At 64.2% G+C, this 55,195-nt stretch carries 60 protein-coding genes (1 of these 60 only partly in view); 44 read left to right on the top strand and 16 right to left on the bottom strand.

Going from position 1 to position 55,195, the window contains the following annotated elements:
* From VSR82_RS11480 to VSR82_RS11455, 6 genes are all read right to left on the bottom strand, one after another.
* A protein-coding gene (locus tag VSR82_RS11480) for an ATP-grasp domain-containing protein (RefSeq protein WP_429456944.1) crosses the window boundary here: on the bottom strand, positions 1–166 show its beginning. The gene continues 833 nt to the left of window position 1, outside the view; the window shows 166 of its 999 coding nt (coding positions 1–166); its start codon is at positions 164–166; its stop codon lies off the left edge, out of view.
* Positions 163–1,200: a methenyltetrahydromethanopterin cyclohydrolase gene (mch, locus tag VSR82_RS11475; protein ID WP_498857701.1), complete on the bottom strand. Its 1,038-nt coding sequence runs from the start codon at positions 1,198–1,200 to the stop codon at positions 163–165. Before mch ends, VSR82_RS11480 begins: the two co-directional genes overlap by 4 nt.
* Positions 1,166–2,386, bottom strand: coding sequence for an ATP-grasp domain-containing protein (locus tag VSR82_RS11470; RefSeq protein ID WP_429456948.1), 1,221 nt, complete (start codon positions 2,384–2,386; stop codon positions 1,166–1,168). The genes mch and VSR82_RS11470 overlap by 35 nt, the downstream gene beginning before the upstream one ends.
* Before the next feature lie 11 nt (positions 2,387–2,397).
* Positions 2,398–3,324 carry an NAD(P)-dependent methylenetetrahydromethanopterin dehydrogenase gene (locus tag VSR82_RS11465; RefSeq protein ID WP_429456950.1) on the bottom strand — a complete coding sequence of 309 codons (927 nt, stop codon included), beginning with the start codon at positions 3,322–3,324 and terminating at the stop codon, positions 2,398–2,400.
* A 114-nt stretch (positions 3,325–3,438) separates the two neighbouring features.
* Positions 3,439–4,464 carry a beta-ribofuranosylaminobenzene 5'-phosphate synthase family protein gene (locus VSR82_RS11460; protein WP_498857700.1) on the bottom strand — a complete coding sequence of 342 codons (1,026 nt, stop codon included), beginning with the start codon at positions 4,462–4,464 and terminating at the stop codon, positions 3,439–3,441.
* 283 nt (positions 4,465–4,747) lie between these two features.
* Positions 4,748–5,146: a 4a-hydroxytetrahydrobiopterin dehydratase gene (locus VSR82_RS11455; protein ID WP_018437330.1), complete on the bottom strand. Its 399-nt coding sequence runs from the start codon at positions 5,144–5,146 to the stop codon at positions 4,748–4,750.
* Positions 5,147–5,564: 418 nt separating this feature from the next.
* On the opposite strand from VSR82_RS11455, the gene VSR82_RS11450 reads away from it, so the two are divergent.
* The 13 genes from VSR82_RS11450 (at position 5,565) to VSR82_RS11390 (ending at position 17,714) form a co-directional block, all read left to right on the top strand.
* On the top strand, positions 5,565–7,382 hold the full coding sequence (locus VSR82_RS11450; RefSeq protein ID WP_368586128.1) for a methanol/ethanol family PQQ-dependent dehydrogenase: 1,818 nt from the start codon (positions 5,565–5,567) through the stop codon (positions 7,380–7,382).
* 165 nt (positions 7,383–7,547) lie between these two features.
* Complete coding sequence (locus VSR82_RS11445) at positions 7,548–7,967, top strand: c-type cytochrome (protein ID WP_176120582.1); 420 nt, start codon at positions 7,548–7,550, stop codon at positions 7,965–7,967.
* Between the two features lie 32 nt (positions 7,968–7,999).
* Entirely contained in the window at positions 8,000–8,911 is a 912-nt protein-coding gene (locus VSR82_RS11440) for a substrate-binding domain-containing protein (protein ID WP_368586129.1), read from the top strand.
* Complete coding sequence (locus VSR82_RS11435; protein WP_429456956.1) at positions 8,908–9,684, top strand: hypothetical protein; 777 nt, start codon at positions 8,908–8,910, stop codon at positions 9,682–9,684. The genes VSR82_RS11440 and VSR82_RS11435 overlap by 4 nt, the downstream gene beginning before the upstream one ends.
* A 7-nt stretch (positions 9,685–9,691) precedes the next feature.
* Complete coding sequence (locus tag VSR82_RS11430) at positions 9,692–10,696, top strand: LysR family transcriptional regulator (protein WP_368586131.1); 1,005 nt, start codon at positions 9,692–9,694, stop codon at positions 10,694–10,696.
* Positions 10,697–10,700: 4 nt separating this feature from the next.
* The gene (locus VSR82_RS11425; RefSeq protein ID WP_429456959.1) at positions 10,701–11,261 is read left to right on the top strand and encodes a DUF3280 domain-containing protein; all 561 of its coding nucleotides are present in this window, start codon (positions 10,701–10,703) and stop codon (positions 11,259–11,261) included.
* 198 nt (positions 11,262–11,459) lie between these two features.
* Positions 11,460–12,482, top strand: a complete 1,023-nt coding sequence (locus VSR82_RS11420; RefSeq protein ID WP_368586133.1) for an AAA family ATPase — start codon at positions 11,460–11,462, stop codon at positions 12,480–12,482.
* Positions 12,483–12,501: 19 nt separating this feature from the next.
* A complete protein-coding gene (locus VSR82_RS11415; RefSeq protein ID WP_410849803.1) occupies positions 12,502–13,413 on the top strand; it encodes a DUF58 domain-containing protein in 912 nt (303 codons plus the stop codon).
* Complete coding sequence (locus VSR82_RS11410) at positions 13,410–14,336, top strand: calcium incorporation protein MxaA (RefSeq protein WP_429456962.1); 927 nt, start codon at positions 13,410–13,412, stop codon at positions 14,334–14,336. The genes VSR82_RS11415 and VSR82_RS11410 overlap by 4 nt, the downstream gene beginning before the upstream one ends.
* A complete protein-coding gene (locus VSR82_RS11405) occupies positions 14,333–15,319 on the top strand; it encodes a vWA domain-containing protein (RefSeq protein ID WP_368586136.1) in 987 nt (328 codons plus the stop codon). Before VSR82_RS11410 ends, VSR82_RS11405 begins: the two co-directional genes overlap by 4 nt.
* Positions 15,316–15,861 carry a tetratricopeptide repeat protein gene (locus tag VSR82_RS11400; RefSeq protein WP_368586137.1) on the top strand — a complete coding sequence of 182 codons (546 nt, stop codon included), beginning with the start codon at positions 15,316–15,318 and terminating at the stop codon, positions 15,859–15,861. The genes VSR82_RS11405 and VSR82_RS11400 overlap by 4 nt, the downstream gene beginning before the upstream one ends.
* Entirely contained in the window at positions 15,858–16,853 is a 996-nt protein-coding gene (locus VSR82_RS11395) for a vWA domain-containing protein (RefSeq protein ID WP_429456964.1), read from the top strand. Before VSR82_RS11400 ends, VSR82_RS11395 begins: the two co-directional genes overlap by 4 nt.
* Positions 16,854–17,174: 321 nt before the next feature.
* Positions 17,175–17,714: a hypothetical protein gene (locus VSR82_RS11390; RefSeq protein WP_498857699.1), complete on the top strand. Its 540-nt coding sequence runs from the start codon at positions 17,175–17,177 to the stop codon at positions 17,712–17,714.
* A gap of 32 nt (positions 17,715–17,746) precedes the next feature.
* On the opposite strand, the gene VSR82_RS11385 is transcribed toward VSR82_RS11390, so the two are convergent.
* Complete coding sequence (locus VSR82_RS11385; RefSeq protein WP_368586140.1) at positions 17,747–18,721, bottom strand: GlxA family transcriptional regulator; 975 nt, start codon at positions 18,719–18,721, stop codon at positions 17,747–17,749.
* Between the two features lie 79 nt (positions 18,722–18,800).
* On the opposite strand from VSR82_RS11385, the gene VSR82_RS11380 reads away from it, so the two are divergent.
* The 6 genes from VSR82_RS11380 to VSR82_RS11355 all read left to right on the top strand — a co-directional run bounded on the left by VSR82_RS11380 (position 18,801) and on the right by VSR82_RS11355 (position 22,473).
* The gene (locus tag VSR82_RS11380) at positions 18,801–19,091 is read left to right on the top strand and encodes a phage baseplate assembly protein (protein ID WP_429457769.1); all 291 of its coding nucleotides are present in this window, start codon (positions 18,801–18,803) and stop codon (positions 19,089–19,091) included.
* Between the two features lie 248 nt (positions 19,092–19,339).
* Positions 19,340–19,762: a hypothetical protein gene (locus tag VSR82_RS11375; protein ID WP_429456967.1), complete on the top strand. Its 423-nt coding sequence runs from the start codon at positions 19,340–19,342 to the stop codon at positions 19,760–19,762.
* A gap of 38 nt (positions 19,763–19,800) precedes the next feature.
* A complete protein-coding gene (locus tag VSR82_RS11370; protein WP_498857698.1) occupies positions 19,801–20,529 on the top strand; it encodes a M35 family metalloendopeptidase in 729 nt (242 codons plus the stop codon).
* Between the two features lie 4 nt (positions 20,530–20,533).
* Positions 20,534–21,004 carry an OmpA family protein gene (locus VSR82_RS11365; RefSeq protein ID WP_410849808.1) on the top strand — a complete coding sequence of 157 codons (471 nt, stop codon included), beginning with the start codon at positions 20,534–20,536 and terminating at the stop codon, positions 21,002–21,004.
* A 243-nt stretch (positions 21,005–21,247) separates the two neighbouring features.
* Positions 21,248–21,925, top strand: coding sequence for a DJ-1/PfpI family protein (locus VSR82_RS11360; RefSeq protein WP_429456971.1), 678 nt, complete (start codon positions 21,248–21,250; stop codon positions 21,923–21,925).
* A 107-nt stretch (positions 21,926–22,032) separates the two neighbouring features.
* Positions 22,033–22,473: a zinc-finger-containing protein gene (locus VSR82_RS11355; protein WP_429456973.1), complete on the top strand. Its 441-nt coding sequence runs from the start codon at positions 22,033–22,035 to the stop codon at positions 22,471–22,473.
* A gap of 19 nt (positions 22,474–22,492) precedes the next feature.
* Here VSR82_RS11355 and VSR82_RS11350 read toward each other — a convergent pair whose 3' ends face one another.
* The 3 genes from VSR82_RS11350 to VSR82_RS11340 are packed head-to-tail and all read right to left on the bottom strand — an operon-like array spanning position 22,493 to position 25,189.
* Positions 22,493–23,230 (bottom strand): ABC transporter ATP-binding protein, encoded by a 738-nt coding sequence (locus tag VSR82_RS11350; protein ID WP_498857697.1) that lies wholly within the window; start codon positions 23,228–23,230, stop codon positions 22,493–22,495.
* Complete coding sequence (locus tag VSR82_RS11345) at positions 23,227–24,090, bottom strand: ABC transporter permease (protein ID WP_368586148.1); 864 nt, start codon at positions 24,088–24,090, stop codon at positions 23,227–23,229. The genes VSR82_RS11350 and VSR82_RS11345 overlap by 4 nt, the downstream gene beginning before the upstream one ends.
* A gap of 28 nt (positions 24,091–24,118) precedes the next feature.
* Positions 24,119–25,189, bottom strand: a complete 1,071-nt coding sequence (locus tag VSR82_RS11340; protein ID WP_368586149.1) for an aliphatic sulfonate ABC transporter substrate-binding protein — start codon at positions 25,187–25,189, stop codon at positions 24,119–24,121.
* A gap of 234 nt (positions 25,190–25,423) precedes the next feature.
* Between VSR82_RS11340 and tauA the strand changes: the two genes are divergently transcribed.
* The 8 genes from tauA (at position 25,424) to VSR82_RS11300 (ending at position 32,300) form a co-directional block, all read left to right on the top strand.
* Positions 25,424–26,473 (top strand): taurine ABC transporter substrate-binding protein, encoded by a 1,050-nt coding sequence (gene tauA / locus VSR82_RS11335; protein ID WP_368586150.1) that lies wholly within the window; start codon positions 25,424–25,426, stop codon positions 26,471–26,473.
* A complete protein-coding gene (locus tag VSR82_RS11330; RefSeq protein WP_410849812.1) occupies positions 26,470–27,249 on the top strand; it encodes a taurine ABC transporter ATP-binding protein in 780 nt (259 codons plus the stop codon). The genes tauA and VSR82_RS11330 overlap by 4 nt, the downstream gene beginning before the upstream one ends.
* On the top strand, positions 27,249–28,133 hold the full coding sequence (locus VSR82_RS11325) for an ABC transporter permease subunit (RefSeq protein WP_429456978.1): 885 nt from the start codon (positions 27,249–27,251) through the stop codon (positions 28,131–28,133). The genes VSR82_RS11330 and VSR82_RS11325 overlap by 1 nt, the downstream gene beginning before the upstream one ends.
* Before the next feature lie 148 nt (positions 28,134–28,281).
* Positions 28,282–29,100, top strand: a complete 819-nt coding sequence (locus VSR82_RS11320; RefSeq protein ID WP_410849814.1) for an ABC transporter substrate-binding protein — start codon at positions 28,282–28,284, stop codon at positions 29,098–29,100.
* An 89-nt stretch (positions 29,101–29,189) separates the two neighbouring features.
* Positions 29,190–29,933, top strand: a complete 744-nt coding sequence (locus tag VSR82_RS11315) for an amino acid ABC transporter permease (RefSeq protein ID WP_410849815.1) — start codon at positions 29,190–29,192, stop codon at positions 29,931–29,933.
* Positions 29,933–30,667, top strand: coding sequence for an amino acid ABC transporter permease (locus tag VSR82_RS11310; protein ID WP_429456981.1), 735 nt, complete (start codon positions 29,933–29,935; stop codon positions 30,665–30,667). Before VSR82_RS11315 ends, VSR82_RS11310 begins: the two co-directional genes overlap by 1 nt.
* A gap of 40 nt (positions 30,668–30,707) precedes the next feature.
* Positions 30,708–31,727 carry a succinylglutamate desuccinylase/aspartoacylase family protein gene (locus VSR82_RS11305; RefSeq protein ID WP_368586156.1) on the top strand — a complete coding sequence of 340 codons (1,020 nt, stop codon included), beginning with the start codon at positions 30,708–30,710 and terminating at the stop codon, positions 31,725–31,727.
* A gap of 258 nt (positions 31,728–31,985) precedes the next feature.
* Positions 31,986–32,300 (top strand): DUF4148 domain-containing protein, encoded by a 315-nt coding sequence (locus tag VSR82_RS11300; protein ID WP_410849817.1) that lies wholly within the window; start codon positions 31,986–31,988, stop codon positions 32,298–32,300.
* 520 nt (positions 32,301–32,820) lie between these two features.
* Here VSR82_RS11300 and VSR82_RS11295 read toward each other — a convergent pair.
* On the bottom strand, positions 32,821–34,818 hold the full coding sequence (locus VSR82_RS11295) for a PhoX family protein (RefSeq protein ID WP_498857696.1): 1,998 nt from the start codon (positions 34,816–34,818) through the stop codon (positions 32,821–32,823).
* 383 nt (positions 34,819–35,201) lie between these two features.
* Here VSR82_RS11295 and VSR82_RS11290 point away from each other — a divergent pair, with 383 nt between their 5' ends.
* From VSR82_RS11290 to VSR82_RS11225, 14 genes are all read left to right on the top strand, one after another.
* Positions 35,202–35,753, top strand: coding sequence for a GNAT family N-acetyltransferase (locus VSR82_RS11290; protein WP_429456987.1), 552 nt, complete (start codon positions 35,202–35,204; stop codon positions 35,751–35,753).
* 40 nt (positions 35,754–35,793) lie between these two features.
* Positions 35,794–36,723: an ABC transporter substrate-binding protein gene (locus VSR82_RS11285; RefSeq protein WP_410849819.1), complete on the top strand. Its 930-nt coding sequence runs from the start codon at positions 35,794–35,796 to the stop codon at positions 36,721–36,723.
* A 43-nt stretch (positions 36,724–36,766) separates the two neighbouring features.
* Positions 36,767–37,768: an LLM class flavin-dependent oxidoreductase gene (locus VSR82_RS11280; RefSeq protein ID WP_429456990.1), complete on the top strand. Its 1,002-nt coding sequence runs from the start codon at positions 36,767–36,769 to the stop codon at positions 37,766–37,768.
* A gap of 38 nt (positions 37,769–37,806) precedes the next feature.
* Positions 37,807–39,168 carry an LLM class flavin-dependent oxidoreductase gene (locus VSR82_RS11275; protein WP_429456992.1) on the top strand — a complete coding sequence of 454 codons (1,362 nt, stop codon included), beginning with the start codon at positions 37,807–37,809 and terminating at the stop codon, positions 39,166–39,168.
* Between the two features lie 19 nt (positions 39,169–39,187).
* Complete coding sequence (locus VSR82_RS11270) at positions 39,188–40,996, top strand: amino acid ABC transporter permease/ATP-binding protein (protein WP_429456994.1); 1,809 nt, start codon at positions 39,188–39,190, stop codon at positions 40,994–40,996.
* 20 nt (positions 40,997–41,016) lie between these two features.
* A complete protein-coding gene (locus tag VSR82_RS11265) occupies positions 41,017–41,970 on the top strand; it encodes an ABC transporter substrate-binding protein (protein ID WP_498857695.1) in 954 nt (317 codons plus the stop codon).
* Between the two features lie 152 nt (positions 41,971–42,122).
* Positions 42,123–43,019, top strand: a complete 897-nt coding sequence (locus VSR82_RS11260; RefSeq protein WP_368586164.1) for a TauD/TfdA dioxygenase family protein — start codon at positions 42,123–42,125, stop codon at positions 43,017–43,019.
* A 55-nt stretch (positions 43,020–43,074) separates the two neighbouring features.
* Entirely contained in the window at positions 43,075–44,118 is a 1,044-nt protein-coding gene (locus tag VSR82_RS11255; protein ID WP_429456999.1) for an ABC transporter substrate-binding protein, read from the top strand.
* Positions 44,119–44,203: 85 nt separating this feature from the next.
* A complete protein-coding gene (locus VSR82_RS11250) occupies positions 44,204–45,034 on the top strand; it encodes an ABC transporter ATP-binding protein (protein ID WP_368586166.1) in 831 nt (276 codons plus the stop codon).
* Positions 45,031–45,909 carry an ABC transporter permease gene (locus tag VSR82_RS11245; RefSeq protein ID WP_368586167.1) on the top strand — a complete coding sequence of 293 codons (879 nt, stop codon included), beginning with the start codon at positions 45,031–45,033 and terminating at the stop codon, positions 45,907–45,909. The genes VSR82_RS11250 and VSR82_RS11245 overlap by 4 nt, the downstream gene beginning before the upstream one ends.
* A 217-nt stretch (positions 45,910–46,126) precedes the next feature.
* Positions 46,127–47,533, top strand: a complete 1,407-nt coding sequence (locus VSR82_RS11240) for a selenium-binding protein SBP56-related protein (protein WP_368586168.1) — start codon at positions 46,127–46,129, stop codon at positions 47,531–47,533.
* Between the two features lie 8 nt (positions 47,534–47,541).
* Entirely contained in the window at positions 47,542–48,213 is a 672-nt protein-coding gene (locus VSR82_RS11235) for a hypothetical protein (RefSeq protein WP_429457002.1), read from the top strand.
* Positions 48,214–48,318: 105 nt separating this feature from the next.
* Entirely contained in the window at positions 48,319–48,471 is a 153-nt protein-coding gene (locus VSR82_RS11230) for a DUF6496 domain-containing protein (protein WP_176107560.1), read from the top strand.
* Positions 48,472–48,498: 27 nt separating this feature from the next.
* Positions 48,499–49,161, top strand: a complete 663-nt coding sequence (locus VSR82_RS11225; RefSeq protein ID WP_498857694.1) for a UdgX family uracil-DNA binding protein — start codon at positions 48,499–48,501, stop codon at positions 49,159–49,161.
* Here VSR82_RS11225 and VSR82_RS11220 read toward each other — a convergent pair.
* Together VSR82_RS11220 and VSR82_RS11215 are read right to left on the bottom strand one after the other, a co-directional pair.
* Positions 49,153–50,064, bottom strand: coding sequence for a DUF72 domain-containing protein (locus tag VSR82_RS11220; protein WP_368586175.1), 912 nt, complete (start codon positions 50,062–50,064; stop codon positions 49,153–49,155). The two genes, VSR82_RS11225 and VSR82_RS11220, sit on opposite strands and share 9 nt — an antisense overlap.
* 23 nt (positions 50,065–50,087) lie before the next feature.
* Positions 50,088–50,321 carry a DUF2795 domain-containing protein gene (locus VSR82_RS11215; protein WP_176107563.1) on the bottom strand — a complete coding sequence of 78 codons (234 nt, stop codon included), beginning with the start codon at positions 50,319–50,321 and terminating at the stop codon, positions 50,088–50,090.
* Between the two features lie 155 nt (positions 50,322–50,476).
* Here VSR82_RS11215 and VSR82_RS11210 point away from each other — a divergent pair, with 155 nt between their 5' ends.
* Entirely contained in the window at positions 50,477–51,415 is a 939-nt protein-coding gene (locus tag VSR82_RS11210; RefSeq protein WP_429457006.1) for an NADP-dependent oxidoreductase, read from the top strand.
* 28 nt (positions 51,416–51,443) lie between these two features.
* Here the strand turns inward: VSR82_RS11210 and VSR82_RS11205 are convergent, their stop codons facing one another.
* The gene (locus VSR82_RS11205; protein WP_368586590.1) at positions 51,444–51,944 is read right to left on the bottom strand and encodes a MarR family winged helix-turn-helix transcriptional regulator; all 501 of its coding nucleotides are present in this window, start codon (positions 51,942–51,944) and stop codon (positions 51,444–51,446) included.
* 181 nt (positions 51,945–52,125) lie between these two features.
* On the opposite strand from VSR82_RS11205, the gene VSR82_RS11200 reads away from it, so the two are divergent.
* Together VSR82_RS11200 and VSR82_RS11195 are read left to right on the top strand one after the other, a co-directional pair.
* A complete protein-coding gene (locus VSR82_RS11200; protein ID WP_498857693.1) occupies positions 52,126–53,241 on the top strand; it encodes a Rieske 2Fe-2S domain-containing protein in 1,116 nt (371 codons plus the stop codon).
* Positions 53,238–54,203 carry a PDR/VanB family oxidoreductase gene (locus VSR82_RS11195; RefSeq protein WP_368586592.1) on the top strand — a complete coding sequence of 322 codons (966 nt, stop codon included), beginning with the start codon at positions 53,238–53,240 and terminating at the stop codon, positions 54,201–54,203. The genes VSR82_RS11200 and VSR82_RS11195 overlap by 4 nt, the downstream gene beginning before the upstream one ends.
* A 200-nt stretch (positions 54,204–54,403) precedes the next feature.
* Here the strand turns inward: VSR82_RS11195 and VSR82_RS11190 are convergent, their stop codons facing one another.
* Together VSR82_RS11190 and VSR82_RS11185 are read right to left on the bottom strand one after the other, a co-directional pair.
* On the bottom strand, positions 54,404–54,679 hold the full coding sequence (locus tag VSR82_RS11190) for a hypothetical protein (protein WP_429457011.1): 276 nt from the start codon (positions 54,677–54,679) through the stop codon (positions 54,404–54,406).
* Positions 54,676–55,149, bottom strand: coding sequence for a DUF2778 domain-containing protein (locus tag VSR82_RS11185; protein ID WP_498857692.1), 474 nt, complete (start codon positions 55,147–55,149; stop codon positions 54,676–54,678). The genes VSR82_RS11190 and VSR82_RS11185 overlap by 4 nt, the downstream gene beginning before the upstream one ends.
* Positions 55,150–55,195: the final 46 nt, after the last annotated feature.

The following is a 55,195-nucleotide window of genomic DNA, read 5'->3' as shown; positions in this document are numbered from 1 at the left end:
GGATCACGAGGCCGTGCGGCAGCCATGTGGTGTCGATGCGGCAATCCGCGAGATCGACGCAACGCGCTTCGGCGCCGCGCGCGCGGAACGCTTTTTTCAGCCGGCCGGTGTGCCAGCCGGTTTCGTCGCTCATGATCGCGATGCGCAGGCCCGTTGCGATCATCATCGCGCGACGGGCTCGCCGCCCCACTGTTTGCGCAGCAGGCCGCCGTCGAGCCGGCCGCCATGATAGGTCGCGCCGCTTTCGAGGCTGCTGACCCACACCTCGGCGGGCGCGAACAGCGCCGGGTCGATCTGATAGAAGTCGAAGTTGACTGCCGTGAAGACGTCCGCGAACGGCCGGCCGTAGTCGCGCGAATTGGCGGAGGGCAGCGTGTCGGCGAGGCGTCGCGCGATTTCGTCGTGCAGGACGGTCAGATGCACGCGGCCGCCGTACAGGATCGCGTCGTTGGTGCGGCCCATCGCCTGAATGCCGTCGGGCGCGGGCGGCGGCAGCGGCGCCGAGCCCGTGCCGGCGACGATTTCATCGAGCGGCACGCCGAGCACGTGCACCTTGTGCAGCGCCACTTCGACGACGCGGGCCACGACCTGTACCGTTCCCGCGACAGAGTGTGTCGGCGTGACGATCAGCGTCAGATGTTCGGGCGTGAGGCCGCAGTCGTGCAGCACCTTGTCGATCACCACCTGCGGCGGCAACCGGTCCACTTCGAGCACCAGCGCGCCGCGTTCGTGGCGGTCGCGATAGCCGAGCTCATCGAATAGCGGCTCCTTGACCGCGAGCGCGCGCGCGGGCCCCGAGCCTAGCGAAAAGAACTTCTTGCCGCCGGTCTGCTCCTTGGTCGCCGACAGGCTCCAGCCCGCGTACTGGCTGCCGAGGCAGGCGAGCACCGGCGCCGAGGTGCTGACCTCGAGCATCGTCGGCCACAGCGGCGCGGCGTCGAAGTTCGTGCGTACCGCGACGCGGCCGAGTCCGCCCATGCAGATGCGCGCGATCAGCACGCCGGCGTCGAGGCTGCCGCGTGCGTCGACGCCGGCGTCGGCGATCACAGTGCCGGCGGGTGTGCGCGTGAGCGCAACGCCGAGATGTGCCGCCTGATCGAGGAGCCGCGCGACGAGGCGCTCTGAAAGCGCATTCACGCTCGGCGGCGCGGCGGGCGGGGAAGTCTCAGTGGGCGTGGAGGCAGGCATGGTCGGGTTCATCGCAGGTTTCGATTCGTTGGACGACGCGTTCGTGCTGCGCATCGAGCGCGGTGCGCACCGCGTCCACCGACGCCGCTCGCACGAGCAGCGTGCAGACCGGCTGCCCGACGTCGATGCGGGTGCCCGGCATCGGCACGTCGCGGCATTGCGGATCGCGCAGGCAGGCGTCGGAGAACGCCGCGGAGACGTTGAACGGCCGCTGCGCGAACAGCACCCGCTGGCCGGCGCGCCAGCGCGGCGCGCGGGCGAGCGCGAGGCTCGCGGCCGATGGCGCGCGGCCGTGGCGGCAGGCGTCGAGGTGGCAGGCGAGCAGGCCGGCTGGCCACGCATCGGGCGACGCGGTTTCGTAGAGCGCCATCGTCGACGAAGGTCGCGGGTTGATTTCGAGCACGTCGAACGAGGCGCCGTCCGACAAAAAATCGCAGCTATTGATGCCGACGAGGCCGGTGCTTGCGCAGAGCGCGTCGAGCGCTTGCTGCACGCGCGCGACGAACGCTGGCGGCAAGTCGATCGGTCCGATCGAGCCCGCATGCACGAAGCGCAGATCGCCGATTGCGCAGGTGAGTTGCTCAGCGAAACCGATCAGATGCGCGCGGCCGTGCGAGCCGATGAACAGCGCCGACAGCGAGCGGCCTTGGCCAATGCGCTGGAAGTAGCCGTGCGCGGAAGCGCTCGTCAAGTCGAGAGAGTCGGCGGGCTGGATGTGCGTACCGCCACAGCCATCCGCCTGCTTGAACAGCCAGCCCTCGGCCGTCGCGGGCCGCTCGAACGACACAGCCGGATGCCCGATGCGCAACGCGTCTAGTAGCGCGAAGAAACGCCGGGGCTCGCGGACGGCCGCGACCGCGTCGGTATCGTTGCCGAGAAAGCGCGGCAAGCCGGGTTCCCGGCACAGCTCAGGCATCAAAGCTTCGAGCCCGCTGCCGCAGATCCATCCAAGCAGACCCGGCAACCGCGCGACCCGCGCCAGCGCGTCGACGAGCCGCGCCCGGTCGATCCCGAGCGCGCCATCACTGCGGCCGATGTCGAACCACAGTTCGGCGGCCTCGCGCGTGTCGCAGTCGCCGAAGATATCGAGCGCGGCGACATGCAGGCCGGCGCGCGCCGCGGACTGCGCGAGCAGGCGCGCGGACTGTCCGACGACCGCGACGATGGGCGCGTGCATGAGCGGCCGGTGCGGCTTCATGACGGCCGCTCTCAGCCGAGACCGGCCGCGACCGCGCGGGCCTCGTCGTAGGCTTCCGGGAAGCCCAGATAGACCGGCTTGCCGCCGGTGCGCATGCGCATGAACAGTCGATGCTCGACCTGATACTTGACGTTGCCGATCGCGAGCGCGCCGATGCCGACCGCGCCCGCGTTCGGCACACCGTCGATCGGCTTGCCGTCGTTCATCACGTTCACGCCGGCGATACCTTCGGGCGGCACCGCGTTGACGTCGGCGGCGACGAGCAGGCGCTTTGCATGCTCGAGGTCGTCGCGGCCGACCACCTGCACGCCCGCGACCGCGGTGGCGAGCACGATTTCCGCGTCGGCGAGCGCGCCGCGCAGCTCAGCGGGCGTCGTGGTGCCGATGCCGCTGGTGACGATGCCGAAGCGCTCGTTCAGTTCGGCCGACGCGCCGAGCGCGCGACTGCGGTCGGTGTGGCTCGCGATCGTCACGTCGGCGCCGCGCGACGCGGCGATCGCCGCCGCGATGCGTCCGACCGCGCCGGCACCGCCGAGAATCAGCACGCGCTTGCCGCCCAGTTCCACGCCGTGCTGCTTGCCCAGATGCCGCTCGACCAGCGCGACGAGCGCAGCCGCGGTCGTGTACGAACCGCTCGGATCGGCGAACACGGAGACTTCGAACGGCGGGACCATCGCCTTGCGTGCGGTGTCGAGCATGTCGACGGCCTGCATCACGTCGCGTCCGCCGATGAAGATGCCGGTGCGCGACACCCCTTTTGGGCCGCGCGAGAAGATCGCGTCCTGCGTGAGGTTCGCGACCATGCCGGCTTCGACGTTGCAATACGGCACGATGACCTGGTAGCCGGCGTCGGCGGCCATGTTGACGTCGAACGGACTCATCTGCGGCGTGGCCGTGAACATGTGCAGGATGTGGGGCCTTTCAATGGTTTCTGACATGGCAGGGGCTCGTTTTAGTGGCAGTCTCGGGAAGGCGCAGGGCAAGGCCGCGCCGCGCGTGGCAGCGGATTGGATGAGCGGCGGCCGGAGCGGCGACCTGAGCGCGGCCGCGCATCATGCGGCGTCGATGTGCGGCGCGCGCGCCTCGGCGTCGCTGATCGCCGCGCCGCTATTGCGGCCCGCGACGACGCTGCATTCGATATGCGGCAGCGCGCTCGCGACGGCGCGCGCGGTCGCGAGTGCGCGCTCGGCCTCGCGCGCACTCGCGAGCACCGCGAAGCCCGTCGGGCCCCATGAGGTCTGGCCGATGCCGGCGGTGCGCTCGGCGGCGACCGCGCGCAGCACGCGCTCGACGTCGGGACTCGCGAACACGCCGCCTTGCGCGCTCGCAAAGTATTCGCCGATGGTCTGCTGTAGTTCGGTGAGGCCGTGCGCGAACGGCGCGAAGTTATGTTCGGCGGCGCCGGGCAGGATCTGCATCAGCACCAGATGGCACAGATGCGCGGCGAGCCGCTGCGGAAACGGCGCGAGCGATGCGAGCGCGCTGCGTTCCTCGGCGCCGTGCAAGCCCTCGCGGCTGTTGTCGCTGACGAGCAGCACGCGCCACGGCTGCGGAAACGGCTGGCGCGACAGTAGCGGCGGCATGCTCTGGCGCAGATCGCCGGGCGGGCCGCCATCGAGCAGCAGGCCGCCGCACTCGAAGCCGAGTATGCCGATGCCGGAGCGCGCGCCGCGCCCGAGCAGGCTGGCGATCTCGGCGCTCGTCGCCGGCTGGCCGATGAGGCGCGTGAACGCGGCACCGACCGCGAGCGCCAGTTGTGTGCCTGAGCCGAGGCCGGTATGGGCGCGCGGCGCCTCAAGCACGTCGATCGCGAGGCTCGCCGGTCCGTAGGCAGCCTGCAGCCGCGCGAGACTCAGCGCAATTCGCGCGCGCTCGGCCTCGCTCGCCACACCGCCGATCTGCTCGCGTTCGGCGAGCCGCGCCTGAATCCGCGTGCCGTGCGTATCGATGACGAGCCCCAGGCTGCCGAACGCGCGCCCGAGCGACGCGTTCGGATCGAGAAAGCCCAGATGCAGCCGCGCGGGCGCATCGATCGTGATGGGGGCGCGTGGCGGCAGGCGGCGGAGCTGAAGCGGCATCTCGTGTGTCCTCAGGTGTCCTTGCGGGTGCGCGAAACCGGGTTCGGCCGCGGGGTGTGCGCGACGCGTCGTGTCGCGTCGCGGGTTCCAGCGACAGTGCGCCCGGCGACGTCAAGCGAAAGCCGTACCAGGCGCGCGCAACGGCCGCCGCAGCGGATTCGGCCCACCGGAATCTCTAAACCGGCGCGCCGCGCGCCGCCCGGTTTCGCCGCTGCATGGACGCTGTGTGACGCCGAAGGCGCACTGTGTCACGCGCTGTTTCATGCGGCGGCAGGCGCGCGGGTCAACTGCCTTGCGCGGGTTTCGGCGCGTCGTACTTGATGTAGCGGAAGCGCTGATCGTCGGCCGGCGTGCCTTCCAGCGGGCCTTCCTCGAGGCCGGGCTGCCAGTGGACCACCGATTCGATCTTGGTTGCGAGCGCGAAGTCCTTGTCGGTGATGCCCTTGGCGGTGTGCGTTTTCAGCTTCACGATCACGAACGCATACGAGACCGTCAGATCGGGGTGATGCCACGCGGCTTCCGCGAGGTGCCCGACGGCGTTGACCACCATCAGCGTTCCCTTCCAGCCCTCGGTGCGGTATTTGCGCCGCAGCCAGCCATCTTCCAGATACCAGTGCTGCAACGGACCGACGAGGCGTTGCTGGATCTCTTCGTCGGTATAGACGTGCTCGGTGTTTGCCATGGCGGTTAGCTCCTCGAATGCGCGAATCGTTCGCCGAACGAAGCTTCGATGCAGGTGACAGGCCCGCGCTGCGGCGCGTGATTCGCAAAGGACACGATTCGTATCACGCAAGTGACACAGTATGTGCCGCATCGCGTGACGCAACCCCTTCAGCTTACCGCCGTGCAAGCATCGGCGTGCAACGCCCGAGTGCCGCGACAGGTCGCGCGTGCCGGGTCGGCGGGCCGGCGCACGCAAGAGCCGCAATATTGCCGCTATTCCGGCATGGAATATGCGTTGGCCGTTCATGCGTCGCGAAGCCTGACATCGAATCGGGATAGCGCGTTAATCGTTACCTGCAATCGAGAAGGCGCGCACGATGCGATGAGGTAGCGTGGGTCATTCGTGAGTTGAACAGCAGGACAATTCTGGAGGAGACATGAACTTACGCACTGTAGTTCTTGGGCTCGCGATCCTCGCATCCGCAGCCTTTAGCTCTCTGGCTGCGCAGGCCGATTCGCAGCTCGACGGATTGATGAAAAACCCGGCCAACTGGGCGGCCCAGGCGGGCGATTATGCAAATCACCGCTACAGCCCGCTCAAACAGATCAACGAGAACAACGTCGGCAAATTGCAGGTCGCATGGACCATGTCGACCGGCGTGCTACGCGGCCATGAAGGCGCGCCGCTCGTGATCGGCGACACGATGTATATCCACTCCCCGTTTCCGAACAAAGTCATTGCAGTCAACCTGAAGGATCAGACGTTCCTCTGGCAGTATCAGCCGAAGCAGGATGAACAGGTCGTCTCCGTGATGTGCTGCGACACCGTCAACCGCGGTCTCGCATACGGCGACGGCAAGATCTTCCTGCAGCAGGCCGACACCAAGCTCGTCGCGCTGAACGCGAAGACGGGCGAGGTCGTGTGGACCGCGCAGAACGGCAATCCGAAAGCCGGTGAAACCAACACCAACGCGCCGCACGTATTCGGCGACAAGGTGCTGACCGGCATTTCGGGCGGCGAGTTCGGCGTGCGCGGGCGTCTGATCGCGTACGACATCAAGACCGGCAAACCGGTCTGGACTGCGTACAGCACGGGTCCCGACAACGAAATGCTGCTCGACCCGCAAAAGACGATGACGTACTCGAACGGCCAGATGGTGCCGGTGGGCGCGGATTCGTCGGTGAAGTCCTGGAAGGGCGATCAGTGGAAGCTCGGCGGCGGCACCACGTGGGGCTGGTATGCGTGGGACCCGAAACTCAACCTTGTTTACTACGGTACTGGCAATCCGGGCACATGGAACCCGACGCAACGTCCGGGTGACAACAAATGGTCGATGTCGATCTTCGCGCGCGACCTGAATACCGGCACGGCCAAATGGGTCTACCAGATGACGCCCCACGACGAATGGGACTATGACGGCGTCAACGAAATGATCCTGTCCGACCTGACGATCAACGGCAAGAAGGTGCCCGCGATCGTGCACTTCGACCGTAACGGCTTCGGCTACACGCTGAACCGCGAAACCGGACAGCTGCTGGTCGCGCAGAAGTACGACCCGGCGGTGAACTGGGCCGATCGCGTCGATCTGCAAAGCGGCCTGCCGATTCGCAACGCCGCGTACTCGACGCAGGCGGCCGGGTCCGACCACAACGTGAAGGGCATCTGCCCGGCGGCACTCGGTTCGAAGGACCAGCAACCGGCGGCGTTCGATCCGAAGACGAGCTTGTTCCTCGTGCCGACCAACCACGTCTGTATGGACTACGAGCCGTTCGATGTCGACTACGTGTCGGGACAGCCGTATGTCGGCGCCACGCTGTCGATGTATCCGGGCCCGAACGAGGGCAACGCGATGGGCAACTTCATCGCGTGGGATGCGAGCAAGGGCAAGATCATCTACTCGAAGCCTGAGAAGTTCTCGGTGTGGTCGGGTGTGCTGGCGACGGGCGGCGGCATCGCGTTCTACGGCACGCTGGAGGGCTACCTGAAGGCGGTTCGCATCTCGGACGGCAAGGAACTGTGGCGCTTCAAGACGCCGTCGGGAATCATCGGCAACGTCTTCACGTATGAGTATCAGGGCAAGCAGTACGTCGGCGTGTACTCGGGCATCGGCGGCTGGGCCGGCATCGGCATGGCGGCGGGTCTCGAGAAGCCGACCGAAGGCCTGGGCGCAGTCGGCGGCTACAAGGATCTCGCGAAGTACACCGCGCTCGGCGGCACGCTGTTCGTGTTCGCTATTCCTAACGAAAAGAGCTGAACGAACGGCTGAAATGAAAGGCTGAACCAGTGGGGCGGCTTGAACAGGCACGGCCGCCCCGTCAGCCTCGCCCAAAGCATTGAATTACCCCCAAATCGCGCCCGTTGGTGGATGCGTCGCTGAAACGCATCGGGGCGCGGCTTTTTCCCAGATGGAGACATGTGCATGAAAGGCAGATCTATCCTGTTGCTCACCGCGTTGCCCGTAGCGCTCGTCATGCTGCCCGTCGGATACGCGCAGAACAATCCTTCGATTGCGCAGGTCGCGTACAAGGTAGTCGACGGAAACAAGGTCGACAGTAATACGCTGCAGGGCTGGAAGACGTGGCGCGCGCTCGCTTGCGAACGCTGTCACGGCGCGCAGCAGCAGGGCATGGTCGGGCCGTCGCTGATCGACGCGTTCAAGACGCTGGACAAGAACGAATTTCATCGCACCGTGTTCGGCGGCCGGGTGGATAAGGGTATGCCCGATTTCAGCACGAGCCAGATGATGCAGAAGAACTGGGAAAATCTCTATGCGTATCTGAAAGGACGCTCCGATGGGCAGATCAAGCCGGGCGATCTGCATGCCATCGACTCGAATTAACGGCCGCGCCGTCATTCTTCCGGAGGCTCACGATGCGTGATAAGAGAAGCATGTCCGTGCATGTCAGCGTGATCGCGGCCGCGTTGTGTGGGGCGGCGCTCGCGAGCGCCGCGGTCCGGGCGGATGGCCCCGCGCTGCCGAACAACGACGGCGCGGACGGCGTGCTCAGGGTATGCGCGGACCCGAACAACATGCCGTTGTCGAACGACAAGGGCGAGGGCTATGAGAACCGCATCGCCGCCCAGATGGCGAGCGACTTCGGCTACAAGCTCGAATACACGTACTTTCCGCAGCGCATGGGCTTCGTGCGCCACACGTTGCGCGAGAAGGCGGAGGGCAGCGAGCGCTATCGCTGCGACCTGATCATCGGCGTGCCGAAGGGCTATGACATGACGTCGACGACGCAGCCGTATCTGCGCTCGACCTACGCGATGGTGCTGCCGAACCGCCCCGAATTCGCGAGCATCAAGACGCCCGACGACCTGCTGAAACTGCCACCCGATCAGCTGCACAAGCTGCGTTTCGGAATCTTTTCGCAAACCCCGGCGGTGGACTGGCTGCTCGGCCACAACCTGATCGACCAGGCGGTGTCGTACCAGGTGCAAAGCGGCGATCCGGGCGTGTACCCTGGCCAGATGATCGAACACGATCTGCACGAGGGCAACGTCGACGTGGTGTTCCTGTGGGGGCCGATCGCCGGCTACTTCGCGAAGCGCGCCGGTGATTCGGTCAGGCTCGTGCCGTTCCCGCCGGGACCCGGCATCCGCTTCGACTACACGATCTCGATGGGCGTGCGCTACGGCGAGAAGGACTGGAAGGACAAGGTGGATCAATGGATCGGCGCGAATCACGACAAGATCGACAGCATCCTCGCGACCTACCAGGTGCCGATGCTCAAACCGGTCGACGCGCCGGCGGGCAAACCCGGCGACGCATCCCAATGACGCGCGCGCGCGGCGCCTGGCTGCGCGCGGCACGCGCCGCGCTGATGGGGACGCTGTGCGTGCTGTGCCTCGCGCCGGCCGCAAGCCGTGCGGCAAGCCCGGCGAGCGCCGCGTCGGCGGCGGGCGGCGACGACATCACGCCGGCGGAGCGGCTGATTTTTCTGACCGATCATCTGCACGGCGTCGCCGCGCAGACCGAGCTCGACTACGCGCTGATCGATTCGGAGCAGCCCTCGCGCAGCACCGACGTCGTCAAGGTGCTGGTGGTCAGCGAGAACAACGCGAAGGGCGACGCACAGGTGACCGACCACACCGGCAGCGTGAACCTGCCGATCGGCGGACTGCAATGCAATCCGGCGATCATTTATTTCCTCGAGCGCGACATCGCGGAGATGCAGGGTCTCACCGGCGGGCAGCGCCGCTATTTCCAGCAGCGTCTGCGTCTCGCGCTCGCCGCGGGGCCGCAGATCGAGAGCGTGCCGGGCGAGCTCGGCGGCAAGCCGGTCAGCGCGCGGCGCATCGTCGTGCAGCCTTATCTGAACGATCCGAACGCGGCGCGCTTCGCGCAATACACGGGCAAGCGCTACACCTTCCTGCTCGCCGACGGCGTGCCGGGCCAGGTCCTGCAGATTCGCACCGACGTGCCGGGCCCCAACAACGACTTCGCGCATCCGGCGCATTCGGAGTCGTTGAGTTTTCAATCCGCACTGAACAAGTTGCCATCGGGCAAGGTGCCGGCGAAGCCGTCGAATGCGCCGCGGGCGAGCCGTTGAGTTTTCGATGCAGAACGCGAGCTTCGCGACGAACCGGGTCAAGCTGAATTTCGTTCGCACGCTGACCCTGCGGCAGTTGCAGATCTTCGTCGTCGCGAGCCGCTATACGAGTTTCGCGCGCGCGGCCGAGGAGCTGCATCTGACGCAGCCGGCAGTGTCGATGCAGATTCATCAGCTCGAAGAGGCGGTCGGCCTGCGGCTGTTCGAGCGCGTCGCGCGCAAGCTCACGCTGACCGAAGCGGGCGAGGTGCTGACTCACCACGCGAGCCGCATTCTCGGCGAAATCAAGGACACCGAAGACGCGATGATGTCGCTGAAGCAGGCCGACAGCGGCTCGATCAACGTCGGCATCGTCAGCTCGGCGACCTACTTCGCGCCGAAACTGCTGGCGATGTACTCGCATCTGTACCCGAAAGTCGACGTGCATTTCTCGGTCGGCAATCGCGACGCGCTGCTGCGCATGTTGCAGGACAACGCGATCGATCTCGCGATCATGGGCCGCCCGCCGCCCGAGCTCGATACGACGGCCGAGCCGCTCGCGAGCCATCCCCAGGTGGTGATCGCGCCGGTGCATCATCCGCTGTGCGGCGCGCGCCGCTTCGATCTGCAGGAGTTGCGCAACGACACCTTCCTGCTGCGCGAGCCGGGCTCGGGCACGCGCATGGCCGCCGAGGCGATGTTTCGGCAGCATCTGTTCACTCCCGCGAAAACCGTCACGCTCGGCAGCAACGAGACGATCAAGCAGGCGGTGATGGCCGGCATGGGCGTGAGCCTGATCTCACTGCATACGCTGCAGCTGGAGTTGCGCACCGGCGAGATCGCGCTGCTCGACGTGCACGGCACGCCGATCGTACGAACGTGGCAGATCGTGCATCTGCGCACCAAGCAGCTTTCGCCGACCAGCGTGATGTTCCGGCAGTTCCTGCTCGAACATGCGGCGGTGCATCTGGAGCAGGAATATGCGCAGTTTGCAGGGGTGTTCGCGAAACGGCCGGTCGGGGCGGAGCGTTAGCGCGATGCGTGAGTTGCGTGCATGGCGTTCGTTTCACCAGGCCGCGTTCGTGCGTTGCGCGGCTGTGCTGTGCGTGGGCTTTGCCGGCTTCTTCGTGGTCGGCGTCGTGCCGGCGCGCGCCGAGCCGGTGACGATCGCGGTGCTGAACTGCGGCCTGATCGACGATAACGCCGCCTACAACGATGCCGATACCAACCGCGCGCAAGCGGCGCGCATCGAGATGGTCAGCAATGCGGTGCGCGCGCAGCTCGATGCGAGCCAGCGTTATCGCGTCGCCGACAACGGCCGCGCGTCGGAGCTGATCACGCGGCTCGGCGCCGCGCAAGACCTGACCAGCTGCGACGGTTGCGCCCGCCAGCTCGGACGTGCGCTGGGCGTCGAGCAGGTGGGCGTCTGCTGGGTGCAGAAAGTCAGCAACCTGATTCTCAATCTGAACCTGCGGATCGAAGACGTCGCGAGCGGCAGGACGCTGTTCCAGCGCTCGGTCGACATACGCGGCAACACGGATCTTTCGTGGCGGCGCGGCGCGAGCGCGCTCGTCGGCTTGCTGATGAACGGTGCGTGATAGGCGGCATCGATGGCACAGTCTGTACCCGGCTGTCGTGACAGGCTGCCAACTTTTCGCATTCGATTTAACTTTTGCGTCCCACGCGCGCGATCGGCATAAACCGTGCTTGAACTGAAGGCTGGCGAGTCTTGAAGCGCGTCGACGTTCGGGCGTCGCGCAAATAAACGCCAGCCACCACGGAAGGGGATCGCAGCGATGGTTTCTGGCGAGCAGCTTCAGGACTGGCGTTCTCACGCCCAGCAGATCGAAAACGAAGTGGCGCGAGTCGTCGTCGGTCAGCAGCAAACGCTGAGGCTCATCAACGTCGCGCTGTTCGCACGCGGCCACGTGCTGCTCGAAGGCGGCGTCGGGGTGGGCAAGACGACCGTGTTGCGGGCGTTCGCGCGCGTGGTGGGCGGCGATTTCGAGCGCGTCGAAGGCACGATCGATCTGATGCCGGGCGACCTCGTCTATCACACCTATGTCGACGCCGACGGCAAGCCGCGCATCGAGCCGGGCCCGCTGCTGCGCCACGGCGAGCAGCTGACCACCTTCTTTTTCAACGAGATCAATCGCGCGCGCCCGCAGGTGCAATCGCTGCTGCTGCGCGCGATGGCCGAGCGTTCCGTGTGGGCGTTCGGCCGCGAGCATCGCTTTCCGCACATGACCGTGTACGCCGACCGCAACAAGGTCGAGAAGGAAGAGACCTTCGAGCTCGCGTCGGCGGCGCGCGACCGCTTCCTGTTCGAGCTGAACATGCCGACGCCGACCGACGAGGAGGCGCGGCGCAGCCTCGTGTTCGACACGAGGTTCCATGACGTCGACAGCCTGCTCGCGCAACTGACACCGTCGATCGTGCCGTGGGAACAGTTGAACCGGATCGGCGCGGCGATCCAGCAGGGCGTGCAGGCGAGCGAGACGATCGAGCGCTATGTGCACGACATCTGGCAGGCGACGGAAACGCCGGCGCGCTTCGGCATCGCGCTCGATGGCGTCGACATGGAGCAGCTGATTCTCGCCGGCGCGAGTCCGCGCGGCATGAGCGCGCTGTTGCGCGCGGCGCGCGTGGTCGCGTGGCTCGCCGGACGCACGCATCTGCTTCCGGAGGACATCCACGAAGTGCTGCTGCCGGCGCTGGGTCATCGCGTGTTCTTCACGCCGATTTACGAGCTGCGCCGCCAGGAGCTGGCCGAGGCGCTGATCGCGCGGATCGTCGCGAACGTCGCCGTGCCTCGCTGAACGCCGGCGCGCCTACACGATGAACGGCACCGCTGAATTCCACTATCGTCTGCCGATGCGCGCGGCCGGTGCGCGGCCCGGCTCGCATCCGGGCTCGAGCTTCGGCTCGGGCCAGCAGTTCGCGATGCACGGCCGGCTGTTCGACTATCCGGACCCGCGCCGGCTCGATCTGCGCGCGAGCTTGCGCGCGGCGCGCGACGAGTGGCTCGTGCGCGTGCATTTGCAGCGCGTCGCGGTGTCGGTGTTCGTGATCGTCGACGTGTCGGCGTCGATGCAATTCGGCACCCATAAGACCAAGCTGCAGGTCGTCGCTGATTTCGTCGAAGCGCTCGGCCATAGCGCGTTCCGGGTCGGCGACCGGCTCGGCATGCTGGCCTTCGATAGCGGCGAACGCGACGATCTGTTCATGCCGGCGCGCACGGGACGGGGCACCGGTTCGCTGCTCGCGAGCATGCTGCGCGAAGGCCTGAGTGATACGGCTTCTCGTCAGGCGAATGATCAGGCTGAACGTCAAGCCGATCGTCACGCTGAACGCGGAGCCGTCGAAGGATTGCGGCGTTGCGCGATCCGTATCGCCGGACGCCAGGCGCTCGTGTTCGTGGTGTCCGATTTCCACTGGCCGCTCGCGCGACTGTCGCCGGTGCTCGACATGCTGGTGCATGCGTGCGTGGTGCCGATGGTCGTATGGGACGCGGCCGAGACCACGCCGCCGCAGCACGCGTCGCTGCTGGCCGTCAACGATGCGGAGTCCGGCGAGGAGCGTCGCGTGTGGCTATCGCGCGGCGTGCGCGAGCGCTGGCGCGAAGGCGTCGCGCGCCGTCGCGACGAACTCGCCGCGGTGTTCGGCGCGCGCGGCATCCGGCCGTTCTTTGTCGAAGGCGCGTTCGATCCGGAAGCGATGTCGCGCTACTTTCTGGAGCTGACGGTATGAGCGCGCGCGGGCTGCGCGGTGGCTGTGCGCGTCGGGCCGCGCTGCGCGTGCTGATCGCGTCGCTATGCGGCGGCGCCGCTTGCGCGACGGCCAGCGCCGCCGAGGTGGCCGCGCACGTTCAGGAGCCGCGCGCGTTCGGCTATGTGCTTGGCGATGTGCTGACGCAGCGCGTGCTGCTGGAGGCCGACGGTCGCGACATCGGCGCGGTCACGCCGCCTTCGGTCGGACGCACGGGCGTGTGGCTCGAACGCCGGCCCGTGACGCTCGAAACCGATGCGAACGGCCGCAAGTGGATGGTGATCGGCTATCAGGTCGTCAATGCGCCGCAGACGCTCACGCAGATCACGTTGCCCGCGTTGACGCTGACGTCCGCGGCGGGCACGCAGCTGCAGGTCGCCGAATGGCCGGCGAGCATCGGCCCGCTGACGCCGCAAACCGTGTTCGCCGCGGGGGACTTGCAGCCGCTGCGGCCCGACCGGCAGGCGCCGATGCTGGCCACGTCCGGCTGGCGCCGGCAGATCGCGTGGGCGCTCGGCCTGCTGCTCGCGACGCTGCTCGTGTGGGCGAGCTGGTGGTGGGCGCGCAACCGGCGCGAGGCGGCGCGGCTGCCGTTCGCGCGGGCGTGGCGGCAGATGCAACGGCTGCCGGAGACGCCCGCTGCTTCATCGAACGATGCGTGGGTCTGCCTGCATCGCGCGCTGAACGAAACCGCCGGCCAGGTCGTGCATGCGGCTTCGCTATCCGCGTTGCTCGCGCGTGCGCCGTATCTGCAACCGCTGCGCGCGCAGCTCGAACGTTTCTATCGGACCTCGGCCGAGCGCTTTTTCACGCCGGCGCCGCATGCCGTCGAGAATGCCGGCGAGCTTTCGCTGCACGCGCTGTGCCGTGCGCTGTATCGAGCGGAGAGGCGCCATCAGCGATGACCATGAGCCTCGATTTCGCCCTTCCGTGGATGCTGGTGCTGCTGCCGCTCGCCGCTCTGCCGCTGCTGCGGCGGCGCAGCGACACGCTGGTGTTTTCGAACGTCGCATGGCTGCCCGCTGACGACCTCGGGCGCATGGCGGGCTGGCTCGTCCGCGGTGGCGCGGCGCTGGCGATCGCGGCGATCGTCGTCGGGCTGGCTGGGCCGGGGCGCTCGCAGTTGCAGGTGCTGCGCACCGGCAGCGGCGCACAGATCCTGATCCTGATGGACCGCAGCCAGAGCATGGACGAGCCGATGGGCAGCAAGGGCGTCGAGGCGCCGCGCGGCGACTCCAAGAACCACGTGGCGCGCGAGGCGCTGACGCGCTTCGTCGAGCAGCGGCCGAACGACCGCCTCGCGTTCATGATGTTCGGCACCAACCCCGTGCTGGCGATGCCGTTCACCTACAACCATCGCGTGATCGAGGCCGCGGTCGCGGCCACGGCGATCGGCCGCGGCATGCCGGACACCGAGCTCGATCGCGGCATGCTCGCGGCGATCGCGCAGTTCGATGGGCGCTTGTCGTCGGGCCGCCGCGCGATCGTGCTCGTCTCCGACGGCGGCGCGTTGCTCGACGAAACGATGCAACGGCGCATCGAAGAGGGACTGCGACGCAACCGGATCGCGCTGTACTTCATCTACCTGCGCAGCAGCGTCTTCAGTCCCGATCTGAACGCGGCGCAGCCGGCCAGCGGAAGCTCGGCCGAAGCGCAGCTGCATCGCTTCTTTCTGACTTTGAAGACGCCTTACAGGCTGTTTCAGGCCGAAGACCCGAAGGCGATGATGGCGGCGATCGCGGAGATCAACCGGCAGCAGAACGCAACGACGACGTTCGTCGAGCGTCTGCCTCGCCAGGATCTGAGTCCGTACTGTTTCGCGCTCGCGCTGTTCTGTGCGGCGCTGCTGGTGCTGTTGCACCGGTTGCAGGTGAGGAGCTGGGCATGAAGCGCACGCTGATCCACACGCTGTTCGGCACCGTGGCGATCTGTTGCGCCGCGTGGGCCGCGTATGGCTTCGTTCGTCTGCAGCACGCGGAGCGCGTCAATCAGGCCATTGTCGCGACGAACGCCGCCGCGCGTGACCAGCAAGCCGGCGGCGACGCGCGCGAGGTTCAACTGGCCCGTGCGATAGCGCTGTCGAAAGCGGGCTCCTACGACGCGGCGGCGCGGCTCTATAACGGTCTGCTCCCCGAGGGCAGCCCGCCTGACGAAGTCGGCCGCGCGGCGCTGTTCGATCTCGGCAACCTGTACCTGCGCGAAGGCAGCGGTGACGACGCGCAGACGGTCAGGTCTCTGGCGATGATCGGCGAGGCCAAGGCGCGCTACCGGCTCGCGCTGCGCGCGGCGCCCGACGATTGGGACGCGCGCTACAACCTCGAGCGCGCGCTGTGGCTCGCGCCGGAAACGCCGTCCGCGCTCGCCGGACCCGACGTGAAAGAGCAGCACAACGTCACAGTGCGCGACGCGCGCAGCCAGGACCTGCCATGAGCGGCGTTCAGCGCGAGCGTGGCTTCGCAAAATGGCGTCACGCGTTGACGCCGCTCGCGCTCGTCGCTTTGATCGCGGCGGTCGCGATGCCGGACGTCACGTTGCCGCGCCACACGTTTAACTACATCGTCACGTTCGACATCACGCAAAGCATGGATGTCGAGGACGTGGTGCTCGACGGCGCCCCGGTCAGCCGGCTCAAGTTTGCGCAGGCCGCGATGCGCGATGCGCTCGAGCGTTTGCCGTGCGGCTCGAAGGTCGGCTGGAGCGTGTTCACCGGGCAGCGGGTGTTGCTGCTGATGGCGCCGGTCGAAGTCTGCGGCAACTACGACGCGCTGCTGGTGTCGCTCGACGGTATCGACGGGCGCATGCGCTGGACCAACTGGAGCCGCATTGCCGAAGGCGGTGTATATTCGGCCGTGCGCGTCGCGAAGGACGTCGGCGGCGGCGCGGCCATCGCGTTCGTCACCGATGGGCAGGAGGCGCCGCCGCTGTTGGCGTCGCGCCCGCTGATGGAAGGCATCAATGCGGCGCGGATCAGCGGTTGGCTGATCGGCGTCGGCGGCGACCAGCCCGCGGCCATTCCGAAGACCGATGCCAACGGCAACCGGATCGGCGTCTGGCAGCCCGACGACGTGATCCAGGCGTCGCCTACGCCCGGCTCCGGGGTGGCGGCGCAATCGCACGAGGAGTTGTCCGAATTGCGCGGTGAGTACCTCGCTTCGCTGGCTCGGCAGACGGGCCTCGACTACCGGCGTCTGCTGAACGCGACGTCGTTCGGCGATGCGCTGGTCGAAGCGCGCTTCGCCCGCCGCGAACCCGTGCCGACCGATCTGCGCTGGTGTCCCGCGCTGCTCGCGTTGCTGCTGCTCGTCGCGCGCTTCATGCCCGACGCCGTTCTCGCATGGCCGCGCGCGTGGCGAAAGCGCATTCAAACAATCGTTTTGCATATCGCGCCGGCATTCAATGGCCGGCCGACACGCGCCGACTGACTACCGCGAGCGCGACCGTTGACGCTGCAACGGTTGAAGATGCGGGTATCCGATCTGACCACCTAGTTGCTCGCCAAACCTCGCAAGAGTTGCCGGGATTGTTCGACTCGGGACGCTTGCGCCAGAAGCTTTTGCCGGTCTTCGCCACACGCGCGAGATAGCTCACACATTGACCTACCGGTACGCAAATCACTGACTACAATGTCTGAATGCAAGCGACGCTGCCAGGCGCGCGGTTCGAGTGACGCGCCGTGTCATGTGAGGTTTCAATTCCTTCATGGAGGCATGCCGATGACGTGCCAAAACGAGAGGATTGTCGGAGTGGTACTCGTCTTGATGAGCGGCTACGCGTTTGCGGGAGGCCCCTTCGGCGATGTGCCGCAAGCGATGATTGTCGCCAATATCGTCGCGTCGCCCGTCGAAGTCGTGCCGCCCATTCCCGAGCCACGGCGCTACTTCGAGCAGCAGCGGCAGCAGCGTTATGCGATGGAGTATCAAGGGGATCGGGGCAAGCCGTTCTACGCGCAAATGGAGAATTACTATAGCGTGGACCTTGCGCGCGATGTCCAGCTCGGCACCGCGAAAGCCCCGGTGTCGTTCGGACCGGCGTTCGCACCGTTGTCCGAACCGGGCGCAAATGCTGCCGCGCAGAGTGCTTCGAATTCTCTGCGTATGGGTCCATCTACCGCGCCGCAAATATCCATCGTTCAGATGAACGGTTCAGTGTTGTCGATTGGCCAGTCACCGCAGCGACGCTTGTCCTTGACGGTCGACAACTGGGTGTTCTCCGGCACCGCGCGCGTCGCGATACTGCATTCTCACGATACGGGCGCGACGCTGATCGTCAAACGCCGTTACTGAGTGATGTCGCGCGGGTTCCCGGGCCGCGCACGTCACGTCGACGAAAAGCGCTCGCGATACACCTGCGGCGCCACGCGCAGCTGACGCACGAAGCTGCAGCGCATCGTTTCCTCGCTGCCGAATCCACATCGCGCCGCGATCCGTTTGATCGACCAGGATGTCTCGCTGAGCAAGCGTTGTGCCGCTTCGATGCGTAGCTGCTCGACCGCGCGCGCGGGCGTGCGGCCCGTCTGCGCCTTGTAGTGGCGCATGAAGCTGCGCTCGCTCATATGCAGCCGTTGCGCGAGCGCGGGCACTGACAGGTCGGCTGCGAGATGCGACGTCATCCATGCATGCAATTCGCCGAAACGGTCGTCGGCATGTTGCAGCGACAGCGCCGCGCTGAATTGCGACTGCCCACCCGGCCGCTTCAGAAACACGACGAGCTCGCGTGCGACCTCGAGCGCCAACGCGCGGCCGTGATCTTCTTCGAGCATCGCTAGCGCGAGGTCGATGCCGGCGGTGACGCCCGCCGATGTCCAGATATCGCCATCGCGAATGAAAATCGGATCGGCTTCGACTTGCAGTTGCGGATAGGCCTGCGCGAGTTCGTCGCAACGCGCCCAATGCGTGGCGACGCGCCGGCCGTCGAGCAAGCCCGCCTCGGCGAGCAGGAACGCGCCCGAGCAGACCGACGCGACGCGTCTGCAATGCGGCGCGTGGCGCTGCGTCCAGCGGATCAGGCGTTGATCGGCCGATGCCTGGCGAACGCCCCGGCCGCCCGCAACGATCAGCGTATCGGGCGGCGTCTTCACCGAGCGCAGTGATGCGGCAAGCACCATGAGTCCCGACGACGATATGACGGGCCCGGCTGAGGCAGCCACGACGCGGGGTGCGTAGAGCTTGCCGAGCCCGCGCTGCGCGACGAGCTCATTGGCGGACGCAAATACCTGCAGCGGACCGCTCACGTCGAGCAGTTGCATGTTCGGGAAGGCGAGCAGCACGATAGAGCGGAGAGCGCTGGACATGTGAGCGAATGGGTGGCAGAAATCAAGGGGACAATCGAAGTTTTGCCAAACACTACGCGCATAGAATCGATCCGTCCAGCTGGACGAAATGGCAGATGGCGTAGTTCGGCTTCTCCTTCAATGCGACCCCTGCGTCGTGAAGATCGGCGCGGACCCCGTTGTCACCGGCTACGTTGACCGCGTTGCGGGGTCGTTGAGTGCGACGACACACACGCTGTCCATATCGGGGCGCGGCAAGTGCGAGGACGTGGCGGACTGCGCCGTGCAGTTCGATTCGTTCCAATTCGCGAACATGGCTACCGCCGACATAGCGCCAACTGTCACCGGAAGATGCGGCAGCGATTTCTCGCTGACTCTACGGAAGGCATAAACGCGAAACTGGCGGCTATGGATGCTTCATGGACGCAACACTAACCAGTTTCGATCCCTGACGATAAAGGCGGCTCAGTGCCGCCTTTTTTTGTCCCGCGCCAGCAGGAATATGCAATAGAAATCGAGATAACTGACACCATCGTAAATAGTTGTCAAAACGGGCTTATCCCGAATTAATGCGGTTGACCGTGATCCGTTTCGATGATTAATTCGCCAGGAATCGCCTGAAAACTGTTGAGGAGAGTAATGGAGCAACTGAAACAGCAAAGCAGTGGGACGGATTGGACGGTCGAGGAAGAATGCGACCTTTGCCGTATCACCTATTCGATCTACTCAAACTTCCCGCCGATGCCGTCCGCACAGGCCCTGAACGCCGAAACCGGCGAGTTCTTTCCGTTTGACAGGGTTCGCAAGATGAAATCCGGCTACGCCATGGCCGAAGCGTTGGGTTATGCATGGGCGTGCAACTGTCGCGGACGCGACCCTAAACGGTTCAACGAGCAGTTCGAGCTAAGAGACTCCACCGGCAAGCGGCAGGCGGGGGTGCGTTACAGGATCCGCGTCGGTTCGAGGGTCATCGCGAAAGGTGTCACCGATTCCCAAGGGCGGACCCAGCGTGTTTCGACAGATAAAGCAAGTGAGGTTTCCATCGAAGTTGCCGGGCAATAGCAGTGGACCCAGGTAAGTCTTCTATCTCTGGTGAACACATGACAAATGAATTTCTGACCAAGAATAGCCAATACTTTAAGACCGACGAGAATGAAGAATGGACAAAGGTCGGCACAGCCATTACCAATGCCATTCCCGGGTCAATATCCAATGTCGTAATCAATACGACGCCTATCTGTCCAAATATGAGCAATAAAGAATTTAGAGGGTTAATAATGCGTTTACGAGATGCAGCGTTAACTCTCATAAAGGAGCGCATTGCAGATATTGCACGTTGGGATATGTCAGCACAGGATCGCGCAGGAATCTGGTTTGGCAGGAGCGATCAATATATCCGCGATAAATTGAATATCGGTCTGCCAAGGCTTGCAGCCGCGATGCGAGAACTGCAACCTGAGAAAATAATTCGTTGGGACGAACAGAAGGTTGTACAGCTTTCCTGTGCAATAGTTCCCGATAGGGGCACGAACGATGCTGCTGTGTGCAAGCCAGATTCGCAAAGGCGATATATTGCAATTTATCCCCATTTTTGCACGCTGCCACCCGTTGCAGTCTCAGCAAATTGCCAATTGAAGGTAATCATCCATGAGTGCACGCACTATGTCGATACATTCAATTCAGACGATGTGATGTATGGTTTTGGTCGGGGCGTCGGTTACTGGGCTCAGAACGATCCTGAGGGGGCTTGCAGGAACGCAGATAGCATCGCATGCTACATCGCGCACTTCGATACCCAAACGGAATTCAACCAAAAGAAGATCTGGTGATCCCATGAAGAAATTCGCGTTCGCCGTCCTTTCGGCTTTTTGGTTCGCCGCTTCTCAGCAGGCGGCTGCATGTACTATTTCGGAAGATTTTACGGAAAGTGTTCCGCTTAACTATCAGGGAATTCCTAATTCCTATCGTCTTAAAATGGTGGACTTAGTATCAAATGCGCGCCGATGGCCCGACGTTGAAATTCAGGCTCAAATCGTCACAAACGCTTACGTCGGCGAAAAGAATGCAGAAGAATTAGCAAAGTCGAGGGGTCAACAGTTGAAAGAATTCCTAATTCAACTTGGAGTGAAGTCGCAATATATATATGTCGACACCCATCTGGAAGAGTCGCCCTATCCGCAAGACAACAGCGGATTCAAGGGATACCTACAGCTAAGCGTTGGTCTCATGCCGCTTTGCAAGGGCGGCTGCGAACGACTATGCGACGATCCCCGCATAACGCCGACGAGCAAGGCCGTCAAATAGAAATTCGCCCCGCTTCGGCGGGGCTTTTACCTTCGGCGCGTCGGTGCAGCAGATCGTGCGCAGTTGTTCTTTGTCAGGCGGACAGCACGACTGAGCGGGAAGCGCTGGACATACGACAACGCGTGGCAGAAATCAAGGGACCGATGGCAGTCTTGCCAAACACTACGCGCATAGAATCGATCCGTCCAGCTGGAAGAAATGACAGATGGCGTGTTTCGATTCCTCCTTCGATAAGGTATCCCTATGAGCCTCCAAATCGGTTTTCTGGTGTTTCCGAAAGTACAGCAACTCGATCTGACCGGCCCGCATGACGTGCTCGCATCGTTGCCGGAAGCCACGATGCATCTGGTCTGGAAGACGCGGGAGCCGGTGGTGTCGAGCAACGGCCTCGTGCTGACGCCGAGCGCGACGTACGAAAGCTGCCCGGCGCTCGACGTGATCTGTGTGCCAGGCGGGAGCGGCGTGACCGCGCTGTTGCAAGACGAGCAGACGATCGACTTCGTTCGCCGGCAGGCCGCGAGCGCGCGCTACGTGACGTCGGTCTGCACCGGCGCATTGCTACTGGGCGCGGCCGGATTGCTGCGCGGGCGGCGCGCGACGACTCACTGGGCGTTTCACTCGTTGCTGGAGCCGCTCGGCGCGATTCCGACGCATGCGCGTGTAGTCCGCGACGGCAATCTGATTACCGGCGGCGGCGTGACGGCTGGCATCGATTTCGGGTTGACTGTGGCTGCCGAATTGGCGGGCGTCGAAGAGGCGCAGGCGATCCAGCTCGAACTCGAATATGCGCCCGCGCCGCCGTTCGACTCGGGCGATCCGGCGTCGGCGCCGCAAGCGGTGGTGGAGCTGGTTCGGCAGAGGTCGGCGGAAAGTCTGGCGGCGCGGCGTCGCGTCGTGATGGAGATCGCAGAGAGAAGCTAAACCTTGCTTGCGCGTGCGGGCATTCCATTAAACTGTGAGGGTCCACCCGTTTCCGCCAGTCGGATTGATGCGATGAAGTACTGCAAATTGTCCCAGGGGCACTCCCCATGCGCGTAGGCAAGCCCGTCAAGGCACTGCCGCAGCCGTCATGCGACTACTGCGGCAATCGTGCTTTGCTCGCGCGTTACGGCGACGAGTCCTACCCGTATCGCAGCGATCAAGGCCCGCTGTGGATCTGCACCCTCTGTCAGGCGTGGATCGGCGTGTATTCGCGCAGCAAGCACAACCTGCCGCTCGGCCGCCTCGCCGACGCGGCGTTGCGCGAGTCGAAGAGCAAGCTGCACGACGCGCTCGAACCGCTCGTCGCCGCGAAGGTGCGCCGCGATGGAGTGAACGCATTCGAAGCCCGCGCGAAAGCGATCCGGTGGGTCGCGACCGAACTCGGCTTCGATCCGGTTCCGGCGAGCATTCACGCGTTCACGCCCGAGCAGTGCGAACAGGCGCTGCGTTATGTCGAGGCTTTCGTTGAAGCGCGGCGTGCGCGATAGCGCGACTTTCCGCAGGCCGCTACATCTCCAGCAAAACATCGCGCAGCGCATCCAACGACGCATCGCGCGGATTCCTCGGCCGTTGTAACGCAATCGGCAGTTCGCGCGCGATGCGGCTCGGGCTGCCAACGCCCGCCGGGGACAACAGCAGCACGCGATCGGACAGACTCAGCGCTTCGTCGAGATCGTGCGTGACGAGCAGCACCGTCGTGCCGCGCGCATGCTTCAACGCGAGCAGCAACTGCTGCAGCCGCGCGCGCGTGATCGCATCGACGGCGCTGAACGGTTCGTCGAGCAGCAGCAGTTCAGGTTCGTTGAACAGACCGCGCGCGAGCGCGACGCGCTGCGCCATGCCGCCGGACAGTTGCTTCGGCAGCGCGTCGCGCACGCCAGCGAGGCCCACCTCGGCAAGCAGCGCATCGACGCGCGGATCGTCTCCCGCGTGTGGCCCCGCAGCAAAGGCGATGTTGTCGGCCACGCTGAGCCATGGCAGCAGGCGCGGTTCCTGAAAGATCATGCCGACCCGCGGCGACGGCGCGAGCAAAGGCACGCCGTCGATCAGCACGGTACCCATGGTTGCGTGATCGAGTCCCGCCACCGCGCGCAGCAGTGTGCTTTTACCGCAGCCGCTAGGACCGACCAGACTGACGATCTCGCCGCGCGACAGCGCGAACGATACCTTGTCGAACACGTTGCGCTCGCCAAAGCGCCGCGTCAGTCCACGTACTTCGAGTAACGGAGCAAGTGCCCGATTCATCGCGCGGCCTCCGACGTCTGGTGCGCATCGCGCCACGACAGCGCGCGTAGCTCGATCGCTTTCAGCATGCCGTCGCTCAGTTTGCCGAGCAACGCGAGCAGCAGGATCGCGCCGAACACCAGATCCGGCCGGCCGGTTTCACGTCCATCGCTGAGCAGATAACCGAGCCCGCGCGTCGCCGCGATCAGTTCAGCGGCCACCATGAACATCCACGCGAGGCTGAGCCCCGTGCGCAGCCCGGTGAAAATCTGCGGCATCGACGCGGGCAGCAATATGCGCGTGAACAGCGCGCGCCGGCTCAGCCGGTTCAACTCGCCGAATTCGATCAGCTTGCGGTCGACGCCGTGAATGCCGGCCACCACGCTCAACTGCACGGGGAAAAACGCGCCGATCGCGATCAGCGTGATCTTCGGCGCTTCGTCGATGCCCATCCATAGCAGCAGGATCGGCACCCACGCAAGCGACGGAATTGCGCGTAAGGCCTGAAACATGGGGTCGAGCAACGCATCGACGCGCCGGCTCAGGCCCATTGCCGCGCCGATCAGCAGCGCGAGCACGGCGCCGATCGCAAAGCCGCCGTACACGCGGATCACGCTCGCGCCGATATGGCGCGCGAGCCGCGCCGCGCCGAGATCCCATAGCGTCTGCGCGATCGCGCTCGGCGCGGGGACCAGATGCATCGGCAGGATCGACGCGCGCACCAGCAGCTCGATGACAGCCAGGAACACGACCGGCAGCGCGAGACCGGCATAGCGCCACAGTCGTAACGGGTCGATCGCGCGCGGCGGTTGGGCGAGTTCGCTACACGACGGGCAGGACGAATCCCTCCGTGCGAGCGTGAAGTTCTTCGCGGTGCTCATCGGCAGGCTCGGGTCTGGTGCGTGCGGTTCATTTCGTGCCGTTGCTCGCCGTCGCAATCACCGGCTGCGCGACTTTAGCGTCGACCAGTGCATCGATGATCGCGTTCAGATCGGTGCCGCTCTTCACGAGTTGCTCGTCGACCAGGATCGGCGCAGCGGCTTTGAGCGCGGCAATCTGCCGGGCGCCAGGCTGAGGCTGGCTGAAGTCGTTGCGGCTCAACTGCAGTTTCGCGACCGGCAGCGAAACCTTGGATTCCTCCGCGACGATCCTGGCGGTGTCGTCAGGGTGAGCGGCGATCCAGACGCGGGCCTTTTCATAGACCTTCAGCACGCGCGCGAGCGCGTCCTGATGGTCGCGGATGAAGTCCTCGCGCGCATTCAGGAAGCCCCAGGTGTTGAAGTCGACGTTGCGATACAACAGCCGCGCGCCATCGTCGACCTGCGCGGCCGCCATGTGCGGATCGAGCCCGGCCCACGCGTCCACCTGGCCGTTGGCGAGCGCGGTGCGGCCATCGGGATGCTGCAGGTTGACGATCTCGACATCGTCGCGCGACAGCCCCGCCGTATGCAGCGCGCGCAACGTGAACAGGAACGGATCGGTGCCCTTGGTGGCCGCGATCTTCTTGCCCTTCAGATCGGCGAGGGTTTTGATCGGCGAGTCCTTGCGCACGACGAGGGCGGTCCACTCGGGCCGCGAATAGATGTACACCGCGCGAATCGGATTGCCGTTCGCCTTGCCGAGCACGGCGGCGAGGCCCGCGGTCGAGCCGATGTCGACCGCGCCGCTGTTCAGGTATTCGAGCGCGCGGTTGCTGCCGAGGCTGAGCACCCACTTCACTTGCGTGTGGTCGGCGGCGAACTCTTGTTCGAGCCAGCCGTTGCGCTTGATCACGAGGCTTTCCGGCGAATAGTACGCATAGTCGAGCTTCAGCTCGTCGAGCGGCGCGGCGTGGGCGGTGTGGGCTGCGCCGAAGATGCCGAGTGCAAGCGCGGCCGCGGCCGTTTTCAGCCAACCGCGTCTGCTGCGGTTGCGTTCGCCGCCGGGCTCGATTGCATTGCGCGCTGTCGTGAAGAATGAAAAGCCCCGGGTCGGTGTCATCGATTGTCCTTATGGTCGCGTGTGGTGGTCGTTCAATGTAACCAGGACGGTCGCGCGAGCGAACCAACAAATGCTCAGAATCAAAGCAGTTTTGGCGCTATGGCGGAGAGTCACGACGCAAAAGCAATGCTGCGTTCCAGTGATTAGCTATGCATGATTCGTTGGAACCGCGCCGGTCGAAAATGCCTATAGTCGGAGCCTTCTTCGTATCTCAAATCAACCCGAAGGCTTCCGATGAATCACTCTCTCCGTCAGTTGCGGCGTGCGCTGCGCGCCGCTGCCTTCGTCGCGGCGTCGGCCGGCATTGCCGCGTTTTCGCCGTTCGCTTCATCCGCGCACGCGCAAAGCCGCGAAGTCGTGATCGGCTATCAGGACATGGTCGTGCCGTGGCGTTACGCGCAAGCCACCGGCGCCGTCGAAAAAGCGACGGGCTACAAGGTCACGTATCGCAAGCTCGGCAGCGGCGCGGATGTGGTGCGCGCACTGGCGTCAGGCTCGATCCAGTTGGGCGAGGCGGGATCGAGCCCGATCGCGGCGGGTCTGTCGCAAGGCGTCGACCTGTCGCTGTTCTGGATTCTCGACAACATCAACGACGCGGAAGCGCTGGTCGCGCGCGACGGTTCGGGCGTCACGAAGATCACCGACCTGAAGGGCAAGACGATCGGCGTGCCGTATGTGTCGACGTCGCATTTTCATGCGCTGGTCGCGTTGCAGCAGGCGGGGGTCGATCCGTCGTCGGTGAAGATCCTGAACCTGCGTCCGCCTGAAGTCGCCGCCGCCTGGCAGCGCGGCAATATCGATGCGACCTACATCTGGGACCCGGTGCTCGCGAAGGTCAAGCAGAATGGCAAGGTGCTGATTACGTCGGGCGAAGTCGCGAAGGGAAGCGGCAAGGCAACCTTCGACGGCTTTGTCGCGTCGCGGCAGTTCGAGCGCGACAACGCGGCGTTCATGGCGGGTCTCGTCAAGGTGCTCGCCGATACGGACGCGCTGTATCGCGATCACAAGGCCGACTGGACCGCGGCTTCGCAGCAGGTGCAGGCGGTCGCGCAGGAGTCGGGCGCGGCACCGGCCGACGTGCCCGCGAGCCTCGCGCTGTACGCGTTCCCGAGCGCCGCGGAGCAGGCGTCGCCGACCTGGCTCGGCGGCGGCAAACAGTCCGGTGCGGCGCAATCGCTCGCGGCCACGGCGGCGTTCCTGAAGACGCAGGGCACGATCCAGAACGTGTTGCCCGATTACTCGGCGGCCGTGAATCCGCGCTTCGCGCAGCAGGCCGCGCGATGAGCATGCTCGACATCCGCGGACTGCGCGTGAGCTACGCCGGTGCGAGCGAGCCCGCACTCGCGGGTGTCGATCTGCGCATCGAGCGCGGCGAGTTCGTGGTCGCGCTCGGGGCGTCGGGTTGCGGCAAGACCACGTTGCTCAACTGCATCGCCGGGTTCGTCGATCCGAGCGAGGGCGAGGTGCGGCTCAACGGCACGCCGATCGACGGACCCGGTGCCGAGCGCGGCGTCGTGTTTCAGAAGCATGCGCTGATGCCGTGGCTCGACGTGCTCGACAACGTCGCGCTCGGCTTGCGGTTTCGCGGCATCGCGCGTGCGCAGCGACACGAGATCGCGCGGCGCACGCTGGCGCTCGTCGGGCTCGAACGGCACGCGAACGCGAAGATCCATGCGCTGTCGGGCGGCATGCAGCAGCGCGTGGGTATTGCGCGCGCGTTGGCGAGCGATCCTGAGATATTGCTGATGGACGAGCCGATGGGCGCGCTCGATGCGCTGACGCGCGAGACGGTGCAGGAACTCGTGCTCGACGTGTGGGCGCGCACCCACAAGACGGTGTTCTTCATCACGCACAGCGTCGAGGAAGCGCTGTTTCTCGCGACGCGTCTGGTACTGATGACACCGGGGCCCGGACGCATCGCCGAAGTCCATGAACTGCCGTTCGCACGCGAATATCTGGCGACTCGCGATGCACGCGCGGTCAAGTCGTCGCCGGCTTTCATCGAGTGGCGCGAGCGTCTGACGCGGCGGCTGCACGATACATTGCGTGAGGCCGCCTGATGAGCATGATCGAATCGTCGCAACAACACGCGCCGGCACGTCCTGACACAGCGCGTCGCTCGACCCGGCTACGCGGCGCGGCGCACGGCCGCAGACCTTATCGCGGCATGCCGGGTGAAGGCCCGAGCGCGTGGCTCAGTGTGACCTGCGTCGCGGTGTTTGCGCTGCTGTGGTGGACCGCGACTCATCTGCACTGGCTACCACCGCTGTTCCTGCCCGCACCGGACGCGGTCTGGCATGCGTTCGTCGATGCGTGGCACGGTCGCATCCAGGGCGGCTTGCCGTTGTCGGAGCATCTGCTGTGGAGCGCGATCCGCGTGTTCGGCGCGTTCGCGCTCGCGAGCATCACCGCGATACCGGTCGGCATTCTGATGGGCGTGAGCCGCGTCGCGCGCGGACTGCTCGATCCGCCCCTGGAGTTCTACCGGCCGCTGCCGCCGCTCGCGTATCTGCCGCTCGTCGTGATCTGGTTCGGCATCGACGAGACCGCAAAGATCGTCGTGATCTGGCTCGCATGTTTCGCGCCGATCGCGATGGCCGCGCGTGCCGGCGTGCGCAGCGCGAGCGTCGAGCAAATCAACGCGGCGTGGTCGCTCGGCGCGAATTTCCGCCAGGTGGTATTGCACGTGGTGCTGCCCGCCGCGTTGCCCGAAATCCTGACCGGGCTGCGCATCGCGATCGGCTTCGGCTGGACCACGCTGGTTGCGGCCGAAATGGTCGCCGCCACTGCCGGACTCGGTCAGATGGTGCTCAACGCGTCGAGCTTCCTGCGCACCGATGTGGTCGTGATGGGGATCGTGCTGATCGGTCTGATCGCGTGGCTGTTCGATCTCGGCATGCGCGCGCTCGAACGCAGGCTGGTGCCGTGGAAAGGCAAGCAGTAAGCACCTGCCGCATATCTGAATCGCCGCTTAGCTCGTGACGATTAGTTGGTTCGCCATTGCGATGCGCGTTGTTACAGTCAGTGCGTCGTTGTCGTGAGGCAGTCGTGAATCACGTCGTACATAAAACATCCAAAACAAAGGCCTAACCATGAAAATCAGATTCGTTGGCGCAGCAGTGATGGGGTTGCTGCTCGCGATTTCCGGCACAGCGCATGCCGATCGTCTCGACGACATCAAGAAGGCGGGCGTGCTGCGCGTCGCCACCTTCGACAGCAACGCCCCGTTCGGTTTCGTCGATCCGAAGACCAATCAGATCGTCGGACTCGACGTCGACTATGCGCGGGCGGTCGCAAACAAGCTCGGCGTGAAGCTCGAAATCCAGCCGACCAATCCGGCGAACCGCATCGCGTTCCTGAAGTCGGGCAAGGTCGACCTCGTGTTCGCGAACTTCACGATTACCGACGAGCGTAAGAAGGAAGTCGATTTCAGCACGCCGTACTTCGCGTCAGGTACGCAGTTCATCGCAAAGAAGGGCGTACTGACGTCGCCGCAGCAGGTGAACAGCCTGCGCGTGGGTGCGGACAAGGGCACGACGAACGAACAGCAGGTGCGCGCGCAATTCCCCAACGCGACGATCGTCGCCTACGACGACACGCCGTTCGCGTTCGCCGCGCTGCGCGCCGGCAACGTGCAGGCGATCACGCAGGACGGCCCGAAGCTCGTCGCGCTGCTCGCGAACGTGCCCGACAAGGCGAATTACGAGATCCCGCCGTTCACGATTTCGAACGACTATGAAGGCGTCGGCGTGCCGAAGGGCGAGACGCGTCTGTTGAACGTCGTCGACGATACGCTGAAGGGCCTCGAAGCGAACGGCAGCGCCGCGAAGATCTACGACCGCTGGTTCGGACCGGAGAGCCGCGCGCCGTTGCCGCGTCTGTTCAAGATCGGCGATCCGCAGAAGAGCTGATCCGACGGAAACTTTAGAGCCGGCCTGCCGTGTGAAAACGGCGGGCCGCTTTTCATTGCGCAACGAAAGCGCTCGAGTAGAAGGGCAGAATGAACGGTTGGCTGGAACCGAAGTACCTTGGGTGGATCGCGCATGGCTTTCTGATGACGCTCATGTTGTCGGCCTGCGCGGGCGCGGCGGCGACGTTCGCCGGTTTCGGGCTCGCGCTCGCGCGTAATGCGCGCAACGGTATGCTCGCGCGTGCGGCCGCGCTATACATACTGGCGTTTCGCAATTCGCCGTTGCTCGTGCAATTGCTGTTCTGGTATTTCGGTGCAGCGACGCTTTTGCCGCAGCCGTGGATGGAATGGTTCAATGCGTCGCACACGGTGTCGCTATTTGGCTGGACGATTGCGTGGCCGTCGTTCGAATTCGTCGCGGGCTGGGTCGGGCTTACCTGCTATACGACCGCGTTCGTCGGCGAGGAATTTCGCGCGGGTATGCGCGGCGTCAAGGATGCGCAGCATCAGGCCGCCGCGGCGCTGGGGCTCACGCCGCTCGCGGCGTTCCGTTACGTGATTCTCCCGCAGGCGATCCGCATCGCGACACCGCCTCTTGCCGGGCAATACATGAACCTCGTGAAGAACTCGTCGCTGGCGATGACGATCGGGCTCGCGGAACTGTCGTATGTATCGCGGCAGGTCGATACGGAAACCTTCAAGACGTTTCAGGCATTCGGCGCGGCGACGGTGCTCTATATCGCGATCATCGCGGTTATCGAAGTGGTGTTGCTGGTGTGGAAACGCGGCGGTGCGCGGCGCGGCAACGCGCGGCTTTTGCAGGGAGGGCATTGATGAGCGAGCTCGAATGGCTGCCGACACTGCGCTATCTGCTGCTCGGCACGTTCCCCGATGGGCCGCTCGGCGGCGCGGCGCTGACGGTCGTGATGTCGATCGTCTCGGCGTTGCTGTCCGCTCTGGTCGGTCTCGCCGGCGGCATTGCATTGTCGATGACGCGCGGCGCCGCGCATCTGGCGCTCACGGCCCTTGTCGGCTTCTTTCGCGCGATCCCGGTGCTGATGCTGATCTTCTGGACCTTCTTCCTGATGCCGATACTGCTGCACATCGACGTGCCCGGCCTCGCCACCGTGGTTTGCGCACTCGCGCTGATCGGTGGCGCGTATCTGTCGCATTCGGTGCAGGCAGGCATCGCGGCGGTCGGCGCGGGACAGGCGCAAGCGGCGGCGTCGCTCGGCATGACGCGCTGGCAAGCGCTGCGATACGTGCAATTGCCGCAGGCGATACGGATCATGATGCCGTCGTTCGTCAATCAGTGGGTCACGCTGATCAAGGACACATCGCTCGCTTATATCGTCGGCGTGCCCGAATTTACGTTTCTCGCCAATCAGGTCAATAATCGGCTGATGGTGTATCCGGTGCAGATCTTTGTGTTCGTCGGCATCGTTTATCTGCTGCTGTGTTCGACGCTGCAGTACGGTGCAACGTGGTTGCTGAAGCGCCGCTTTCGTTCGGGTCATGCGGCGAACGGCGAAACGAAGATCAAATGGCAGTTTCCGTTTGGCGTCTAGCCGCAACGGCTAGAAGGCCGTTACTTGCGCGAGCGAAGCAATGAGTTCAACCCTTACGCCGAGCAACCCGATTCGCAGTGAAATCGATCTGGACGCTCAGGGCAAGCATGCGGGCTATCTGCGACTGCCGCATTCCGTGCATCGGTCCGCGTATGGCTGGCTGCCGATTCCGATCGCTTCGATACGCAACGGCGCGGGCCCCGTCGTGCTGATCATGGCGGGCAATCACGGCGACGAGTACGAAGGACAGATCCTTGTGTCGACGCTGATCCGCGAAATCGACGCGGCTGAGGTTGCCGGTCAACTGATCCTGTTGCCGCAAGCGAATGCGCCGGCGGCCGAGGCGGGCCTTCGCACGTCGCCGCTCGACGACGGCAATCTCAACCGCACGTTTCCGGGCGATCCGCAAGGTTCTCCGACGCAGGTGATCGCGCATTACATCGAGCATGTGTTGCTCGCGCGCGCGGACTATCTGATCGATCTTCATTCCGGCGGCAGCTCGCTGCTTTATCGTGGCAACAACATGCTCGCGATCGATCCGCGCGACGACGCGGAGAATGAGCGGCTGCAACACGCATTACGCGCTTTCGGGTTGCCGAACGCCTTTTTGCATGCGGAAAACCCGGTGCATGCGGCGACGGCTGCGCGCCGGCAAGGGGCGCTGTCGATCACCGCTGAGCTCGGCGGCGGCGGAACCGTCGATGCGGCGTTGCTCCGCGAAGCCCGCCACGGCCTGCTGCACTTTCTCGGCGCGATCGGCGCATTGAGCGGTCCACTCGTGCCGGAGGCGCCGCCTGCCGACACGCGTTTCCTGCGCGTCGCGGGCGCGCGTCACTACGTGTACGCGTACGACAACGGTCTTTTTGAGCCGCTGGTTGAACTCGGCGAGCGGGTGGTCGCAGGGCAGCCCGCGGCGCGCATTCATTTCCCGGACACACCGCTGAAAGCGCCGGTGACCTGTCATTTCGCGAGCGATGGCGAAGTCGTATGCAAGCGGGTGCCCGCGCTTGTCAGGCGAGGGGATTGCCTATTTCATCTCGCGGAGGAATGGGTCCGCTGAAGCGGGCGGGGCGCATTCGGATCGCTTGACGCTGTCTCGAGCGCGGCACGCACCTGGCGGTCGTGCGATAGCGAGTTGCACGCGTAAAGTCCGCTTCGCGTCGCCGGGCGGGCATTCGCGCGAAGATGCCAGCATTCTGCTGCTAATTGGAACAATGCCTTCGAATACTAGGGGTTAACCCTCGGGCGGAAGGCTCCTAGACTTTCGGTGTTGGTGCAGACACGTTGTCGCACCGCTAACGAAAGTCGATGGAGAATCATGAAGTCCCTCATCCAAGCCGTTGCAGTTGCCGTTGCAGTCGTAGTGCCGGTTGCCTCGTTCGCCCAGTCGAATGGCCCGATTACCCGCGCCCAGGTGCGCGCGGAACTTGTTCAGCTTCAGAAGGCGGGTTATCGCGGTGGTGATGGGGATCAAGCGCACTATCCCGACGCGATCCAGGCCGCGGAAGCGAAGGTCGCCGCGCAGCAAGTTGCAACAAACGGTGGTTACGGCGGTGCCGCAAGCGGTTCGTCGGACCAAGGTCGGCCGGCAGTGTCGAAGGCTGACTGGGACGCGATGTACAACCATCCGTAACTTGACGGTGCTGAGCGCTCGAGCGCGTGTGCACGGTTTCGGATTTCGCAGGGCCCCTCCGCGCTCTGCGTCGTCGCGGCATCGACGACGACCAGGGGGCGTCGTCGAGGTCGGGTTTAACGTCTGTATCCCGCGTTCATTGGCGCTCACGCACGTTAAAGAGACGGCTGCAACGGGTCTTGCATTTACTGCCTCGTGCGATACCACCGCCATAGCTTCATGATCGCCGCATACGCCAGCGCCGCCACGATCAGTTCGATCGTCACCCAGACCACGAAATAGAAGTCCGTGAGGTCCCGCACGCCGAGACAACCGGAAGCCGCCCAATATGCGTTCGACTCGCTTTCTGCCCACACATTGTTTGGCGGGACACAGCGAACCGACAGCAGAAACAACGAAATGAACAGCCCGATCTTGAACAGCCCTCGGAACCGCTTGCAATGCGTGCCTTTCTACTGGCTCAAAGCGACATCAATGGTCCTCATAACAAAACTGGATGGTATCCCCGTGATCCTTGCCGTCACACCAGTTTGATCGATGTCGGGTCCGCGGTCAGATAACCGACCGCCGAGCCGAAGCGGTTCCGGTAGTTCGCGCGTACGAGCGGATCGAGCGTGGCCTGCACTTTCGAATGCAGGGAAGTCCAGTCGCCCGCATGTTGGAAATTGCTCATGATGTAGGTCCAGCCATTGATTTCATCGACGGCATGCAATCCTGTCGACTCCGCCCCGGCCGGACACGACAGCACGCGCGACAGCGCCTTCGTGTCGACGTTATATGCCCACAGGAAATTGTTGACATGCATGCCGCTGTCCTCACCGATGAACAGAGTACGCAGCTTTTCCGAGAACTTCAGGTTGTCCGGATTCGCGATCTTCTCCGGATTCGCGGTATTACCGAGGCTGTCCGCACTCGCCAGATCTTCGCCAACCAGTTCACCCGGCGCGCTCATATCGATGGGAACCCATTCGCTGTCGATCGCGGCGCCATCGAGATCGCGCTGCCCGCCCTTCATATTCAGCGCGTAGACGGCGCCCGATGAAATGCCCTTGTCGAGCGCGATATCGGTCGAATGGTCATTGCCCCGCACCATCGACGCCGTGATCTGCGACATGGCCGAATACAGGATCTTGTCTTTCGCGTTGACCGTCGTCCCTTCGAGTTTCGTAAAGCCCATGCTCGCGCCGCGCAGTGCGGCGTAGCGGTGCGTCTCCAGAAATGCGGCGGCTTTCTCCATGCCAGGCTTCAGGCGGACCCAGTTGAATTTGCCGCCGAAGTGAATCCGGGTGAACGTCGGATCGGCAGGCGGGTTCTTCTCGTCGGTGACGATGTCCATGATGTCCGTGATCGTCAGCGTATCGGCGAGCGCCTCGATTTCATCGCTGGTCGCGTGACCGATTTTGAGCCACGTCAGCGTAGCGGCGCCGGCACCCGCCGACGAGCGTTGCGCCCACTTCGCGACATACAGCGTGCCCGCCGACAGGTCGGCTTCTTTGTCCGCGATGAACATGAACAGGCCGCCGTTGGTCGCGTCATCGCCCATCAGCACGGTGCGCTTGTCGGGCATCACCTGAATCAGTTCATGCGAAATGCGGCCGAGGCAGTAATGCTTCTTGACCGTACCCGTGCCGTCAGGATGCACGGTCACTTCCGGCAGATGGCCATAGTGATACGGCCGCGCCGCCGATTTGCTGCCGTACAGGTTAAGGCTGTACGCCTGGAACTGCGTGTTCGTCGCGATGGTCGCGGCATCCGGTTCGTACTCTTCGCTCGACAAATGCGTATTCCACGGCGACAGGCTCGCGCCGCACGTGATCCACAATCCATGCGCGCTCGACGTATCGATGTTCGAATAGCTGACCAGCGTGAGCTTGCCGGTCGTCGGGTCCTGATCGAGCGTCAGCACGGCAATCGGCGACGGCAGCTTGCCGTACATGTCGCCCGCGGCTGTTTCCGTCTGGTCGCGCGTCGCGTATTCGAACTGCACCACAGCGAACACCGCGTTCCCCTTGATGCCCTTCACCACCGGCTTGTCGAGCCGGATCAGCGAGGTGCCGTCCGGGCAGTCGGAGAAAAACTGGCGCTCCTTGGCCGGTACCGACGTGTCCATGATCGGCTGGTTGTTGATGTCGAAATAACCGCCCGCCACGATCACGCCGCCCGCCACGATCACGCCGCCCGTCGTGTTCGCTACCGTGTCGCCCGTCACGAAGAACGGCTGATACGCGAGTTTGTAGGTACGGCTGCTGCCGTCGCTGTACTGCGTGGTCAGCGTCGATCCGACCGTGGTCGCCGCCATCGCAGCAGGATTCGCGAGCGTAGGCGCTGCCATCCCGGCGAACGACGCTGCCGTGAAGGTCGCTTCCCTGGCGGCGGGCGTGTTGCTCCCCGCGAGGTCGTTACTCCCGCCGCAGCCCGTGAGAAGGGTCGTCGCGGCACACGCGCCGAGGGGCAGCATCGGCGCGCCTGCGATGATCCTGAGAGCCCTGCGGCGTGAGTAGTCGAATGATTGCACCATGTTCTCCTGGTTCCTTGTTGTGGGGTGTACCGGGGACTCAGGATCGGGATGACCATGGCGCGCCGGATTGACGCGTTACTTTATGGAATGAATATGAAACGTATTTGACAGCCGCTTGTAATGTTTTCGGCAAAGTGCTGTCACGGTGTGTCGACCGGAGATCGCGCCGCGTGCCGACGTAGGTCGCCGGAATTGCTGGCGCGTACGTTTGCACGCATCTCGACGTGACATGGGCGTTGCGCTACGCAATTGCAGCGCGTTTGTCGCGATCGCAGCCAATCGCGAGACCAGATAAAGATAGAGAAATTGCTTGGTTAGCGGCCACGCGGCTGCACGCTATCGTATGAGCTCCTGACTATCCGACGACCTCGCGTCGATCGTTCATGAGCACTCTCGTCGTTGATACCACGCCACTCGATCCCCGTGCGCAACCGCTGCTCGACGCGCTGCTGCACGAATACGCGACCCGCTACGAAGATTATCGAAAGGACGGCGGCGCGGCCGCCGCGCAGGAGATGGCGCGCTATCCGGCCGACCTGTTCGCACCGCCGCACGGCGCATTCATTCTGCTGATTCGCGACGGCGAGACGATCGGCGGCGGCGCGTTCAAGCGCTACGACGCGCGTACCGCGGAACTCAAACGCATCTGGACGCGCGACGATCTGCGCCGCCAGGGACTCGCGCGACAGGTCGTGCAGGAACTGGAAGCGCGCGCGCTCGCGCAGGGCTACTCGCGCATCTATCTGACTACCGGTTTCAAGCAGCCGGAAGCATGGGCGCTTTACGAACGCACCGGCTATACGAAGTTGTTCGATACCGCGTTACCTCACGAAGTGCACGTGCATCTTCGCTTCGGCAAGAACCTGCTCGCGCCGCAACGCATCGACACGCTCGACGACCTGCGCGCGAAAGACGCCGATCTGGCAGTCCGCTAAACGCTGCACTCCTATCTCCTCACACTTCGACGGATATCACATGAAGACAGGTCTACAGTTGTCGTCGCTCGTATTGGCGGCCATGTTCTATGTCAGCGGCAACGCGTTTGCCGCGACCGGTTTCGATCTCAGTCCCGACCAGCACGGCCGCGTTCGCGCCGAACAGGATGCAGCCGCGACGAAGGCGGTGCCGGCGAACTTCCCGTTCGTCGCGAAAGACGAACTGACCGTCGGCATCGTCGTCGCGCATCCGCCGATCAGCACCTATGCCACCGATGCGAAGACCGTGGTCGGCTTCGATCCCGATCTCGCGCAACTCGTCGCGGACAGCCTCGGCCGCAAGCTCAATGTCGTGATCCTCGCGTGGCCGGACTGGCCGCTCGCGCTCGCTTCCGGCAAGGTCGACGCGGTGATCTCGAACGTGACGGTGACCGAGGAGCGCAAGGCGAAGTTCGACTTCTCGACCTACCGGCGCGACGAGGTCGGCTTCTTCGTGAAGACCGACAGCCCGATCAAATCGATTCGCGAACCCAAGGATGTCGCGGGACTGCGCGTGATTACCGATGCCGGCACGAACCAGGAAAAGATCCTGCTCGAATGGGACAAGCAGAACGTCGCGCATGGATTGAAGCCGATCCAGGTGCAGTACTACGACGACGATGCGGTCAAATCGGTGGCGCTGCAATCGGGGCGTGCGGACGCGATCTTCAGCGTCAACGCGGCGCTGCTGTACGACTCGGCCACCCATGGCAAGACGCGCCAGGTGGGCACCGTCAGCGGTGGTTGGCCGCGTACCGCCGAAGTCGCGGTGACGACGCGCCGCGGCAGCGGTCTCGCCGCGCCGGTAACGATCGCGCTGAACGATCTGATCGGCAAAGGCCAGTATCGCGCGGTGCTCGAGCGCTGGAACCTCGGCTCCGAAGCGATCGACAAGGCCGCGACCAATCCGCCGGGATTGCCGAAATCCTGAGTGCGTCAGCGCTTTTTATCTTTCTTCGTCGATCTGCCATCCCATGACCTTTTCGCTATCGCTGCTGGATAAGAGTCCGATTGCCGCGGGTGCGAGCGCGGCCGAAGCGTTGCGCTTCACGGTGTCGCTCGCGAAGCGCGCCGAAGCGCTCGGCTTCAAGCGCTTCTGGATCGCCGAGCATCACGGCGCGCCCAACCTCGCGAGTTCGGCGCCGGAGATCGTCGTCGCGCATGTGCTCGCGCATACGTCGCGGATTCGCGTCGGCTCGGGCGGTGTGATGTTGCAGCACTACAGCCCGTTCAAGGTCGCGGAGACCTTCAGGCTGCTTGCGGCGCTCGCGCCCGGGCGCGTCGATCTCGGCATCGGTAAGGCGCCCGGCGGACTGCCGCAGACCACCCGCGCGCTGCAATGGCTGCACGACAGGAAGAACAAGCCCGGCTTCAACACGCAGCTCGCGCAACTCGATGCGTTTCTCGGCGCGGGCGTCGAACCGGACCATCCGCTCGCGGGCGCGCTCGCGTTTCCGGCTCCGCCGACGCTGCCTGAGCGCATTCTGCTCGGTGGCAGCCCGGATAGCGCGGCGCTCGCGGCCCGGCAGGGCTGGCAGTTCTGCTACGCCGGACACTTCAATGGCGATGAGGCGAACATCGAGCGCACCGTGCAGACGTACCGCGATGCGAGCGGCCGCGCGCCGCTGCTCGCGCTGTACGCGGTCGCCGCGGCGACGCGCGACGAAGCCGAGCGGCTCACCGGGCCGGTGCGCATCTACAGGCTGCAACTGGCCAGCGGCCAAAGCCTGAATCTGGCGACGGCTGATGCCGCCGAAGAATACGCACGCCAGGCGGGCGCGAGCGGCTACACGATCGAAGAGCGCCATCCGCACGTCGTCAAGGGCACGGCCGACGATGTACGGGACCAGCTCGACGCATTGAGCCGCCGCTACGGCATCGACGAATTCGTCATCGATTCGCCGTTGCAACATTACCCTGCGCGCCTGCGCTCGGTTGAACTGCTCGGCAGCACGATCGAGCCGGCCTACGCGTGATCTCTCCAACGAACACTCAACGATTGGCGGACTATCCGATGAGCCATCGCAAACTCAATTTCGGCATCATGCTGCAGGGCGCCGGCAGCCATATGAATTCGTGGAAGCATCCGGCCGGGCCCGCCGATGCGAGCGTGAACCTGAAGTTCTTCGTCGATACGGTGCGCAAGGCCGAGGCACACGGCATCGCGTTCGCGTTCGTCGCCGATGGTCTGTACATCAACGAGAAATCGATTCCGCACTTTCTGAACCGCTTCGAACCGATCTCGATCCTGTCGGCGCTCGCGACGGTCACATCGAAGATCGGGCTCGCGGGCACCGTATCGACGTCGTACAGCGATCCGTTCACGGTCGCGCGCCAGTTCGCCTCGCTCGATCTGATCAGCGCCGGGCGCGCGGGCTGGAACGTCGTCACGACGCCGCTCGAAGGCACGGCGAAGAACTACGGCGGCTCGCATCCCGAGCATGCGCTGCGCTACGAGATCGCCGACGAATACCTGAGCGTCGCACAAGGCCTGTGGGATAGCTGGGACGACGACGCGTTCGTGCGCGACCGCGAGCGCGGGGTATTTTTCGAGCGCGACAAACTGCACACGCTCGATCACGAGGGCAAGTTCTTCCAGGTGGCCGGGCCGCTCAATATTCAGCGCTCGGCGCAGGGTCAGCCGGTGATTTTCCAGGCGGGTTCATCGGATGCGGGCATCGCGCTCGCCGGCAAATACGCGGACGCGGTGTTCACGCATTCGGTGTCGATCGAGGAAACGCGCGCGTTCGCGCAGCGTGTGAAAGACAGCGCGGTCGAACATGGCAGAAGCCGCGAGGACGTGAAGATTTTCCCCGGCATCAGCCCGATCGTCGGCGCGACACCCGAGGAAGCGGAAGCGAAATACCGCGCGATTCGCGAGCTATTGACGATCGACGAAGCGCTCGCGTACCTCGGCCGCTATTTCGATCACCACGACTTCACGCAGTATCCGCTCGACGAACCGTTCCCCGAGCTAGGGGAGATCGGCCGCAACAGTTTCCGTTCGACCACCGACCGCATCAAGGCGGAAGCGCGCAGGAAGGGCTCCACGTTGCGCGAGGTCGCGCTCGAAGTCGCGACGCCGCGCACGCATTTTCTCGGCACACCCGCGCAGATCGCGGACGAGCTGATCCGCTGGCTCGACGCCGGCGCGGCCGACGGTTTCATCCTCGGTTTCGCGGTGCAGGCGCAGGGTCTCGACGATTTCGTGCGCTACGTGGTCCCCGAACTCGAACGACGCGGGCGCTATGAGCGCACGTTGACGGGCTCGACGCTGCGCGATCATCTCGGCTTGCCGCGCAAGGCGAGCCGCTACGAGGCGTTAGCAAGGTTGGCAGACCCGGCCGACACGGCCAACGCGGCTGCCCTGGCCTGAGACCGCGGAGCAGACGACGATGAACGACACCGCTGAACTCGCGAATCCGCAACTCGCCGCCTCGCACGCCGAGACGTTGCGTGAGCGCGCCGACTATCGCATCGTGCCCGCGAAGAACCGCGCGCGGCTCGCCGGCACCGTGGCGGCCGTGGCGCTGATCGGCATCGTGCTCGAATCGGTCTTGGGCAATCCGCGCTGGGGCTGGAATGTTTTCGCTGAATGGTTTCTGTCCGAGCCGGTATTGTCCGGCCTCGGCCGCACGCTACTGTTGACCGCGCTCGGCGCGGCGTTCGGCTTCGCGCTCGGCATTCCGATCGCGCTCGCGCGCGTGTCGCGTTCGCCGCTGCTCGCGGGCTGCGCGTGGGCGTTCGTGTGGCTGTTCCGCTCGATCCCGCTGATCGTGCTGCTGTTGATCCTGAACAATCTCGGCTATCTGTACGAGACCGTTCACCTCGGCGTGCCGTTCACGAGCCTCGTCGTTTTCGATGTGCCGACCACCGAGCTGATCAGCCCGTTTCTCGCCGCGGTGCTCGGCCTGACGCTCAATCACGCGGCGTTTTCGGCGGAAGTGATTCGCGGCGGCATTCAGTCGGTCGACCACGGTCAGCTCGAAGCGGCCGCCGCGCTCGGCTTGCCGCGCGAGCGCCAGGCCCGGCGCATCGTGCTGCCGCAGGCGATGCGCGCGATCGTGCCCACCGCGTTCAACGATCTGATCGCGCTCGCTAAGGGCTCGTCGATGGTCTATGTGCTCGCGATGCCGGAGTTGTTCTACACGGTGCAGATCATCTATCGACGCAATCTGGAAGTGATTCCGCTGCTGATGGTCGCGACGGTCTGGTATCTGATCATTCTGACCGTGTTGTCGGCGATACAGGTTTATGTGGAGCGGCATTTCTCACGCGGCGTAAAACGTAGCGCGGTGCGGTCCGCTTTCCCCTTCGGCGCGTTGCTGAAAAGCGCGGGCATTCTGCGTGGCGGCGACGATGCGCACGTCGAGCCGCCTGGGGAAGCAAAAGACAATGCACGTGTAGGCGCTTCCCTGGATCAACGCTGGGCCGATCAACGCGACGGCGCGCGCATCACGATCCAGCAGGTATCGAAGAGCTTTGGCACGCTGAAGGTGCTCGACAACGTGTCGCTGACGCTGCGTCCCGGCAGCGTCACCGTGATTCTCGGTCAATCGGGCTCCGGCAAATCGACGCTGCTGCGCACGATCAATCATCTGGAGCGCGTGGACCGAGGCCTGATCGATATCGACGGCGAGCTGATCGGCTATCGACGCGACGGCGATACGCTGTACGAGCTGAAAGAGACAGAGATCCTGCGACGCCGCGTCGAGGTCGGCATGGTGTTTCAGAGCTTCAATCTGTTCCCGCATCTGACCGTGCTGGAGAACATCATCGAGGCGCCGGTCGCGTTGGGACGTCTGTCGCGCGCGGAAGCAGAGAGTCTTGCGCTCAGTCTGCTCGCGCGTGTCGGTCTCGAAGCGAAGGCGCATGCGTGGCCGCGTCAGTTGTCGGGCGGGCAGCAGCAGCGCGTGGCGATTGCGCGCGCGCTGGCGCTGAAACCGAAGGTGCTGCTGTTCGACGAGCCGACCTCGGCGCTCGATCCCGAACTCGTCAACGAAGTGCTCGACGTGATCAAGGCGCTCGCGCGTTCCGGCACGACGATGGTGATCGTCACGCACGAGATCGGCTTTGCGCGCGAAGTGGCGGACACGATCGTGTTCATGGATCGCGGACGCGTGATCGAGTCGGGCCCGCCCGCGCAAGTATTGAACGAACCGCGCCATGCGCGCACGCGCGAGTTTCTGTCGCGCGTCCTGTGAATGCAGACTGATCCCTATCAATGACCAATCGACGTCAATTCATTCTCACCGGTACGGCGCTCGGCGCGCTGCTGGTGCGCAATGCGCTCAACGTAGCACTCGCGGCGCAGGCGCCGCACGGCACCGTGGACCTGAGCCCTGAGCAGCCGGGACGCATTCGCGTGCCGAAGAATCCCGCAGCGATCGCGGCTATCGGCAATCACTACCGCTTTGCGAACGACGGCAACTTCACGGTCGCGATTTCGCCGCACCTGCCGCCGACCGCGACCTATGCGACCGATGCGCGTACCGTCGTCGGTTCCGATGCCGACTACGCGCAACTGATCGCCGATTCGCTCGGATTGAAGCTGAACCTCGTGCCGATCGCATGGGCCGACTGGCCGCTCGGCCTCACCTCGGGCAAGTACGACGCGGTGATCTCGAACGTCGGCGTGACCGAGCAGCGCAAGGAGAAGTTCGATTTCACGACCTATCGGCAAGGACTGCACGGCTTCTACGTGAAAACCGCGAGTCCGATCAGGAAGATCGCGCAGCCGCAGGATATTGCGGGTCTCCGGCTGATTACGACCTCGGGCACGAACCAGGAAAAGATCATCCTCGAATGGAACCGGCAGAACGTCGCGAAGGGCTTGAAGCCGGTCGAGTTCCAGTACTTCGACGATGACGCCGCGAGCCGCATCGCGTTGCTATCGGGCCGCGCCGACGTCGTATTCAACCCGAACGCGCCGCTTGCCTACGATGCGGCCACGACCGGCGCGATCCGCGAGGTGGGTACCCTGAACGCCGGCTGGCCGGCGCGCGCGGACGTGGCGATCGCCACGCGCAAGGGCAGCGGCTTGATGGATGCGCTGACGGTCGCGACGAACGGACTGATCGCGAATGGCGCCTATCAGCGCTCGCTCGCGCACTGGGGCATCGAGTCGGAAGCGTTGGCGCGCTCCGAAAGCAATCCACCGGGTCTGCCGAAGTTCTGAGGCGTCGAAAGTCATTGCAGCATCGGGTTTATCACTCCAGCAGATAACCGTATCGGATTTGCTTCGTTGGCATCGCGCGCGCGGGCCGGTACATTCGTCGCACTGACCGCGCCGTTAGGCGCCCGCTGAATAGTTTCGACGAAGAGACGCCTGTGACGACCACCGCCGCTGCTTTTACCGCTCCCGCTGCCCCGGCGCAATCCTTCGAGATTCGCCCGTTCGATGCGCCGCTCGGCGCCGAAGTGCTCGGCCTCGACCTCGGCCAGCCGCTCGCCGACGACGATTTCGCGCGCATCCACCGTGCGCATCTGGCCCACCACGTTCTCGTGTTTCGCGACCAGCGCATCACGCCGGAGCAGCAGATCGCGTTCAGCCGCCGCTTTGGCCCGCTGCAGATTCACGTGCTGCATCAGTTTGGCCTGGCAGGCTATCCCGAGGTGCTGGTCGTATCGAACGTGATCGAGAACGGCAAGCCGATCGGTCTCGGCGACGCCGGCCACTACTGGCACTCCGACCTGTCGTACAAGGAAAAGCCGAGCCTCGGCTCGTTGCTGCACGCGCAGGAGTTGCCGGCCGAAGGCGGCGATACGCTGTTCGCGAACATGCATCTGGCGTGGGATACCTTGCCCGCGCATCTGCGCAGCGCAGTGCAAGGGCGCAGCGCGGAGCACACCTACCTGGCCAAATACGCGGAGCTGCAGAAGCGCAGCCCGTGGCGGCCGAATCTGTCGGCCGAGCAGATCGCGCAGGTGAAGCCGGTCGTGCATCCGATCGTGCGCACGCATCCGGAGACGGGGCGCAAGGCGCTGTTCGTCAGCGAGCACTTCACGACGCGCGTGATCGGTGTGCCGGAAGACGAGAGCCGCGCGTTGCTCGACGAGCTGTTCGCGCACAGCGTGCGGCCCGAGCATCTGTACCGGCATCGATGGGCCGAGCACGACATGGTGTTCTGGGACAACCGCTCGTTGATGCATCTCGCCGCCGGCACGCCCGACCATCTGCGCCGCAAGCTGTATCGCACGACGATCGAGGGCGACGTGCCCCGCTGAGCGACGCTTTCCATCACAACGACACCCATCACACCGCACGCCGACTGGAGTTTCAATGCTGAGCCGATTTCACCCGACCGCCGCACGGCCGTCGTTTGTCCGCCGTTTGACGGCTGTACTGCTGAGTCTGTCGATGGGCGCCGTCGTCAGCGCTCCCGCGCATGCCGAGGGCGAGATTCGCGTGGCCGAGCAGTTCGGCATCGTGTATCTGCTGCTGAACGTGGCGCGCGATCAGCATTTCATCGAGAGCGAAGGGCGCAAGCAGGGTCTCGACATCAAGGTCGATTGGGTCAAGCTGTCGGGCGGCGCCGCGGTCAACGACGCGTTGCTGTCGGGCGCGGTCGATATCGCCGGCGCGGGCGTCGGCCCGCTGCTGACGATCTGGGATCGCACGCACGGCAAGCAGAACGTGAAGGGCGTCGCGTCGCTCGGCAATCTGCCGTACTACCTGGTCAGCAATAATCCCGACGTGAAGACGATCGCGGACTTCACGCAGAAGGACCGCATCGCGCTGCCGGCGGTCACCGTGTCGGTGCAATCCCGCGTGCTGCAATACGCTGCGGCGAAGCGCTGGGGCGACAAGGAATACAACCGGCTCGACAAGTACACGCAGGCGTTGCCGCATCCGGACGCGGCCGCGGCGATCATCGCGGGCGGCACTGAAATCACCGGGCATTTCGGCAATCCGCCGTTCCAGGAGCAGGAACTGGCCGGCAATCCGAAGGCGCATATCGTGCTCAATTCGTACGATGTACTCGGCGGCCCGAGCTCGGCGACGGTCCTCTATGCCACCGAAAAATTCCGCCACGACAACCCGAAGACCTATCGCGCGTTCGTCGATGCGCTCGCCGATGCGGCGAAGTACATCAATGCGAATCCGCAGGGCGCGGCCGATATCTATATCCGCACCAATCAGTCGAAGATCGATCGCGACCTGCTCGTGAAAGTCATCACGAACCCGCAGGTGCAGTTCAAGATCGTGCCGCAGAACACCTTGGGGCTCGCGCAGTTCATGTATCGCATCGGCGCGATCAGGAACGAGCCGTCGTCGTGGAAGGACTATTTCTTCGACGATCCGGCGACGGCGGCGGGGAGCTGAGCATGACGTCGCGCGTTGTCGTGGCGCTGCGCGGTACGCGGCAATATTCGCCGGTTGATCCGGTTTACTCGCAGGGAGCGCTTTGATGGTGGCCAATCCCACGCTTCTCTTTCCCGATGACGCCGCACGGAACGCCGCGGCAACCAGCGGCAAACTGCTCGCGGTCGAGAACGTGAACCTCGAGTACCGCACGCGCGAGCGGATCGTGCGCGCGACGCACGACGTCAGCTTCGACGTCTACGGCGGCGACCGCTTCGTGCTGCTCGGGCCGTCCGGTTGCGGCAAGTCGACACTGCTGAAGGCGGTCGCCGGTTTCATCGAGCCGAGCGCGGGCAGCATTTCGCTCGACGGTCAGCGCGTGCGCGGACCGGGCGCCGATCGCATCGTCGTGTTTCAGGAGTTCGACCAGTTGCCGCCGTGGAAGACGGTCGTGCAGAACGTCGCGTTTCCGCTGCGCGTCGCGAAGAAGCTGTCGAAGGCCGAAGCTCATGAACGCGCGCTGCATTACCTCGATAAGGTCGGGCTCGCCGCGTTCGCGCACGCATATCCGCACACGTTGTCGGGCGGCATGAAACAGCGCGTCGCGATCGCGCGTGCGCTCGCGATGCAGCCGCGGGTGCTGCTGATGGACGAACCGTTCGCCGCGCTCGACGCGCTGACGCGCCGCAAGATGCAGGAAGAACTGCTGCGGCTATGGGAAGAGGTGAACTTCACGCTGCTGTTCGTCACGCATTCGATCGAAGAGGCGCTAGTGGTCGGCAACCGGATTCTGCTGCTGTCGCCGCATCCGGGCCGCGTGCGCGCGGAACTGAACAGCCATCAATATTCGCAGGACAGCTTCGGCCGCGCCGATTTTCAGCGCAGCGTCGCGCGGATTCATCACCTGCTGTTCGAACAGACGGAGACCGTGCAATGAGTACACCTGTCACGTTGCTGCCGCCCGTGCGCGACGAATACGAACGTCCGCTCGAAGCGCCCGGCGACCTCGCGATCGAAGCGCCGTTGCCCGCGGCCAGGCGGATCTTCGCGCACGGCTGGCTGCGTAAGACGCTGATCGCGCTCGTACTGATCGCCGCGTGGGAAATCGCCGCGCGCGTGATCAACAACGATCTGCTGCTGCCGACCTTCGGCGCTACCTTGACCGCATTCGTGCAAGGCGTGTGGTCCGGCGAACTGCTCACGAAGACGGCGGTATCAATGTCCGTGCTGCTGCGCGGCTATCTGCTCGGCGCCGCGTTTGCGTTCGTGCTGACATCGCTCGCGGTATCGACGCGCGTGGGCCGCGATCTGCTGTCGATGCTGACCGCGATGTTCAACCCGCTGCCGTCCATCGCGTTGCTGCCGCTCGCGTTGCTGTGGTTCGGGCTCGGCACCGGCAGCCTGTTGTTCGTGCTCGTGCATGCGGTGCTGTGGCCGCTCGCGCTCAATACCTATTCGGGCTTTCAGTCGGTGCCCGCGACGCTGAAGATGACCGGGCGCAATTACGGTCTGACGGGCCTGCGTCACGTGCTGTTGATCCTCGTGCCGGCGGCGCTGCCGTCGATCCTGGCCGGCCTGCGCGTGGGCTGGGCGTTTGCATGGCGCACGCTGATCGCCGCGGAGCTCGTGTTCGGCGCGAGTTCGGGCAGCGGCGGGCTGGGCTGGTACATCTTCCAGAATCGCAATGAGCTGTATACGGATCGCGTGTTCGCGGGGCTCGCGGCCGTGATCGTGATCGGCCTGCTGGTCGAGCATCTCGTGTTCGATACGCTCGAACGCGTGACCGTGCGGCGCTGGGGCGTGCAGCAGTAACGGGTTGCATCGGCCCCAATTCGCGCTTCGCGGCGTCGGCGCGAGCCCTTGCCATGCGGTGCGCTTGGCCGTCGGATCGCATCCTGCGTTCGGGTGCAAATATCCGGTTGCGTCCGTCGCTGTCGTGAACTACAAATGTAAGGCTACGCGCTGGCTCGATTTTTGGCGGGCCGGGCTTCCGTTCAGAACCGTTCAGAACGACAGGGAGAGTGCCGTCATGGGAATGCGCCCCGATCCTACTTTTCATGCATCGCCGAAACTCGCGATGGATGCGCCGGCGGAAGAATACGCGTACACGGTGCTGCTAAGTCCGGATTCCTCGCAGCCCGACGCGCTCGCCGTGATCGACGTGAAGCCCGGTTCGCCGACCTATAGCCAGGTGGTCCACACGGTGCCGGTGCCGAACAAGGGCGACGAATTCCATCACTTCGGCTGGAACGCGTGTTCGTCCGCGCTGTCGCCATTGACGGGCCACGCGTTTCTCGAGCGACGCTATCTGATCATTCCGGGCATGCGCTCGTCGCGCATCTATATCGTCGATACGAAACCGCATCCGACCCAGGCGAAGATTCACAAGATCATCGAGCCGGAGGAAATCTTCCGCAAGACCGGTTATTCGCGTCCGCACACCGTGCATTGCGGACCGGAGGGCATCTATGTGAGCACGCTCGGCGGTGGCGGCAAGGACGGCACCGACGGGCCGCCCGGAATCTTCATCATGGATTGCCAAACGTTCGAGGTGCTGGGACGCTGGGAAATCGAGCGCGGCGCACAAGAGAAGCATTACGACTTCTGGTGGAATCTGCCGCGCGATTACATGGTGTCGACCGAATGGGCGTTGCCGCCGCAATTCGAAAACGGCATCGTGCCTGAAGACCTGCTTTCGAACAAATACGGCCACCGCGTGCACTTCTGGGATCTGCGTGCAAGGCGCAACGTGCAGACGCTCGATCTCGGCGCGAACCATCAGATGGCGCTGGAAGTGCGGCCCGCGCACGATCCGAGCCGCGAGTACGGATTTATCGGCGTCGTGGTCGATACCACGAATCTGGAGGGGTCGATCTGGACCTGGTGGCGCGAAGGCGGCCACTTCCACATCGAAAAGACCGCGACCATTCCGCCGGAGCCCGCGCACGCCGACGAATTGCCGCCGTTGCTGCAAGGTTTCGGCGCGGTGCCGCCGCTCGTCACCGACATCGATCTTTCGATCGACGATAAATTCCTCTACGTCTCGTGCTGGGGCACCGGCGAGATGCGCCAGTACGACGTGACCGAACCGCGCAAGCCGAAATTGACGGGCTCCGTGCGCATCGGCGGAATCGAACGTTGCACGCCGCATCCGAACGGCAAGACATTCGCCGGTGGCCCGCAGATGGTCGAGATCAGTCGCGATGGCAAGCGCGTCTACTGGACCAACTCGCTCTATTCGACGTGGGACGACCAGTTCTATCCGGATGGTGTGCCCGGCGTGCAAGTGATGGCGCATGCCGATCCGAATGGCGGTCTCAAACTCGCCGAAGATTACTTCGTCGAATTTCCCGCCGGCTATCGGGCGCACCAGATCCGACTCGAAGGCGGCGACTGCTCGACCGATTCTTTCTGCTATCCGTCGGTGGGCGTTTGAGCGGCGCGGTGTCGCCGCAAGCGGCACTGTGGCTCGCCGTCGTCGCGAGCGGCGTGTATCACGGGGTCAATCCGGCAATGGGGTGGCCGCTCGCGGTGTCGAACGCGCTGATGCAGCGGCGCTCGCAAGCGCTGGTCGTCGCGCTTCTCTATCTCGCGGCCGGGCACGCGCTCGCGATACTGCTGATGATGCTGCCATTCGCGATGCTTGCGAGCTTGCTTGCGTGGCAGCGTCAGATGCAGATCGGCGCGAGCGTGCTGGTGATCGGCTTCGGTCTGGTGTTGCTGATGCGCCGCCGCCATCCGCGCGTGCTGGCGAGAATTCCGCCGTCGCGGCTCGCGCTATGGTCGTTCGCGGTGGCGATCGCGCACGGGGCCGGCTTGATGCTGGTGCCGATCTATCTCGGTCTGTGCCGCGCCGACGCCATGGACAGCGCGCACAAAGCCGCCCAGGCGCTGATCGAAACGAGTTTGCGCATGGCGCTGTCGGTCTCCGCGGTGCATGCAGCGACCATGACGATGGCCGGCGGTGTGCTCGCGTGGCTCGTTTATCGCTACCTCGGGCTCAGGTTCGTGTCGCGCAGCTGGTTCAATCTCGATGCGGTGTGGGCGTCGAGTCTGATTCTGGTAGGGGGTGTGTCGCTGGCGTTGAATGCGTCGGCATCGGGGGTTTCCGGGTGATTTCGACGAACGCGGGCACAGCGTATGCTGCGCAGTTTCGGTGCAGGAACGCCATTGCGTGCGGGTCCTGATTTTTCCTTTCGTCATCTACACCCGGAGAAGATCATGCCGCTGAAGAAAGGTACATCGAAAGAGACCGTGTCGCACAACATCAAGACCGAGACGAAGCATGGCAAGCCGCACAAGCAGGCTGTCGCGATCGCATTGAATCAGGCGCGCAAGTCGGGCGCGAAGATTCCGAAGAAGAGCGAGAAATAAGCTGCTTCGGCACGCGCGGTCGTACCCATGACCGACAAACCGCAGAAAAAGCGCGCGCATGGCGACGCGCAATCGGAGCCAGCGGATGTCGAACCCGATCAGCATCCGGCGAAGCTCGGCGATTGCCGCCGTTGCGCGCTCTGGCGCAATGCGACTCAGGCCGTGCCCGGCGAAGGGCAGCGGCATGCGTCGATCGTGCTGGTCGGCGAGCAGCCCGGTGACATGGAAGATCTGCAGGGCAAGCCCTTCGTCGGGCCGGCCGGCGCGTTGCTCGATAGAGCGCTCGAAGAAGCCGGCGTCAAGCGTAACGACGTATACGTGACGAACGCGGTCAAGCATTTCAAGTGGATTGCGCGCGGCAAGCGCCGCTTGCACAAAACGCCCGCTCAGCGCGAAGTCGAAGCGTGCAGCTACTGGCTCGAACAGGAACTCGACATGCCGGATGTGCGCGTGGTCGTCGCACTTGGGGCGACCGCGCTGAAAGCGGTTGTCGACGATCCGCACGCGCGTTTGCAGGATGCGTTCGACAACACGCTCGAACGCGGCGAGCAGCGTGTGGTCGCGACGTACCATCCGTCGTATGCGCTGCGCGCGCCGGACCCTGAAACCCGCCGCGAGGTGTACGAGCGCATCGTCGCGGCGCTGCGCACCGCGCAGAAGCTGGCGCACGGCGGCAAGCGATCAGGGTAATGCTGGCGCTTGCGTCGCCTGGATTCCGAGGTCTTTCATCAATCGTTGCGCGTCGAACGGCGCCCGCGCTTTGACGTCATTGTCGAAGTAGCAGTAGACGTCTCGCGCGGCCCGGCGGCGCGGCGCGAGTTGCGGCGCGATCAATCGCGCGTCGGCCGGTTGTGAGCCGCCGCGCCATGCATCGATTCGCTCGGCCCATCGTTGCAAAGCTTCGTCCCCATATGAACCCGAGTATTTGGCTTCGCTGCCGTGCAGGCGGATGTAGACGAAGTCCGCCGTCAGATCTTCGGCGACGGGCCACGGTTCGGTGGAATCGGAAACGACGAGCGCGACGCCGTATTGCCGCAGCAAGGTCACGAACGCCGGATCGACGAAGCTCGCGTGGCGCACTTCGACCGCGTGACGCAACACCCGCTTGCGATCGATGTCGACGTAGGGTGTCTTGACGCGCTTATCGTGTTGACTGGCGAGCGCCGATGCGCTCGCGGTGTCGGGCGGCAACTCGCGCAGAAAGCGCTCCATTGCGCCGGGCTCGAATCGGAAGGACGGCGGAAATTGCCACAGGATCGGACCGAGCTTTTCGTTCAACGCGAGCAGGCCCTGCGCGAAGAAGTTCGCGATGCCGACGCGCGCGCTCGCATCGCGAAACCGCAGCATATGAGTCAGATAACGCGCGCCTTTGATGCCGAACACGAAGCCGTCAGGCGTTTGCGCATACCAGCGCCGCCAGCTATCGAGCGATTGAAGGCTGTAGTGCGTGCCGTTGATTTCTATCGTACCGAACAGCGCCGACGCGTACTGCAATTCCGCTGCATGTTTCAGATCCTCGGGGTAAAAGCTGCCGCGCCAACCTTGATAGCGCCAGCCGGAAATGCCGATACGCGCAACGCCGGACTTCTTCATTCGCGCGTCGAGTGTGGCGTGCGTCATTGAATACGCGCGATTTCCTTCGCGACCGAGGCCGGGCTGTCGAAATTGTGATCGGGCAGCCGGTCGACCAGATCGACGATGTCGGTATTCGCGTGATTCTTGCGCGCCTGCGCGACCAGCTTTTCGCGCGTGGTCGGGTAATTCACGCCACTGAGTGCTTTTTCGATGTCAGCGGGATTCGGCTGGCCGGGGTGACGATGATCCTGCGAATGAGCGGGGTGCTGTGACATGGTTCCTCCTTGAGTGAGTACATCACGACTGTGCGCCTATCGTTACTTGTCGCATATGTCGTGCCGCGGCTCGCGGGCTCGTTGAGGAATGCGGCTTGCGGTCAGCCGGAAACGCAGCGCCGCTGACACACGACCTTTCAAGGAGAAGGCTCATCATGAGCACGATGCTCGCTTATCGCATTCACAGCTTCGGCGGTCCAGAGGTGTTCAAGGCCGAGACGATCGAGATCCCCGAGCCAGGCGCCGGCCAGGTGCTGGTGCGCGTGCGCGCGGCCGGCGTCAATCCGGTCGACCTGAAAACACGCTCGGGCCAGTACCCGTTGATCCGCGAAGAACAGCTGCCCTATACGCTGGGGCGCGATTTTTCCGGTGTGGTCGAACGGGTCGGCGAGGGCGCCGCGCAGTGGCGCGCGGGCGAGCAGGTGTATGGCTTCGTTGGCCAGGGGCAGGGCGCGTACGCGGAATTCGTCGTCGTGCCCGCGAGTGCGCTAGCGCATGCGCCGGAAAAACTGGACGCGGGGACCGCGGGCGCCGTGCCGCTCGCCGCGCTGACCGCGTGGCAGGGCCTGTTCGAGCACGGCTGCCTCGAAGCGGGCTGCCGCGTGCTGATTCACGCGGGCGCGGGCGGCGTTGGACATTTCGCCGTGCAGTTCGCCAAGCAGAAGGGCGCGGAGGTGTACGCGACGGCGTCCGGCGACGGCATCGAGTTCGTGCGCTCGCTCGGCGCGGATCGCGTGATCGACTATCACGCGCAGCGTTTCGAAGACGTCGCGCGCGACATGGACCTCGTGTTCGATCTGGTCGGCGGCGATACGCAGCGCCGCTCGTGGTCAGCCGTCGCGACGGGCGGCGCGCTGATCTCGACGCTCAACGAGCCGTCGCAGACCGAGGCGTCGAGCCATGGCGCGCGGGCCGCGCGTTATACCGCGCGGCCCGATGGGCGGCAATTGACCGAGATCGCGTCGTTGATCAATAACGGCAGCGTGCGTGTCGTGGTCGCCGAACGGTTTTCGTTCGATGCCACGGCCAACGCGCTCGAACGGCTCGCGAAAGGCCACGTGCGCGGCAAGATCGTGGTGGAGGTCGCGCCGTAGCACGGAGAGCGCGGAGGATGCCAGCGGGCTAGTTCGGAGTCGCGTCGTCGCTCGCACTGCGCAGCGGCGCGCGGCTCTGATCGTTGTTCAGATGCACGAACTTTCTCAATAGCCTCAATAGCTCTCGCGCATCCTCGTCGCCCATGCCGTCGAGCAGGCCGTGATTGAGCGCGTTGACGCCGGGGATCAATTCATCGAGCAACTGCTCTCCAGCCGGCGTCAGCAACAGACGACGCTGGCGGCGCGGCAGAACTTCGCGCACGATCCAGCCTTTCGCTTCGAGCCGCACCGCGATGTCTGCGGTGGTCGACGTGTCGAGACCGACCCGCTGCGCAAGCGTGACCTGATCGAGTCCGGGCAATTCCTGCAGCATTCTGAGCACCGCATACTGCACGGGCGTCACCTCGCGCCCGATCAGATCATGAAACATGGATACGGAAATCTGATGCGCGCGTCGGATCAGATGGCCGGGCTGGTCGTACAGATCGATGCTGATCGCGGAAGTGCTGGTATCGGTTGAAGTGACCATATTAGTTCTGAAGGCCTCGTGCCTTTCCGGAGCGAATGGCAAACTGGTCTTCGTGTTACCTGATTGAAAGTTGGTCTAGGGGAAAACCTTCATTTAATCATTAAAGGCTCATTGAGTACACTGAATCTCAATGAGTGAACTGAATGAAGTGCGCGAACTAACAACAAGGAGTGACACTGACATGTTTCCCAAGAACGCGTGGTACGTCGCATGCATGCCCGATGAAGTCGCGGATAAGCCGCTCGGCCGGCCGATCTGCGGCGAGCCGATGGTTTTCTATCGCAACGCGGAAGGCGCCGTGGTGGCGCTCGAAGACTTCTGTCCGCATCGCGGCGCGCCGCTGTCGCTCGGTTTCGTGCGCGACGGCACGCTCGTGTGTGGCTATCACGGCCTCGAAATGGGCTGTCAGGGCAAGGCGACCGGCATGCCGGGCCAACGCGTCAATGGCTTTCCATCGATTCGCAGCTATCCGGTGATCGAGCGCTACGGCTTCGTCTGGGTGTGGCCCGGCGATGCGGCGCAGGCCGATGCCGCCAAGCTGCATCATCTGGAATGGGCCGAGAGTTCCGAATGGGCGTATGGCGGTGGGCTCTATCACATCCGCTGCGATTACCGGCTGATGATCGACAACCTGATGGATTTGACGCACGAGACCTATGTGCACGCGAACAGCATCGGGCAAAAGGAAATCGACGAAGCCGCGCCGAAGACGGTGGCCGAAGGCGATACCGTGCGCACGAGCCGTTTCATGGAAAACGTCGCCGCGCCGCCGTTCTGGAAGATGGCGTTGCGCGGCAACGGTCTCGCCGACGACGTGCCCGTCGACCGTTGGCAGATCTGCCACTTCACGCCGCCGAGTCACGTGCTGATCGAGGTAGGCGTCGCGCATGCCGGACATGGCGGCTACCACGCGCCGGCCGACAAGAAGGCGTCGTCGATCGTGGTGGATTTCATCACGCCGGAAACCGAAACATCGATCTGGTATTTCTGGGGTATGGCGCGCAATTTCCGTCCCGACGATGCCGCGCTGACCGCAAGCATCCGCGAAGGACAGGGCAAGATCTTCAGTGAAGATCTGGAGATGCTCGAACGTCAGCAGCAGAACCTGCTGCGCTGGCCCGAGCGCAATCTGCTGAAACTCAATATCGATGCGGGCGGTGTGATGTCGCGTCGCGTGATCGATCGGCTCGTCGCGCAGGAGCGCGCGGAGACGGGCGCGCCGCAGGCTGGCGCGGCTCGGGCTGACGCGCCCCGGGCCGAAGTGACGCGCGTGATTCCGGTGCGGACGGCGACATGAATCATCCCGTGCTGAATGTGGTGGTTGTGCGCCGGCGCGACGAAGCGCCCGGTATCGCGAGCTTCGAACTCGCGAGCGAAAACGGTCAGGCGTTGCCCGCTTTCGACGCCGGCTCGCACGTCGACGTGCATTTGCCCAACGGGCTCGTGCGTCAGTACTCGTTGTGCAACGATCCGCGCGAAACGCATCGCTATCTGATCGCGGTGCTGCGCGACGAAGCGGGACGCGGCGGATCGAAAGCGGTGCACGATTTGCTTCGCGAAGGCGATAGCCTGCAGATCAGCGCGCCGCGCAATCATTTCGCGCTCGCTGACGATGCGGCACATCATCTGCTGCTCGCGGGCGGCATCGGTGTCACGCCGATTCTTTGCATGGCCGAGCGGCTCGCCGCCACGGGCGCTTCGTTCGACATGCACTATTGCACGCGCTCGAAGGAACGCACGGCGTTCGTCGAGCGTCTTGCACAAGCTGGCTTCGCGAAGTCAGTCCAGCTTCATCACGATGATCATCCGGGCGGCTCGACGTTCGATATCGAGCAGACGCTAAGCGATGCGCCGCCCGGCACGCATCTGTATGTCTGCGGCCCGCGCGGCTTCATGGATTTCGTGCTCGAGACCGCGCGCGCCAAGGGCTGGCCGGAAAACAGGTTGCACTACGAGTTTTTCGGCGCGGCCGCGAATCAGCCGGCGACGGGCGGCAGCTTCCAGGTGCGCATCGCGAGCAGCGGCGCGACGATCGACGTCCCGCCCGAATGCACGGTCGTGCAGGCGCTGGCCGCGCATGGCGTCGAAGTGATCACGTCGTGCGAGATGGGGGTGTGCGGTACCTGTTTGACGCGGGTGCTGTCTGGGGAGCCGGATCACCAGGATTCCTATCTGACCGACGAGGAACGCGCGGCGAACGATCAGTTCCTGCCGTGCTGCTCGCGCGCGAAATCGCCGCTGCTGGTGCTCGACCTGTGATCTTTTGCGGACGACGGGGCGGGTCGCCCGTCATACCGCTTATTGCCCTTTCCCCTCGGAGTCCGACGAACTAACCGTGCGCACACTCAACGCCGGGTGGTGTGCAATCGCTTTTTCGGAGAACGACAAAGCCCGCTGGTCGGCGGGCTTAGGACGCAATTTTTGATGCGGAGGCAGCGATTATTTCCACCGTAAGATGGCTAGTCGTCAAGCTTTCGCTGACCACGTTTCTTGCTTCGCCAGACAAGCAGAATTGCTGCGGCAAAACCTAGCACGATTCCGGCCGACGACATGAGAAACGCCAGGTCGGATTCTTGATATGCCGTCTTGACCCCGTACATACGAACCGCCAATTTCCATATCGGATTCGAAAAGTTCAGGGGCGCTTCTGGATTCATCATCCACCACAGCGCATTGGCAAAGATTGCGAGCAGTAAGCCGAAACCGACTGCGAGGCAGATCAGGATTTTTTTCATTTCACCGTCACTTCACCGTACGCTTTAAGTTCCGATCCAGGAACTGATACTTTCGGCGTGTTGGTAAATATCGAACGGATATGACGCCAGTCTGCAAGTCGGTCGATAGTTATGCAGCCCTCGCTCCTCCCCAATCGACCCTTCGGATGCAATCGGAACTGGCCACGAATAATGCCGTCGCATAAGACTTTATCGTCGTCAATATTAGCGTCGATCGCGTGGAGCGCGAACCATTCGCTCTTGTTATTGCCATTCAGGTTAAGCCGATCTTTCCATGGCCCAAGAATGCCGCCGGATCTTCGGTCAAAAATAAAATATCGGCCGACCGGAATGGCGCCGATCTTCCGCGTGCACATTCCAGCCGCTTTGTTGATATAACTCCCCTGCCCGGAGTATGCAGGAAACGATAGAGCGCCAATCCTAAATTCGCTCATTGGCTTACCATTCAATTCGAACGTGCATTGAATCACTTGTCCTCCAGATTGTCCGATAACAGTGAACTTATAAATAACTAAG

The organism is Burkholderia sp. JPY481 (assembly GCF_038900515.1).
In the GTDB taxonomy this organism is placed as follows: Bacteria; Pseudomonadota; Gammaproteobacteria; order Burkholderiales; family Burkholderiaceae; genus Paraburkholderia; species Paraburkholderia youngii.
This window is presented reverse-complemented; position numbering and strand designations above follow the sequence as displayed.

Bases quoted from the DNA above. Each gene is read 5' to 3' on its own strand.
- mch (WP_498857701.1), bottom strand. From the start codon at position 1,200: ATGAACCCGACCATGCCTGCCTCCACGCCCACTGAGACTTCCCCGCCC.
- VSR82_RS11470 (WP_429456948.1), bottom strand. From the start codon at position 2,386: ATGAAGCCGCACCGGCCGCTCATGCACGCGCCCATCGTCGCGGTCGTC.
- VSR82_RS11465 (WP_429456950.1), bottom strand. From the start codon at position 3,324: ATGTCAGAAACCATTGAAAGGCCCCACATCCTGCACATGTTCACGGCC.
- VSR82_RS11460 (WP_498857700.1), bottom strand. From the start codon at position 4,464: ATGCCGCTTCAGCTCCGCCGCCTGCCGCCACGCGCCCCCATCACGATC.
- VSR82_RS11455 (WP_018437330.1), bottom strand. From the start codon at position 5,146: ATGGCAAACACCGAGCACGTCTATACCGACGAAGAGATCCAGCAACGC.
- VSR82_RS11450 (WP_368586128.1), top strand. From the start codon at position 5,565: ATGAACTTACGCACTGTAGTTCTTGGGCTCGCGATCCTCGCATCCGCA.
- VSR82_RS11445 (WP_176120582.1), top strand. From the start codon at position 7,548: ATGAAAGGCAGATCTATCCTGTTGCTCACCGCGTTGCCCGTAGCGCTC.
- VSR82_RS11440 (WP_368586129.1), top strand. From the start codon at position 8,000: ATGCGTGATAAGAGAAGCATGTCCGTGCATGTCAGCGTGATCGCGGCC.
- VSR82_RS11435 (WP_429456956.1), top strand. From the start codon at position 8,908: ATGACGCGCGCGCGCGGCGCCTGGCTGCGCGCGGCACGCGCCGCGCTG.
- VSR82_RS11430 (WP_368586131.1), top strand. From the start codon at position 9,692: ATGCAGAACGCGAGCTTCGCGACGAACCGGGTCAAGCTGAATTTCGTT.
- VSR82_RS11425 (WP_429456959.1), top strand. From the start codon at position 10,701: ATGCGTGAGTTGCGTGCATGGCGTTCGTTTCACCAGGCCGCGTTCGTG.
- VSR82_RS11420 (WP_368586133.1), top strand. From the start codon at position 11,460: ATGGTTTCTGGCGAGCAGCTTCAGGACTGGCGTTCTCACGCCCAGCAG.
- VSR82_RS11415 (WP_410849803.1), top strand. From the start codon at position 12,502: ATGAACGGCACCGCTGAATTCCACTATCGTCTGCCGATGCGCGCGGCC.
- VSR82_RS11410 (WP_429456962.1), top strand. From the start codon at position 13,410: ATGAGCGCGCGCGGGCTGCGCGGTGGCTGTGCGCGTCGGGCCGCGCTG.
- VSR82_RS11405 (WP_368586136.1), top strand. From the start codon at position 14,333: ATGACCATGAGCCTCGATTTCGCCCTTCCGTGGATGCTGGTGCTGCTG.
- VSR82_RS11400 (WP_368586137.1), top strand. From the start codon at position 15,316: ATGAAGCGCACGCTGATCCACACGCTGTTCGGCACCGTGGCGATCTGT.
- VSR82_RS11395 (WP_429456964.1), top strand. From the start codon at position 15,858: ATGAGCGGCGTTCAGCGCGAGCGTGGCTTCGCAAAATGGCGTCACGCG.
- VSR82_RS11385 (WP_368586140.1), bottom strand. From the start codon at position 18,721: ATGTCCAGCGCTCTCCGCTCTATCGTGCTGCTCGCCTTCCCGAACATG.
- VSR82_RS11375 (WP_429456967.1), top strand. From the start codon at position 19,340: ATGGAGCAACTGAAACAGCAAAGCAGTGGGACGGATTGGACGGTCGAG.
- VSR82_RS11370 (WP_498857698.1), top strand. From the start codon at position 19,801: ATGACAAATGAATTTCTGACCAAGAATAGCCAATACTTTAAGACCGAC.
- VSR82_RS11365 (WP_410849808.1), top strand. From the start codon at position 20,534: ATGAAGAAATTCGCGTTCGCCGTCCTTTCGGCTTTTTGGTTCGCCGCT.
- VSR82_RS11360 (WP_429456971.1), top strand. From the start codon at position 21,248: ATGAGCCTCCAAATCGGTTTTCTGGTGTTTCCGAAAGTACAGCAACTC.
- VSR82_RS11355 (WP_429456973.1), top strand. From the start codon at position 22,033: ATGCGCGTAGGCAAGCCCGTCAAGGCACTGCCGCAGCCGTCATGCGAC.
- VSR82_RS11350 (WP_498857697.1), bottom strand. From the start codon at position 23,230: ATGAATCGGGCACTTGCTCCGTTACTCGAAGTACGTGGACTGACGCGG.
- VSR82_RS11345 (WP_368586148.1), bottom strand. From the start codon at position 24,090: ATGAGCACCGCGAAGAACTTCACGCTCGCACGGAGGGATTCGTCCTGC.
- VSR82_RS11340 (WP_368586149.1), bottom strand. From the start codon at position 25,189: ATGACACCGACCCGGGGCTTTTCATTCTTCACGACAGCGCGCAATGCA.
- tauA (WP_368586150.1), top strand. From the start codon at position 25,424: ATGAATCACTCTCTCCGTCAGTTGCGGCGTGCGCTGCGCGCCGCTGCC.
- VSR82_RS11330 (WP_410849812.1), top strand. From the start codon at position 26,470: ATGAGCATGCTCGACATCCGCGGACTGCGCGTGAGCTACGCCGGTGCG.
- VSR82_RS11325 (WP_429456978.1), top strand. From the start codon at position 27,249: ATGAGCATGATCGAATCGTCGCAACAACACGCGCCGGCACGTCCTGAC.
- VSR82_RS11320 (WP_410849814.1), top strand. From the start codon at position 28,282: ATGAAAATCAGATTCGTTGGCGCAGCAGTGATGGGGTTGCTGCTCGCG.
- VSR82_RS11315 (WP_410849815.1), top strand. From the start codon at position 29,190: ATGAACGGTTGGCTGGAACCGAAGTACCTTGGGTGGATCGCGCATGGC.
- VSR82_RS11310 (WP_429456981.1), top strand. From the start codon at position 29,933: ATGAGCGAGCTCGAATGGCTGCCGACACTGCGCTATCTGCTGCTCGGC.
- VSR82_RS11305 (WP_368586156.1), top strand. From the start codon at position 30,708: ATGAGTTCAACCCTTACGCCGAGCAACCCGATTCGCAGTGAAATCGAT.
- VSR82_RS11300 (WP_410849817.1), top strand. From the start codon at position 31,986: ATGAAGTCCCTCATCCAAGCCGTTGCAGTTGCCGTTGCAGTCGTAGTG.
- VSR82_RS11295 (WP_498857696.1), bottom strand. From the start codon at position 34,818: ATGGTGCAATCATTCGACTACTCACGCCGCAGGGCTCTCAGGATCATC.
- VSR82_RS11290 (WP_429456987.1), top strand. From the start codon at position 35,202: ATGAGCACTCTCGTCGTTGATACCACGCCACTCGATCCCCGTGCGCAA.
- VSR82_RS11285 (WP_410849819.1), top strand. From the start codon at position 35,794: ATGAAGACAGGTCTACAGTTGTCGTCGCTCGTATTGGCGGCCATGTTC.
- VSR82_RS11280 (WP_429456990.1), top strand. From the start codon at position 36,767: ATGACCTTTTCGCTATCGCTGCTGGATAAGAGTCCGATTGCCGCGGGT.
- VSR82_RS11275 (WP_429456992.1), top strand. From the start codon at position 37,807: ATGAGCCATCGCAAACTCAATTTCGGCATCATGCTGCAGGGCGCCGGC.
- VSR82_RS11270 (WP_429456994.1), top strand. From the start codon at position 39,188: ATGAACGACACCGCTGAACTCGCGAATCCGCAACTCGCCGCCTCGCAC.
- VSR82_RS11265 (WP_498857695.1), top strand. From the start codon at position 41,017: ATGACCAATCGACGTCAATTCATTCTCACCGGTACGGCGCTCGGCGCG.
- VSR82_RS11255 (WP_429456999.1), top strand. From the start codon at position 43,075: ATGCTGAGCCGATTTCACCCGACCGCCGCACGGCCGTCGTTTGTCCGC.
- VSR82_RS11250 (WP_368586166.1), top strand. From the start codon at position 44,204: ATGGTGGCCAATCCCACGCTTCTCTTTCCCGATGACGCCGCACGGAAC.
- VSR82_RS11245 (WP_368586167.1), top strand. From the start codon at position 45,031: ATGAGTACACCTGTCACGTTGCTGCCGCCCGTGCGCGACGAATACGAA.
- VSR82_RS11240 (WP_368586168.1), top strand. From the start codon at position 46,127: ATGGGAATGCGCCCCGATCCTACTTTTCATGCATCGCCGAAACTCGCG.
- VSR82_RS11230 (WP_176107560.1), top strand. From the start codon at position 48,319: ATGCCGCTGAAGAAAGGTACATCGAAAGAGACCGTGTCGCACAACATC.
- VSR82_RS11225 (WP_498857694.1), top strand. From the start codon at position 48,499: ATGACCGACAAACCGCAGAAAAAGCGCGCGCATGGCGACGCGCAATCG.
- VSR82_RS11220 (WP_368586175.1), bottom strand. From the start codon at position 50,064: ATGAAGAAGTCCGGCGTTGCGCGTATCGGCATTTCCGGCTGGCGCTAT.
- VSR82_RS11215 (WP_176107563.1), bottom strand. From the start codon at position 50,321: ATGTCACAGCACCCCGCTCATTCGCAGGATCATCGTCACCCCGGCCAG.
- VSR82_RS11210 (WP_429457006.1), top strand. From the start codon at position 50,477: ATGAGCACGATGCTCGCTTATCGCATTCACAGCTTCGGCGGTCCAGAG.
- VSR82_RS11205 (WP_368586590.1), bottom strand. From the start codon at position 51,944: ATGGTCACTTCAACCGATACCAGCACTTCCGCGATCAGCATCGATCTG.
- VSR82_RS11200 (WP_498857693.1), top strand. From the start codon at position 52,126: ATGTTTCCCAAGAACGCGTGGTACGTCGCATGCATGCCCGATGAAGTC.
- VSR82_RS11195 (WP_368586592.1), top strand. From the start codon at position 53,238: ATGAATCATCCCGTGCTGAATGTGGTGGTTGTGCGCCGGCGCGACGAA.
- VSR82_RS11190 (WP_429457011.1), bottom strand. From the start codon at position 54,679: ATGAAAAAAATCCTGATCTGCCTCGCAGTCGGTTTCGGCTTACTGCTC.